The sequence below is a fragment of the Delftia sp. Cs1-4 genome, assembly GCF_000214395.1.
GTDB classification, from domain to species: Bacteria; Pseudomonadota; Gammaproteobacteria; order Burkholderiales; family Burkholderiaceae_C; genus Comamonas; species Comamonas acidovorans.
In genome coordinates, this window is the sequence record NC_015563.1 from 6039446 (window position 1) to 6096147 (window position 56702).

Consider the following 56702-nt stretch of genomic DNA (forward strand, 5'->3'; position numbering starts at 1 on the left):
CGGCCCGACCGACAAGGTGGCCCGCGATCTGGCCGAGTCCATGCGCAAGCAGTTGAACAATGCCACCATCGTGGTGGACAACGCCGACGGCGCCGGCAGCACCATCGGCACGGCCAAGGCCGCACGTGCCCGTCCTGACGGCTACACGCTGCTGATCAACCACATCGGCATGTCCACGATCCCGTCGCTGTACCGCAAGCTGTCGTTCAACGTGCTCAACGACTTCGAGTACGCCGGCATCATCAACGACGTGCCCATGACCCTGATCGGCCGCCCCAGCCTGCCGGCCAAGAACTTCGCCGAGGTCAAGGACTGGATCGGCAAGAACCAGGGCAAGGTCAACCTGGCCAATGCCGGCATCGGTTCCGCCTCCCACCTGTGCGGCCTGATGCTGCAGGCGTCCATGAAGACGGAAATGACGCCCGTGCCCTACAAGGGCGCCGCCCCCGCGATTGCCGACCTGATCGGCAACCAGGTGGACCTGCTGTGCGACCAGACCACCAACACCACGGGCCAGATCACGGCCAAAAAGGTGCAGGCCTATGCCGTGACCACGCCCAAGCGCCTGACCATGCCCGCGCTCAAGGACCTGCCGACGCTGGCCGAAGTGGGCGTGCCCGACTTCCAGGTCACCATCTGGCACGGCCTGTACGCGCCCAAGGGCACGCCGGCCGACATCGTCAAGAAGGTCAACGAGGCCATGAAGGCCGCCCTGAAGGACCCCGAGTTCATCAAGCGCCAGGAAGCCCTGGGCGCCGTGATCGCCAGCGACGGCCGCATCGAGCCCGAAGGCCACAAGAAGTTCGTCCAGGCCGAGATCGAGAAGTGGGGCAAGGTCATCAAGGCAGCCGGCACCTACGCCGACTGATCCCGAGGACCACCACCGCGACGGATCGCCCGGTTGCAACCACGATCAAGCCCGGCTTCGGCCGGGCTTTTTCGTTGCTGGGAGCCGCGCGACAGCAGAGATGCAGGCTCAGGGCGCCGGCCCGCGCAGCGCCATCACGGCCTGCCAGCTGCCGCCGCGCTGGCTTGCGTTGTAGAGGTTGCTCTGCGTGTTGCCCGGACCTTCGTAGTAGCTGCCGCGCATCAGGCATTGCGATCCCGAGGCCGTGCAGTGCACAAGCTCGACGCCGAACATCAGCGCCGGCCGGCCGCTGTCCCGGTCCAGCACCTGCTCGCCGCCCTTGCCCACGTCGCAGGCCGAAGCCGGCCGCACATGGCTCTGGCCACTGAACAGACCCAGCGTGCCCGCATCGGGGTCCAGCAGCGCCCAGCCCCGGCCATTGCCTATGCAGTAGGCCGCCGCCTTGGGGCCGAGGTTGGAGGCGTTGTCCAGAAACAGCAGCGAATACACGGCAGCCGCCGCTCCCGGGGGTGCCTGCGGGCCGGTGGGCGCCTTGGGCCTGTCGGCGCATGCGGCCAGTGCCAGCGTGGCGGCCAGCGCGCCCAGCCAGGGCAGGAATCGGGAGGAATGACGGAGGCGGTGCATGGAAGTCCTTTCTTTCTCGCAATCTGCGTGCGTGTTTAACACGGCGCGCGGCCCCTGCTGCGGCTCAGGCCGGGCCTTCGAGTTCGGCATGCCGCCGCTCGAACAATTCAATGAGGTGGTCGGCCACGGCACGCACGCGCCGCGAATGGGCAAGGTCGGCATGCATGGCAAGCCAGATGGGCTGGTCGGCGCCCAGCTGCGGCTCCACGCAGACCAGTCCCGCCTGCCGCGCCAGGAAATGCGGCAGCACGGCCAGGCCCAGGCCGGCCTGGGCCGCGGCCAGCTGCGCGGACAGGGTATTGGTCTCCAGCCGGCAGGGACGCCCGTGCAGGGCGCGCGCCATCCAGCGTGCGGCGGGCAGGTGGGCGTGGCTGTCGTCCCAGCCGATGAAGGCATCGCCCTCGAACGGGTCCGAGCCGTGGGTGCCCGCGCTTCCGTTTCCGCCTGCGCGGCCTTGCACATAGCCGGCCGATCCATACAGGCCGAAGCCCAGCGTGCCCAGGCGCCGTATCGTGAGGTGGCCGGCCTCGGGCTGGGTCATGCGCACGGCCAGGTCGGCGTCGCGCCGGTGCAGGTTCAGCGTCTGCACTCCGCTGACCAGCTGCACGCGCAGACCCGGGTGGCGGGCGAACAGAGGGACCAGCGAGGGCGCGATCAGCGGGTTGGCCAGGTTCTCCGCCGTGGCCAGCCGCACCACGCCCGCCACCTGTGCCTGGCTTTGCGCGGCATCGCCCAGGGCCTGGGCCGCCTGCTCCAGCGCCTCGGCCGGGGCCAGCAGTGCCTGGCCGTCGGCGGTGAGCCGATAGCCGCTCTGGTGGCGGCTGAACAGCGGCATGGACAGCGCGGACTCCAGCCGGTCCAGCCGGCGCGAGACCGTGGCCACGCCCAGCCCCAGCGCGGCCGAGGCACCGCTCAGGCTGCCGGCGCGGGCAATGGCCAGGAAGATGCGGGCGTCGTCCCACTGCAATGGAATGCTCCTTTGTTTTCGGGAATTTTTTCGGGAATGCTTTCCGAAAATGGAAGATCAAAGCGCGATTTTGTCAGTAGGCAAGGCCGCTTCGGAAAACCATACTGGCCCCTTGTTTCAGCAAGAGGATATGCAATGCAACAACGCAAACTTGGCCACGATCTGCAGGTATCCGCCCTGGGCCTGGGCTGCATGGGCATGAGCGAGTTCTATGGTCCGCGCGACGACGCCCTGGCGCTGCAGGCGCTGGACCATGCCGTGGAGGCCGGCATCGACTTCCTGGACACGGCCGATGTCTACGGGCCGCACCACAACGAGGAGCTGATCGGCCGCTTCCTGGCCTCGCGCCGGCCGCGCGTGAAGATCGCCACCAAGTTCGGCATCGTGCGCAAGGCCGGAGAGTACCAGCGCAGCATCGACAACAGCGCGCAGTACGCGCGGCGAAGCTGCGAGGACTCGCTGCGGCGCCTGGGCGTGGAGCGCATCGACCTGTACTACGTGCACCGCGTCGATGCCACGCGCCCCATCGAAGAGACCATGCAAGGCCTGGCGCAGCTGGTGCAGGAGGGCAAGATCGCCCGCATCGGCCTGTGCGAAGTCAGCGCGGCCACGCTGCGCCGTGCCCATGCCGTGCACCCGGTGGCGGCGGTGCAGACCGAGTATTCGCTGTGGACGCGCGAGGTGGAGGACGAAGTGCTGCCCGCCTGCCGCGAGCTGGGCGTGGGGCTGGTGGCCTATTCGCCGCTGGGGCGCGGCTTTCTCACGGGGCGCTTTCATGGCGGCACGGCCTTCGAGCAGGGCGATTTCCGCGCCAGCCTGCCGCGCTTTCAGCCCGGCAACATCGACACCAACCAGGCCCTGGTGGGCGCCGTATCGGCCCTGGCGCAGCGCAAGGGCAGCACGCCCGCGCAGATCGCCCTGGCCTGGCTGCTGGCCCAGGGGCCTGACGTGGTGCCCATTCCGGGCACCCGGCGCATCGCCCATCTGCAGGACAACCTGGGCGCGCTGTCCGTGGCACTGACCCCCGCCGAGCTGGACGAGCTGCGGCGCGCCAGCGACGAGCTGCCCGTGGCCGGGCAGCGCTATACGGAGGAAGGCATGAAGGGCATCAACGCCTGACGGGGCCGGTGGGGCCGCCGGCTTACCAAGTGACGTCGCTGTTCTCGGCGGCGCTGCGTCGCAGCATGTCGATCATGGGCGCGGCGCGCTGGCGCAGGCTGACGGCGTCGCGCGCGCCCGCTGCGGCGCTGTCCTGCTCGCCGTCCTGGGACTCGTCTTCATGGCTGGCCTTGCGGCGGGCGTCGTCGTCGGCGACGGCGGCCTCCAGCGCCTCGATGGCCGCGGGAATCTGCTGCACCGTGATGATGCCGCTGGCGCCGGGCGTCTTGCCGACGATCTCCAGGACCTGGCGGCCGTTGGATTCGAGCATGATGACGTCGGCCGTGGCACGGGACTTGAACTTGTAGAGCATGGCTATCCTTTTTCTGTGTGGCGTGTCATGCACTCAGCGGTACATGTACTCGCGGTTGAAAGCATAGTCCGATTGAGCCCCCACCATGGGTCCCGACTGGAGCCGTCCATCGGGATGCGTGCACAGCATCTGGTGCAGGGCGATCCAGCCGCGCTCGAATCCCATGGCGCAACCCGCCAGATAGAGCCGGTAGGCGCGCAGCACCTTGGCGGCACCTTCGGCATCGGCATGCTGCTCAAGGATACGCTGCGCCTGCGGCAGCCGGGCTTCCAGTGCGTCGGACCAGTTCCACAGCGTGCGTGCGTAGTGGGGCCGCAGGTTCTCCGTGTCCACCATTTCCAGCCCGCTGTGGCCCATGTCGTGCAGCACGCGGCTCACATGCATCAGCTCGCCGCCGGGGAAGATGTAGCGGTCGATGAACTCGCCCATGCCCGCGCCCAGCTCGGTGTTGTCCACGCCGCCCGCCGTGATGCCGTGGATCAGCGCCATGCCGCCCGGGCGCAGCAGGCGGTGCACGGTCTGGAAGTACTCGGGCAGTTGGGCCTGGCCCACATGCTCGAACATGCCCACCGAGCCTATCTTGTCGAAGGGCTGGGCGGGCGCCAGCGCGCGGTAGTCCAGCAGTTGCATGTCCACCTTGCCCTGCAGGCCGCGCTCGGCAATCAGCTGCTGCACGTAGCGGTGCTGGTTGTGCGAGAGCGTGATGCCCGTGGCCGTGACGCCGTAGTGCTCGGCCGCCCACAGCAGCAGCGCGCCCCAGCCCGCGCCGATGTCCAGGAAGCGCTCGCCGGGCCGCAGGTCCAGCTTGCGGCAGATGTGCTCCAGCTTGGCCTCCTGGGCCTGGGCCAGCGTCATCTGCGGATCGCGGAAGTAGGCGCAGGAATAGACGCGGCGCGGGTCCAGCCACAGGCCGTAGAAGTCGTCGGAGATGTCGTAGTGGAACTGGATCTGCTGGGCGTCGCGCGCCAGCGTGTGCGCGGCCATGGAGCGCATGCGGGCCATGGCATGCCCCCACCAGTGCGATGTGCCGCGCACCGGATCGGACTGCAACAGGCTGGCGGCCACCGCCATCACGTCGCGCATGCGGCCATCGATGCGCACCAGCCCTTCCACGATGGCACTGCCCAGTGTCCCTATCTGCCCGGCCGCCAGGCTGGCCATGGCCGACATGGTCTGGAAATGCAGCACCACCTGCGCATCCGCAGGACCAGCGCGCTGGCCGGAGGGCAGGATCACGGCCACGGGGACAGGGAGAGACGCCAGCCGCGCCTCGATGGAGCTCAGCACTTGTGTCATGGCGTTCATTTTTGACAGCAAGGCGCACTGCGTCAATCGCAGCCTGGGCTGTGCATGGCGGGGCATGGCGCCCCGCCACAGCGGGAGTGATCAGGCGATCAGCTGCCTGTAGTCGCGCCGTGTCTGATCCGTCACCGAAGCAAGCACTTGCTCGAAGGGCGTCTTGTGCCGTGCGACCAGCCGCAGGGATGCCACGGCGCGCGATTTGCAAAACCAATGACAGGTGTACTGCATGAGCAACAGCTCGGCCGTCATCGTGAAGGCGCGCGCACGGCGTTCGTCCTCGTTGGCGCTGTCGGCCACGCGCACGGAGGCAATGCCGCGCGCATGCAGCTGCATGGCGTCGCGCAGATCGAAGGACGACGAGGGAAAGAGCCGGTCCAGATAGGGCAGCGCCACGGGCAGCGTGCTCACGCGCGTGAGCTGCGGATCAGCCGTGGCCATCTCCTTGGCAAAGCGCTGGAACTGCTCGGCCAGGTTGGCCTCGGTGTTGTCCAGCACGGTCCAGATCTGGGCACGGCGCTGCTCGTCGCTCTCACCCAGGACGCGCAGATAGCCTTCGATCAGGCCGCCCATCAGCTTCTCGATCTGGAATCGTCCCAGATACTGGGCCAGCAGCAGGGTATGCCGGCGCTGTTGCTGCGTCTTGAGCAGGTAGATTGCGATGAAGACAATGATCGCCAGCGTGAAGAAGTCCATGAAAGCAGCAAGGGGGCCAAGGGTGCGAGAAGGCTTGAGTGTAGTCAGGCGCGGCCTGCCCGCGATTTTGGTGGGCATAGGCCTGCTGCTGAGCGGCTGTGCCAGCCGGGGGGCCGGTGGCGACGGACTGGGCTATTACTGGCAAAGCCTGCGCGGGCAAATGCACCTGCTGCAGGCCAGCCGCCCGATTGACGACTGGCTGCAGGACGAGAACCTTGCGCCCGCACTGCGCGAGCGCCTGCTGTCGGCCCGGCGCATGCGCGCCTTTGCCGTGGAGCGCCTGGGCCTGCCCGACAACGCCAGCTACCGCCGCTATGCCGATCTGCAGCGGCCGTTTGCCGTATGGAACGTGGTGGCCGCGCCTCCCGACAGCCTGGAGCTGCACCGCTGGTGCTTTCCCGTGGCCGGCTGCGTGGGCTACCGGGGCTACTTTGCCGAGGCCGACGCCATGACCCAGGCACGGCAACTGGCCGACCAGGGCCTGGAGTCCGGCAGCTACGGCGTGCCCGCCTATTCCACGCTGGGCTACCTGAACTGGCTGGGCGGCGATCCGCTGCTCAACACCTTCATCGGCTGGGGCGAAGGCGAGTTCGCCGGCCTGCTGTTCCACGAACTGGCCCACCAGGTGGTCTATGTGGCCGGCGACACGGCCTTCAACGAATCCTTTGCCACCACCGTGGAGCGCCTGGGCACGCCGCTGTGGCTGGCCACCGAGGCCGGCCCCGCCGCCCGCGCACGCTGGGATGCAGGCCAGCTGCGGCGCGCGCAGTGGCGGGCGCTGACCGGCCACACGCGCCAGGCGCTGCAGCAGCTCTACCAGGACCCGCAGCAGCGCGGCCCCACCATGCCGCAGGCCAAGGCGCAGATCTACCAGCAGTTCCGCAGCGACTACGCCGCGCTGCGCGCGCAATGGCGCAGCGCCGATGCCGCTCTGCTGACCACCGATGCACAGCGCCAGCTCTACGACCGCAACCAGGCGCGGCTGGACCAGTGGGTGACCGATGCCAACAACGCCAGCTTTGGCGCGCTGGCCGCCTACGACGACTGGGTGCCTGCCCTCACCGCGCTGTGGAAAAAAGCGCAGACCCAGGCGCCGGACCAGGCCGGCGGCGAGGCCGCCCAGGGCTGGCAGCGTTTCTATGCCGAGGTAGAGAAACTGGCCGCCCTGCCTGCCTTGCAGCGCAACACAAGGCTGTGCGGGCTCATGCCCGCCGATGCGCCCCTGCCGCCTGCCTGCGCCCCGGATCAGGACCGTGCGTCGGTATCCACGGACGGGTCGCATCCCGGCAACTGAATGCGGGCCAGCAGGCCGTTGGAACTGCCGGGCAGCGGCGACTGCAGCTCCAGGCTGCCGCCGTGCTGGGCCACGATCATGGACACGATGGACAGGCCCAGGCCGTAGCCCGGCGACGCCAGCTCCCGCACGGTGCCCTGGGGCAGGCGCAGGTCGTCCACATGGCGCACATGGCGCTCGCGCGCGGTGCTCAGCGCCGCCGCATCCATGCCCGGCCCCTCGTCGCGCACCTGGACGGTGCGGCTGTCGCAGACTTCGAGCAGCACCTCCGAGCCATCGCTGTAGCGCAGCGCGTTCTCCACCAGGTTGCGCAAGGCGATGGCCAGCGTGTCCACATCGCCCGCCACCGGACCGCAGGGCTGCTCGGGCAGCACCACGTCCAGCCGCAGCTGGGTGGATTCGTCCTGCTGCCAGAACTCGGAGGCCACCATGCTGGCCAGCGCGTCCAGCCGCACCTCGTCCTGCGCCAGCGCCGAGCCCGAGGCCGCGCGCGACAGCTGCAGCAGCTTTTCCGTGCGCTGGCGCAGCCGCTCCAGCGCCTCATAGGCCGCGCGCACATCGGTGTTGTCCACGCCCCTGTCCAGGGCCGTCTGCAGGCGCAGCGTGGCCACGGCCAGCGGCGTGCGCAATTCGTGGGCCGCATTGGCAGCCATGGAGCGCTCCACCTGCAGCGCATGCGACAGGCGCTGCATCAGGTGGTTGATGCCCCGGCCCAGCCGCCACAGCTCGCGCGGCATGGCGTCCAGGTCCAGCGGCTCCAGGTTGGAGCCGCCGCGCTCGCTCAGCTGCAGCTGCATGTCGCGCAGCACGCGCAGGCGCCGCCGCGCGGTCACGCGCAGCGCCCAGCCCATGAGGGCGAGCATGACCAGCATCACCGCGCCCAGCGCCAGCAGCGCCCGCTGCAGCGCCTCGCTGCGCTCGACCATGGGATCGGCCAGCATCAGGAACAGCGGCTGCCGGGGATGGGCCACCACATAGATGCGCCAGCCCTCGCGCTCGTAGAAGCCCTCGCGCATGGGCACGGCAAAGGCTGCCACGGGGGCGGCCTGGGTGCGCAGCAGCACGTTGCCGCGGCCGTCCTGCAGCTGGTAGACCAGATCCTCGGCCTCGTCGCCCGGCTGCGAGGCCACATGCGGGCGCTGCACGCCCTCTCGCGAGTGGTCCTCCTGTTCCAGCTGGTGCACGGCCACCTCCAGCAGGCGGTGGCCGCTGTCGATCATTTCCTGGTCGAAGTTGTGGTGCACGATGTGGCTGACATACCAGGCCAGCGCCAGCACGCAGGCCAGCCAGACGGCGGCCAGGGCCAGTGTCAGCTCGCGGGCCAGCTGGTCGGCCAGACGGGGCGGCAGCGCCAGGCTGTAGCGCTGCGGCTCATCCATGCTCAAGGGCCAGGCGGTAGCCGGTACCGCGCACGGTCAGGATGCGGTCGCGCCCGAGCTTGCGGCGCAGCCGGCTGATGAACACTTCCAGCGTGTTGCTGTCGGCCTCGGCATCGAAGCCGTAGAGCGCATCGAGCAGATGCTCGCGCGCGTGCACACGCTGCGGCTGGGCCGTGAGCACGCGCAGCAGCGCCCATTCCTTGGGCGTGAGCAGCAGGGTGCGGCCGGCATCGCGCACCATTTCGCGGGCCAGGTCGATCTCCAGCGTGCCCATGCGCAGCACCGCGTCCTGCCCGGCCTGCATGCCGCCGCCGCGCCGGCTCACGGCGCGCAGGCGGGCCAGCAGCTCCTCGGGGTCGTAGGGCTTGACCAGATAGTCGTCGGCCCCCGCGTCCAGCCCGCGGATGCGGTCGCTGACCTGGTCGCGTGCCGTCAGCACGATGGTGACGGGAGGCTGCTCCAGCCGGCGCAGCGTGGGCATGAGCGCCAGGCCGTCGCCATCGGACAGGTGCAGGTCCAGCAGTACGGCCGCGTAGCTGGCACCGGCCAGGCAGGCGCGCGCCTGCGCCAGAGAAGGCACGCTGTCGATCAGAAAGGCCTTGGAGCGCAGATAGCTGCCGACCGCCTGGGCCAGTGCCTCATCGTCTTCGACCAGCAGGATTCGCATGGGAGGCTGGGCCTTCGCACATCAGGGTGTGCACCGGGTACGGGCGCAACAGAGGGGACGGGAGGGGTTCAAGCTGAACGGAGTCTGAACGCGGGGTTCAGATGTTCTTAAGCTGCGAATTCTACGCTCGCGGCCATGTCAGAACGCCTGCTCGCCCGCCCCCCCTTTGCCGGCTCCTCCGGCACCGGCCAAGCCCCGGCCCCATCCTCTGCCCAGCCTGCCCCCGCCAGCCTCCCGGCACGGCTGCGCACGGCCTGGAGCGCCCCGCGCTCGCCCCAGGCCGTGGCCGTGGTGCTGGCGCTGTGGCTGCTGGCCACCGCGAACTGGGCGCTGTGGCTGCGCCTGCCCCACCTCGAAGGCTATGACGGCAGCCTGGCCACCCTGGTGCTGCGCCTGCTGCCCCTGGGCCTGGGCGGCATCCTGCTGCTGCTGTCGCTGACGGCCTGGCCGCGCGGCATGAAGCCGCTGTGGATCGCCCTGCCCTGGATTGCCAGCTCGGCCCAGTACTTCATGACCGCCTACGGCACGGTGATGGACGGCGGCATGATCAACAACATCCTGCAGACCGACCTGCGCGAAAGCAGCGACCTGTTCAACCCCCAGCTGCTGCTGCAGCTGCTGCTGGTGGCCGGCCTGCCCACGGCCTGGCTGCTGCGGCTGCGCATCATCCGCCCGCGCCGCAGCACGCAGACGGTGCTGCGCACGCTGGGGCTGCTGGCCGCCTCGGTGGTGCTGCTGGCGGCATCGGTCTTTGTCTCGTACCGCGAGCTGGCCCCCGTGATCCGCAACAACCTGTGGATGCGCCACATGCTCAACCCCGTGAGCCCCGTGCTGGCCTCGCTGGACGCGGTGCTCAAGCCCATCCTGCGGCCCAAGCGCCCGTTTGCCAGCATTGCGGCCGGCGCCACGCTGGGCGCCACCTACGCGGCCGAGCGCAAGCCGCCGCTGTTCGTCATCGTGGTGGGCGAGACGGCGCGCGCCGCCAACTGGGGCCTGAACGGCTATGCCCGCGACACCACGCCCGAGCTGGCCAGGCGCAAGGTGCTCAACTGGAGCAACGTGACCTCCTGCGGCACCAGCACGCGCGAATCCGTGCCCTGCATGTTCTCGCACCTGGGCCACACGGGCTTCTACAAGAGCAAGGTGGACTACGACAACCTGGTGGACGTGCTGTACAACGCCGGCCTGGCCGTGCTGTGGGTGGACAACCAGGCCGGCTGCAAGGGCGTGTGCGAACGCATTCCCAACGCCAGCACGGCCGACCGCCTGAACACGCCCGACGGCAAGGCCCTGTGCTCCAGCGACGGCGAATGCCTGGACGGCATCCTGCTCAGCGGCATCGAAGAACGCATCGCCGCCCTGCCGCGCGAGCGCCGCGAGCGCGGCGTGGTGCTGGTCATGCACGAGATGGGCAGCCACGGCCCGGCCTACTACAAGCGCTCCACGCCAGAGACCAAGGTCTTCCAGCCCGAATGCCTGACCAACGCGCTGTCCAGCTGCACGCGCGAGCAGGTGGTCAACGTCTACGACAACTCCATCCGCTACAACGACCATTTCCTGTCGCAGACCATCGACTGGCTGGCAAGCCAGCAGTCGCGCTACCAGACCGGCATGGTCTACATGTCGGACCATGGCGAGTCGCTGGGCGAGATGGGCATCTACCTGCACGGCATGCCCTACGCCATGGCGCCCGACGAGCAAAAGCACATTCCCATGATTGCCTGGCTGGGCAACCTGGGCGAGCGCACCGGCGTGTCCGAGCGCTGCGTGCGCGGCCAGCTGGACGCGCCACTGTCGCACGACAACCTCTACCACACCACCCTGGGCCTGCTGGACGTGACCAGCCCCACCTACCAGAAGCCCCTGGACGCGCTGGCCGGCTGCCGCAGTTGAGCCGCCCGCGCAGGCGGCTCAGCCCTGTTGCCAGAAGCCCCGGTGCGGCGCCAGCATCTCCTCCTGCAGCGCAGGCACGGGCCCCACGACCTGCACGCTGCGCTGCCCGCGCGCGAAGACCTCGCGGCAGGGCAGGGACAGCGTGGGGTTTTCGGGATGGTCGCCCGTCAGCGCCAGCAGCGCCGTTTCCTCGGCGCCGTAGAGCACGCGGCCTATGCCGGCCCAGTAGATGGTTCCGGCGCACATGGCGCAGGGCTCGAAGGTGGTGACCAGGGTGCACTGCGCCAGGTAGGCGCCCGGATAGTTGGCGGCGGCCGTGCGCGCCAGCGTGGACTCGGCATGGTTCACCGTGTCGATGTTGCCCTGCTCGGCCAGCACGGTCTCGCCGTCGGGCGCCAGCAGCAGCGCGCCAAAGGGGTGGCGGCCCATGGCCATGGCCCGCCCGGCCACGGCGCCTGCACGGCGCAGCTGGCGGGCCACCTGTTCGTCGGTCAGGGGCGCCATGGGTGTCATGGGCGGCGGCGTCGTGGGTGCGGGCATCATGGCCGGATTCTCACTCACTCACCCTGCGAGCCGCGCCGGGCCCAGCCGGTGGTGCGCTTTTCGATGGCGCTGAACAGCTCGTACATCACCATGGCCATGGCGCCCACCACGATCAGGCCGGCAAAGGCCAGGCCCATCTGCATGGACGAGCCGGCCGACACAAGCAGGTAGCCGATGCCTTCGTTGGCCGCCGTCATCTCGCTGACCGTGGTGCCCACGAAGGCCAGCGTGATCGCCACCTTCAGCGAGCCGTAGAAGTAGGGCATGGAGCGCGGCAGGCCGACCTTGATCAGCACGTCCCAGCGCCGGGCGCCCAGCACGCGCAGCACATCCTCCAGCTCGGGCTCCAGCGTGGCCAGGCCGGTGGCGATGTTGACCATGATGGGAAAGAAGCTGATCAGGAAGGCCGTGAGGATGGCCGGTCCCGCGCCGATGCCGAACCAGACCACCAGGATGGGCACGAAGGCCGCCTTGGGCAAGGCGTTGAAGGCCGTCATCAGCGGATAGAACGCCGCATAGGCCAGGCGCGAGGAGCCAATCAGAAAGCCCAGCAGCACGCCCACCACGATGGCGATGCCAAAGCCCGCCATCGTCACCCAGTAGGTGCGCCAGGCGTGGGCGGCGATGATGCCGCTGAACTCGGCCAGCTGCCGGCCGATGGCCCAGGGGCTGGGGAAGATGAACTCCGAGACCTCGAAGGCCGAGCAGATGACCTGCCACAGCAGGATGACCGCCAGCAGCAGCACCCAGGGCGCCCAGCGTTCCGCATATTTCTTGTGCATGTGAATCTCCCCCGTTCTATTGTTGGATGGCCGCGCCGGTCTTGCGCATGGCGCCGATGTGGCCGCGCAGCTCGTGCACGATGTCGGTGAATTCGCGCGTGTAGGTCAGCTCCAGCTCGCGCGGGCGCGGCAGCTCGATGTCGCGGCGCACCACGAAGCGGCCCGGGCTCTTGCTCATCACGTACACGGTGTCGGCCAGGAAGACGCTCTCGCGCAGGTCGTGCGTGACCAGGATGACGTTGAAGCGCTGCTCGGCCTGCAGGTCGCGCAGCACGCACCACAGCTCCTCGCGCGTGAAGGCGTCGAGCGCGCCGAAGGGCTCGTCCAGCAGCAGCATCTGGGGCTCGTGGATCAGCGCGCGGCAGATGCTGGCGCGCTGCTGCATGCCGCCCGACAGCTGCCAGGGGTACTTGTCCTCGTAGCCGCCCAGGCCCACCTTCTGCAGCAGGGCGCGCGCACGCGCCTCGTACTCCTTGCGCTTTTGGCGGAACAGCGAGCGGTGCGGCTCCACGATCTCCAGCGGCAGCAGCACGTTGTCCACCGTGGTGCGCCAGGGCAGCAGCGACGGCGCCTGGAAGGCCATGCCCGAGATCTTCAGCGGCCCGGTCACGCGCTCGCCGTTGACCATGACGCGGCCCATTGACGGCATCTTCAGCCCCGTGGTCAGCTTCATGAAGGTGGACTTGCCGCAGCCCGAGGGGCCGACGATGGCGATGAACTCGCCGCGCCGCACCTGCAGGTCGATGGCCTCGACCGCGAAGTGGTTGGCGCGCAGCAGCTCCTCGTTGTAGGCAAGCCAGACGTCGCGGAACTCGACGAAGAAGGCGTCGTCATCGCCGTGGGATGTGGAGGAATTCATGGCAGGCAGCAGGCAAGGGCCGTGCGCGCCACCCGCTGGCGCACGCGCACGGTGTCAATCACTTTGTCGTCACTTCTTGGGCAGGATGTTCAGCTCGGCCGCAGACGGCAGGAAGCTGCCGTTCCAGACCTCGGCCGGGTTCACGCGCGTCTTGGTGGCGTAGACATCGGAGACCTGCGACGCCATCAGCGACAGGCGTGTGGGCACGACCTGGCCAAAGCCCTCGGCACGCGCGTCGGCGCTGTTGACCACGGTGTCGATGGCCAGTTGCAGGCGGCGCGTCTCCAGCTGGGTGTTGACGATGCCGTCGCGCTCCTTCACGTAGGCAATGGCCGCGCCCGGGTTGGCGATGACTTCCTTGGCCCCCTTGGCGAAGGCCTGCAGGAAGGCCTTGATGGCGGCCGGGTTCTCCTTGATCAGCTTCGGGCTGGCGATGATGGCGTTGCCGTACAGCTTCACGCCGAAGTCCGCATAAGGCATGACCACCACATCGGCAGCCTTGATGCCGCGCGCCTCCAGGTTCAGCAGCGAGGTGAAGGTGAAGCCCGTGATGGCATCCACATCGCCGCGCACCAGCATGGTCTCGCGCAGCGGCGGGTCCATGGCCGTCCACTGCACGGTGCCGACCTGGTTGGCCTTGGCGAACAGCGGGAAGGCGCGGCGGCCCGCATCGAACACGGGCGCGCCCAGCTTCTTGCCGGTGAGGTCGGCCGTCTTGGCGATGCCGCTTTTCTTGAGCGCCATCACCGAGGCCGGCGTGTTGTTGTAGACCATCATCACGGCCACGGGCTTGTTGGGCATGTCCGGGTTGTTGGCCTGGAACTCCATCAGCGCCGCGATGTCGGCAAAGCCCAGGTCATAGGCGCCCGAGGCCACGCGCTGCACCACGCCGCCCGAGCCGCTGCCGGCATCGACCGTGACATCCAGGCCCGCGTCCTTGAAGTAGCCCTTGGCCACCGGCTGCAGGAAGAAGGCGGCCGGCCCCTCGAAGCGCCAGTCCAGCTGGAACTTCAGCGGCGTGGCCGCGTGGGCCTGTGTCTGGGCCGTTGCCAGGCCCGCGCTGGCGGACAGGGCCAGGACGGTGTGCAGGAACAGTCGTTTTTGCATGGTGGGCTTCCTCTCTGATGGTCAAAAGAAACGGTGGGGACGGAACGGGGCCGGGTCAGCTTTTCCAGGCGCCCTGGTGCGAAGCGGCGGCCTCGCCGATCAGCGCCGGGCCTATGCATTCGATGGCGTGTGACGAGGCGGCGAACACATCGCGGCAGGACAGCTCGGCATCCTTCTGGTCCAGGCGCTCGCCGCGGAATTCGCGCAGGCGCACCGCGTCTATGCCGTAGACCACGCGGCCTATGGCCGCCCAGAAGATGGCGCCCGCGCACATCACGCAGGGCTCGGCCGATGAATACAAGGTGGCTGCGGACAGCGCCTCGCGGTCATGCAGGGGGCTGGCCAGGCGGATGGCCGACAGCTCGGCATGGGCCGTGCAGTCGCCGCTCTCGCCATTGGCGTTGGAGGCCTCGGCGAGCACGCGGCCATCGGCGGCCACGATGAGCGCGCCGAAAGGGCGGTTGCCGCGCTTGCGCGCGCGGTCGGCCATGGCGATGGCGCGGCGCAGGTACAGGCCGTCGCGCTCGTCGAGCGAGGCCTCAAGGGGCAGTGAAACGGTGGCGTGGTCCATGTGCGATCCCTCAGGCCTTGGCCATGCGCGCGGCAAGCGGCGGCAGCAGGCTGCGGTTGAACAGCGCATCGGCCGACACGGGTGCCTTCAGGCCGAAGGCCTGGCTGACCTGCTCGGCCTGGCGGGCCAGCAGCTGCGGGTCGATGTCGCCCAGGCCGTGGCGCTGCGTATCGGGCGCGGCCAGGTACTGCGAGGTGATGGCCCAGCGCGCCAGTTCCAGCTTCTCATCCAGGATGGGCTCGCGCTGGCGCACGGCGGCCACGGCCAGCGCGGGCTGGGCCAGGCATTCGATGAGGGCGCGGTTGCTGGCGCGCAGGAAGGCGGCCACCACGCCGGGCTGCTCGGCCACCAGCGCGCTGGAAGCCAGGATGGCATTGCCATACAGCTGCACGCCCGCATCGGTATAGCGCAGCACCGACAGCTCCTCGGGCTTGATGCGCGCGAACAGCGACACGGCCGAGTCATGGAAATAGGTGGCCGCATCCACATCGCCGCGCACCACCACGTTGTCGCGCGCCGAGAACTCCGTCGTGGTCCAGGCGAACAGGTCGGCCGGCAGGTTCTGGCGCTGCGCGACCAGGGGCCAGACGCGGCGCGTGGACTCCACGGCGGCGGCGGCCACCTTCTTGCCCTTGAGGCTGGCGAACTCGCCCGTGATGCCCCGGTCCTTGCGGCCGATGATGGCGAACGGCGCGCGGTTGTAGTACTGGTAGACGGCCTGCACGCGCGCCGCGCCCGCGTTCTGCGCCTGGAACTCGATCAGCGAGCTGATGTCGCCCAGGCCCAGCTGGTAGGCGCCGCTGGCCACCCGCGTGATGGATGCCACCGAGCCCGAGCCCACGTCGATGCTCACGTCCAGCCCCTCGTCGCGGTAGTAGCCCTTTTGCAGCGCCACGAAAAAGGGCGCGGTCTGCGAGGTCACGCGAAAGTCCAGCGTGAACTTCAGCGGTGTCAGCGCCTTGCCCTGGGCGAAGGCACCGGGCATCACGGCACTGGCAGCGGGAAGGGCGGCGGCGGCGGCAAGGAAATGGCGGCGTTGCATGGTGGAACTCTCAGTCGCTATCAACATGGGGACCGGCCGCTGGCATGGGGCCGGGCGGCTGGCGTGACATGAGCAATTTCCGGGCAACGCGCACTGGGCGCGTGCTGAACGCTTCTACTCGTTCGTCCTTGTATGCAAATGGCGTACCACCCCCTGAGCGGCTGCGCCGCTTCCCCCTCTCTACTTGCTTCGCAAGGGAGGGGGACGACGCCCTCGCCGCGAGGCGGCTCTTGCTCGGCGTCCCTGGCTTTTGGCCGCGCCGGTTTTGAAGGAAGCGGGCTGTATGCATCACCTTGGTGCACCACCGACGAGATACGGGCATGCACCACGATTTCTGTGGGCTGCTGCACCACGATGGAACGCGCGCAGCGACGAACCGGCCTGCGCGGGCTGGCGCGCTGTTTGCTTGGGTGGTTGGCAAGAGTAGAAGCGTTCAGCTTGCCGGCCTGTGCCGGCGCGGGTCATTGCTCTTGAAGCGGGTGCGGGAGCGGCGTGGCTGCGACCTGTGCCCTGTCAGCCACTTCAAGAGCGACGGGCGGGATCGGTGTCTTTTTGCGCCGGCCGCCGCGTGCCTTGCCACTGCCTTTGCGGCAAAGGAAACAGACCATGAACATGCTTGCCAACCCCACCATGCCTTCGGCACCGGCCTCAGATTACGCGCTGGGTGAACTCGCCAAGGAGGCCCGCATGGGCGGCCAGGGGCAGGAGACGCGCGCACGGGAGGTGCGGGTGATCGACATCTCCGACTTTGACCGCCGCAAGGCCGAGATCGCCGATGCGATCTGGCAGGCCTCGGTGGAGATCGGCTTCTTCCAGGTGTCGGGCCACGGCATTCCCCAGCCCGATATCGATGCGGCCTTCGGGCGTGCCGAGCAGTTGTTCGCCCTGCCGCGCGAGGTGAAGGCGCAGTGGCCGCTGTCGCGCAATGCGGGCTGGGAGCACAAGGCGCAGATCCGGCCTTCCACGCGCACGCCCGACCAGAAGGAGTCCTACCAGATGACGCGCCCGCGCATGGCCGGCCTGTGGCCCACGGAGCAGGAGCTGCCGGGCTTTCAGCAGGCCACGCTGGGCTTCGAGCGCCAGTGCTGGCAGGTGGGCATGCAGCTGCTGTCGTGCTTTGCGCACAAGCTGGGCTTTGATGCGGATTTCTTCACGCGCGCCCACGACCCTTCGGTGCCCGCCTACCAGAGCACGCTGCGCATGCTGCATTACTTCGCGGTCGATCCTGCGCTCAAGGACGAGCTGGGCCTGTGGCGCGCAGGCGCCCACACCGACTTCGACTGCCTGACCCTGCTGTTCCAGCGCGCAGGCCAGGGCGGCCTGCAGGTGCTGCCGGGCAAGGAGATGGAAGGCCAGCAATGGACGCCCGTGGACCCTGTGGAAGGCGTGATCACCTGCAACATCGGCGACATGCTCACGCGCTGGAGCGACGACCAGCTGCCCAGCAACTTCCACCGCGTGCGCAACCCCCTGCCCCATGAATACCAGGGCGCGCGCTACAGCCTGGCCTTCTTCTGCCAGGCCAACGAGGACGCGGTGATCGAGGGCCCGCAAAAGAAGTACCCGCCGATCACGGGCGCGGAGTACCTGCGCCAGCGCATCAGCGCGAACTTTTCCAACAAGTACTGAGCCCGGCCGGGGCCGTGGCCGGAAACGACAAGGCCCCGGATTCCGGGGCCTTGCCTGTGTCTGCGATCGGTGGTGGTGTTGATCAGCGCAGCGATTCGATCAGGTCGATGTACTGCTGCTTGGCGTCGTCGGCCGAGGTGTCCTTGAGCTTTTCCCAGGCGTCCCACTTGGCGCGGCCGACCATGTCGGTGAAGCTGGGCTTCTTGGCCTCGTTGTCGCCTTCGGTGGCCTGCTTGTACAGCGCGTAGAGCTTGAGCAGCGTGGCGTTGTCGGGGCGCTCGCTGATCGAGGTGGAGTTCTTGACGGCGGCCTCGAAGGCGGCGTTCAGATCGGACATGGCGGGTCTCCTGGTGGGCGGTTCGTGTAGCGGCACAGTGTAGCCAAAAAAGCAGGAATTTAGAACGACCGTGCTTTTTTCACCGTCATCCGAACCGAGACCGGCCATGCCGCTCCTACGCTGCGCTGCACAGGTGCCCGGCCACGGGCCATCGGTCGGCCTCGCAGGGCACGGGGGTCGGCACCTGGCCCCGGGCGCTGCCCGGTTGCAGGATGCGGCCGTGCTCCATCACGACCACGAGGTCGGCGACGGCGAAGGCCTGCTGGCGGTCCTGGGTCGCATAGACGGCCGTACAACCCAGGCTGCGCAGCAGCCGGGGAATTTCCTCGCACAGGCGCTCGCGCAGGTTGCAGTCGAGGCCGGACAGGGGTTCGTCCAGCAGCACCAGGCGCGGGCGCTCCACCACGGCGCAGGCCAGCGCCGCGCGCTGCTGCTGGCCGCCCGACAGGCTGCCGGGAAGACGCTCGCCCATGCCCTGCAGCCCGACCAGGCCCAGGGTCTGCTGCACCCGCTCGTGGATCTGCGCGCGAGGCAGGCCGCGCATCTCCAATGGGAAGGCCACGTTGGCCTGCAGGCTCATATGGGGCCAGAGCGCATGGTCCTGGAGCACCAGGCCCAGGTCGCGCCGCTCGGGCGGCAGGGACTGCGAGGCGCTGGCCACGCACTGCCCGTCCATCCAGACTTCGCCGCGGCTGGGCTGCTCCAGCCCGGCCAGGATCTTGAGCAGGGTGGTCTTGCCGCAGCCCGAAGGCCCCAGCAGGGCCAGCACCTCGCCGGGGGCAATCTGCAGGCTGATGTCCTGAAGCACGGCACGCTCGCCGTGGATGCGCTTGAGCTGCCGGGCTTGGACGGCCACGCCCTGCGCGGCGGCCGTGGAGGATTCGATGGAGGTCACAGGGACCGCATGCTAGGTGCGGTGTGTGACATGCCGGTGTCGGCCGGACCCTGCAAGGGCCTCAGCGCGTGGGCTCGCTCAGCCAGCGCTGGGCCAGCTTCACCCAGAACGTGGCGCCCTGCGGGATCAGCTGGTCGTTGAAGTCATAGCTGGGGTTGTGCAGCGTGCAGGGGCCGCCGCCGTGGCCGATGGCGCGGTGGTCGCCGTCGCCATTGGCGATGAAGCAGTAGGCGCCGGGCTTTTCCAGCAGCATGAAGGCGAAGTCCTCGGCGCCCATGGACGGCTCCTGGGGCAGCACGTTGGCCTCGCCCACGACCTCGGCCATGACGCGGCGTGCGAACTCGGCCTCGGGGGCGGAGTTGATGGTGGGAGGGTAGTTGCGCACGAACTCGAACTCGCAGCGCGTGTCATGCGCGGCGCAGATGCTCTCGGCCAGGGTCTTCATGCGCCGCTCGATCAGGTCCAGCACCTCCAGCGTGAAGGTACGCACCGTGCCCTGCAGCTCCACGCTGTCGGGCACCACGTTCGTGGCCTCGCCCGCATGGACCATGGTGACCGAGACCACGCCCGCCTCGATGGGCTTGACGTTGCGGCTGACGATGGTCTGCAGGCCCAGGATCAGCTGGGCCGCCACGGGCAGCGGGTCGATCACCATGTGCGGCATGGCCGCGTGGCCGCCCTTGCCGCGCACGACGATGCGGAACTCGTTGCTCGACGCCATGGCCGGGCCCGGGCCCACGGCCATGGTGCCGGCCTTCATGCCCGGCCAGTTGTGCATGCCGAACACGGCCTGCATGGGGAACTGGGTGAACAGGCCGCCCTCGACCATCTCGCGCGCGCCGCCGCCGCCCTCTTCGGCCGGCTGGAAGATCAGGTGCACCGTGCCCTCGAAGCTGTCGCGGTGCGCGGCCAGGTACTGCGCGGCAGCCAGCAGCATGGCGACATGGCCGTCATGTCCGCAGGCATGCATTTTTCCGGCATGGCGGCTGGCGTGCTCGAAGGTGTTGAACTCCTGCATGGGCAGGGCGTCCATGTCGGCGCGCAGGCCGACGGCGCGGCCGCTGGCGCCGCCGTCACGGCCGTGGATGGTGCCCACCACGCCCGTGCGGCCCAGGCCGCGGTGCACGGCAATGCCCCATCCCTCCAATTGCCGGGCCACGAGGTCGGCGGTGCGGATCTCCTCGAAGCACAGTTCGGGATGGGCATGTATGTCGCGGCGCAGCGCGGTGATCTCGGGTGCGCGGTCCAGCAGTTCCTGCAGCAAGGCCATGGGATTCTCCTTCTAGAGCGTGTTATGCACTTTTAAGTACCCGCGTTGGCTCTGCGCGCTGGTGATCGCAAGGCGCAGTGCGCCGCCAAGGCCCATGCCTTGGCACGCGCTGCAACGCCGCGAGCGCCTGCGCGCAGAGCCAACCCGAAGGGAAAGCTGCAAGCCTACACCCGGACCTTGCCGTCGCCGGTCAGCATGGACAACTCCACGAAGCGCGGCTTGCCGGACTGCGGCTTGAAGACCAGCGGGAAGCCCGCCACCTGCTGGCCGTGCATGGCGTCGAGCGCGGCCACCAGGCCGTCGCGCGTGGGCTTGCCCGAGGCCGATGCCTGGCGCAGCGCATCGGCGAACACGCGCGCCGCCAGATAGCCTTCCATGCTGGAATAGTTGGGCGTCAGCTTGCCGCCGCCCTTCTGGATGGCCGCCAGGAAATCGCGCGTGATCTGGCGCGAGGTCTGGAAGGGCGAGGGCACGACCTGGGTGACCACCACGCCTTCGGCATCCTTGCCCAGCGTCTCCGACAGCGCCTGGGCACCCACGAAGGACACGTTGTAGAACTGCCCGCCAAAGCCTGCCTGGCGCGCCGCGCGCACAAAGGCCGCGCTGGCCGAGTAGGTGACGATCTGCACGATCACATCGGCGCCCAGCGGCACCAGCGTCTTGACGGCCGCCGCCACATTGTTCGAGTTGCGCTCCACCGTGGCCGCGCCCACGGGCTCCAGCCCCTTGGCGGCCAGTGCCGCCTTGACACCGGCCAGGCCCGACTCGCCATAGGCATCGTTCTGGTGCAGCACGGCCACCTTCTTCAGGCCCAGGCCCGTGAGGTGGCGCACCATCAGCGCCGTCTCGTCGGCATAGGAGGCGCGCACATTGAAGACCAGGTGGGCCAGCTGGGGCTGGCGCAGCGCGTCGGCGCCCGTCAGCGGTGCGAACAGGGGCACGCGCGCCTTTTGCAGCAGCGGCAGCGCGGCCATGCTGGTGGAGGTGCCCACGTAGCCGAACAGGGCGAACACGTCGTCGGACAGGAAGCGCTGGGTATTGGCCGCGCAGCGCTCGGGCTCGTAGCCGTCGTCCATCACGCGCAGTTCGATGTTGCGCCGGGCAATGCCCCCCTGCGCGTTGAGCTGTTCGAAGTACAGCTTGGCGCCTTCATGGAAGGGCTGGCCGATCTGCGCTGCAGACCCGGTCAACGGGCAGGACTGGCCCAGCACGATGGTGCCACCCGCGTCCTGGGCGCGCACTGCGCCGGTCCAGGTGGCGGCAGCAGCCGTGCTGGCTGCGATGAACTGTCTGCGGCTGAACGCCGTCTTGGGTCGGAGCATGAACTTGCCTGTTTTTGTCGCTGGAATCGGCGCCGTTGCTGCGTGCAGCCGGCTGCAAGGGTCCGCATAATAAAGACAAGCGGCGATTGCGGCATGCAAGACCGGCACCGCCCCTTGCCCGTGACGGCCTTTTCCCGTTTTCCCGGCTTTCACGGTTTTTTCGCAAAGTACCCACCCTGTCCGAGACCGCTGCCACCATGTCCTCCGCCACGCCCCCACTCCAGTCCACCTCACAGGTGCTGGGCGCCTGCCCCCATGACTGCCCCGATACCTGCTCGCTGGTGACCACGGTCGAAGACGGCATCGCCAAGAGAGTCCAGGGCAACCCCGCCCATCCGCACACGGGCGGCGTGCTCTGCGCCAAGGTCAGCAAATACACCGAGCGCAGCTACCACCCCGAGCGCGTGCTCACCCCGCTGCGCCGCGTGGGCCCCAAGGGTTCCGGGCAGTTCGAGCCCGTGGGCTGGGACGAGGCGCTGGCCGACATCGCCGCGCGCCTGCAGTCCCTGGCGGCGCGCGATCCCGAAACCATCCTGCCCTACAGCTACGCAGGCACCATGGGCCTGGTGCAGGGTGAGAGCATGGACCGGCGCTTCTTCCACCAGCTCGGCGCCTCGCTGCTGGACCGCACCATCTGCTCCAGCGCCGGGGGCGAGGCCCTGAACCTGACCTATGGCGGCAAGCTGGGCATGCGCGTGGAGCATTTCACCGAAAGCCGGCTCATCCTCATCTGGGGCAGCAACAGCATCGGCAGCAGCCTGCATTTCTGGCGCTATGCGCTGGAGGCCAAGCGCAACGGCGCACGCCTGGTGTGCATCGACCCGCGCAAGACCGAGACCGCCGACAAATGCCACGAGCACCTGCAGCTGCTGCCCGGCACCGATGCCGCCCTGGCACTGGCCCTGATGCACGAGCTGATCACGCACGGCTGGCTGGACCATGACTACATTGCGCGCCACACGCTGGGCTGGGAGGAACTCAAGGCCCGCGCCCTGCAGTGGCCGCCCGAGCGCGCGGCCCAGGTCTGCGGCCTGCCCGTGGAGCAGATCCGCCAGCTGGCGCGCGACTACGGCACCACCACGCCCGCCGCCATCCGCCTGAACTACGGCGTGCAGCGCGCGCGCGGCGGCGGCAATGCCGTGCGCGCCATCGCCTGCCTGCCGGCCCTGGTGGGCGCCTGGCGCCACCGTGCGGGCGGCCTGCTGCTGTCCGCCTCGGGCGCCCTGCCCGCGCAGCGCGCCCGACTGCAGATGCCGCACCTGCTGGGCGAGCGCCGCCCGCGCACCATCAACATGAGCACCATCGGCGACGCCTTGCTGCACGAAGGCGGCAATGGCTTCGGGCCGCGCGTGGATGCCATCGTGGTCTACAACAGCAATCCCGTGGCCGTGGCGCCCGAGTCGGCCAAGGTCGTGGCCGGCTTTGCGCGCGAGAACCTGTTCACCGTGGTGCTGGAGCAGTTCATGACCGACACGGCCGACCTGGCCGACTACGTGCTGCCGGCCACCACGCAGATCGAGCACTGGGACATCCACGGCAGCTACGGCCATACCGACGTGCTGCTCAACCGCCCCGCCATCCCGCCGCTGGGCCAGGCGCGCAGCAACGGCCAGATCTTCCGCGACCTGGCCGCGCACATGGCGCGGCACGATGCCGCCTTTGCCGCCGACCATTTCCAGACGGGAGACGAGCAACTGTGCCGCGAAGCCTTCGAGGGGCGCGGCGTGGACTTCAACGAGCTGATGGACAAGGGCTTTGCCACCCTGGCCCTGCCCGAGGCCCCCTTTGCCGAGGGCGGCTTCGCCACGCCCTCGGGCCGCTGCGAGTTCACCAGCGCCGAGCTGGCGCGGCGCGGCATGGACCCGCTGCCCGACTACCTGCCCAACTACGAAACCGCCGAAACGGATGCGCGCTACCCGCTGGCCATGATCTCGCCGCCGGCACGCAACTTTCTCAACAGCAGCTTCGTCAACGTCAAGAGCCTGCGCACCATGGAAGGCCGACCGCTGGTGGAGCTGCACCCCGACGACGCCGCCCCGCGCGGCGTAGCCGAGGGCGACCGGGTGCGCGTCTTCAACGACCGGGGCAGCTACGAATGCCACGCCACCCTCAACGGCCGCGCGCGCCGTGGCGTGGTCAACGGCCTGGGCATCTGGTGGCGCAAGCATGGCGACAACGGCACCAACGTCAACGAGCTCACCCACCAGCGCCTGACCGACCTGGGCCGCGCGCCCAGCTTCTACGACTGCGCGGTGCAAGTGCAGCGGCTGGCCTGAGCCCCGCCCCGAAGGCGGGCGATTCCTGCGCAATGGCGTCTGGCGCATCGGCACAATGGACCGCATTGCCACCACCGACAGGAGATGCCCATGCTGCAAACCGCCGTGGTCGCCGTGCGCGACCGTGCCCGGCTGCAGGAAATCGTCGGCGTGCTGCTGCGCTTCGGGCTGGCCGACCTGGTCGACACGCTGGGCCTGGCCCGCTTCGCGCCGCGCGGCAGCCAGCCCCATCCCGAGCATCCGCTGGATGCCAGCCGCCCCGAGCGCCTGCGCATGGCCCTCGAATACCTGGGTCCCAGCTTCGTCAAGCTGGGCCAGATCATGGCCACGCGCTCGGACCTGCTCGCGCCCGAATGGACGGCCGCCCTGCAACAACTGCACAGCCACGCCGCCCCGCTGCCCTGGGAGACGGCCCAGCCGTTGATCGAGCAGTCGCTGGGCCTGCCCGTGGAGCAGGTGTTCACGCATTTCGACCCCGTGCCGCTGGCCTCGGCCTCCATGGCCCAGGTGTACCGCGCGCGGCTGCCTGCGGCCGAAGACCGGGATGACCGGCAAGACCAGGAGGACGGCAGCGGCAGCGACAGCACCCCTGCGGCCAGCGCTGCCGACATCGAAGTCGTGGTCAAGGTCCAGCGCCCCGGGCTGCGCCCCCAGATCGAAGCCGACCTGCGCCTGCTCGAGCACCTGGCGCTGCTGGCCCAGGAACAATGGCCGCAGCTGGCACGCTACCGCCCGCGCGAAGTCACGCGCCAGCTGGGCCAGGCGCTGCGCGAGGAACTGGATTTCACCGTCGAAGCCCACAACGGCGATGCCGTGGCGCGGCACTTCGCGGCCCAGCCCGAGATCGTCGTGCCGGCCATCCACTGGGCATTGAGCGGGCCGCGCCTGCTGGTGCAGGACTTCGTGCCGGGCGTGCCGGCCTCGGCCGTGGGTGCGGACCCCGCGCTGGACGGCCCGCTGCTGGCGCGCCGTGGCGCCTGCGCGTTTTTGCAGATGGTGCTGCGCGACGGCCTGTTCCACGCCGACCCGCACCCTGGCAACCTGCTGGCCCTGCCCGGCAACCGCGTGGGCTTCATCGACTTCGGCATGGTCGGGCGGCTGTCTCCCCAGCGCCGCCGCCAGGTGCTGGGCCTGATGCGCGCCCTGGTCGAGGGTCAGGGCCGCAGCCTCTCGGGCGTGCTGCTGGAATGGGCGGCCGAAAGCGAAATGCCCGGCCGCGCCCCGCCCTCGGCCGCGCGCATCGAGGCCGCCGTGGACCGCTTCGTGACCCGCCATGGCCCCGGCGCCAGCAATGGCCGCCTGGTCATGTCCCGCGCGCTGCAGGACTTCATGGCCCTGGCCCGCGAAACCGGCGTGGCCCTGCCCGCCGACATGGCGCTGCTGCTCAAGGCCCTGATCACGGCCGACCAGGTGCTGCTGCAGCTGGACCCGCAATTCGACGTGGTGCAGACGGCCACGCCCCTGGTCAAGGCCCAGCTGCTGCAGCGCTACTCCCTGCGCAGCCTGGCGCGCCAGCGCCGCGCCGCCATGGCGCAGTGGCTGGAACTGGCCAACGACGCGCCGCACACCCTGCGGCTGGTGATGCAAAGACTGCGCTCGGGCCGGCTGCAGGCCGACCTGGACATACGCCACATCGACCGGCTTTCACTGGCACTGGAACGCGCCGCCACCCGCCTGGCCCTGGCCGTGGTCTCCGGCGCCTTCATCCTGGGCCTGGCCCCCGGCCTGCTGACCATGGGCCCGCGCCTGTGGGGCATCCCCCTCTTCGCCGCCCTGGGCGTGGCCGGCGCCGCCGCCAGCCTGGCCGTTCTTTTCACCACCATGCGCAGGCAGAAGGCGCTGGATTGATCGCTGGATTGGCGATCAGGAACGCCAAAAAAGCAGCACCAGCGCATCAGTTCAAAGCCGGGCGCCGCCCCCAAAACCGCCACGTCCCAACCCAGAGACACCGAGGAAGGGCCGCCCCGCACCGAGGGTGTCGTCCCCCTCCGCGAAGCGAGAAGGGGCGCCGTGCAACGGGCGACGTGCAACGGGAAGCGGCGCAGCCGCTCAGGGGGTCAGTCCAATTTGACGCCAGCGCTCTTGATGATGGCGCCCCAGCGCTTAGATTCCGCGCGCGACATGGCCAGGAACTGCTCGGGCGTGCCGGGCAGCGCCTCCATGCCGAAGTCCTGCATGCGCTTGACCACGGCGGGGTTGGCCAGCGCCTTGTTGAGTTCGGCGTTCAGGCGCTGCACCACGGCGGGGGGCATCTTGGCCGGGCCCAGGATGCCCTGGAAGGCATAGACCTCGGTATCGGGCACGCCGACCTCGGCCAGCGTGGGCAGCTCGGGCAGGCTGGGCACGCGCTTGCCCGTGCCGATGGCCAGGGCGCGCACCTTGCCCGACTGGATCACGGGCAGGCCCGAGGCCAGGTCCAGGAACATGCAGGGCACCTGGCCGCCCATCACGTCGGCCAGCGCAGGCGCCGCGCCGCGATAGGGGATGTGCGTCAGGAAGGTGCCCGTGCGGTTCTTGAACATCTCCATGGCCAGGTGGTGGGGCGAGCCGTTGCCGGGCGAGGCGTAGTTGACCTGGCCCGGATGCGCCTTCACGTAGGCCAGGAATTCCTTGAAGGTCTTGGCCTCGAAGTTCGGGTTCACCACCAGCGCCATCGGGAAGCGGCTGATGCCGCCGATGTAGGTGAAGTCCTTTTCGGGGTTGAAGGACAGCTTGCTGAACAGGTGCTCGTTGTAGGCCAGCACGGCGTTGTCGCCCGACATGATGGTGTAGCCGTCGGGCTTGGCCGTGGCCACGATCTGGGCGCCGATGTTGGTGGAGGCGCCGGGGCGGTTGTCCACCACGATGGTCTGGTTCAGCGTCTGGCGCATGGCCTCGGCCACGGTGCGCGCCAGCACGTCGGTGCCGCCGCCGGGCGGATAGGGCACGACCCAGCGGATGTTGCTGGCGGGCCAGTCCTGCGCCTGTGCAAAAGGCGCGGCCATGCCGGCGGATGAGGCCGCCACGGCGGCCAGGAATTGTCTACGGTCCATTGTTGTCTCCTGTGGGATGGGTGTGATGGTCCTGGCCGCGCCCTGTTGCTTTTGTTCATGGAGGCGGCGGCCGTGTGTTTCAGGGCGGGCTGGCTGCGGGGAACTCCACGCGCTGCACCTTGAAGCCCTGGGCCGCCAGCAGCGCCGGCAGGCCGCGCGTGCCCACCATGTGCAGGGCGCCCACGGCGGCGAACACGCTGCGGCCGGAACGGATCTGCCGCGCCACTTCGCGCGCCAGGCCGGGGTTGCGGCCATAGACCATGCGGTCGTAGTCGGCGCGCTCGGCGGCATTGGCCATGCAGTCGCACCAGTCGGGCAGGCTCTCCAGCAGGTGGATGCGGCCATCGGCCCAGACGCGTGCGATCAGTCCCAGCTTCTGGGAGGCGATGCCGCTTTCCAGCTGGCGCAGGCCGGACTCCACCGTCTCGGCCACGCGCGCGGGGTCGTCCGAGACCAGCTCGCGCAGTTGCAGCTCGGGTGTCTCCAGCGACAGCACGGGCTTGCCCAGGGCCAGCGCCACGCCGGCCAGCGAGAAATCGATGCCATAGGACGCGTCCAGCCCCTCGCTGCGGCCGGCCAGCGACAACAGGGAGATCACCTGGGCGTCGGGGCGCAGCAGGGCCAGCTCGGGGCCGGCGCAGGCCAGGCGCCTTTGCTCCTCAAGCCGGCGCTGGAGATCGCCGCGCAGCGGCGGCGCATCGGGCCGCGCCTGCATGCCTGCGAACAAGACCTTCATGACCTCGGGATCGAGGATGTTCAGCTCCAGCGCCAGGCTGTCGGAGGCGCGCAGCGCGTCCGCCACCGTGGGGCCGGGCACGCTCCAATCGAGCTTGGCCGCGTGCATGGTCCCGTAGAGCCAGCTGGTGCGGCCCCGGTGCTCGATGCGCCACAGCAGTCCACGGTCCTGCGCCTTGCGCTGCATGGCGCGGATCTCGTCCGGGCTGGGCATGCGCGCCTCGGGCGGGCAGGTGACGGGGTCCGCGGCCGGGGGCGCCCCGAATGCCGCGGCCAGCGGCGACAGCGCCAGCGCGGCCAGGCCGGCGCGCAGCGACCTGCCCGCCAGGCGCCACCAGGGTGCGCAGACGCGGCTCATTCGGCAGGCTCGACGATGTTCTGGTCGATGGCGCCGAAGATGCTCTGGCCGTCCTTGCCCTTCATCTCGATGCGGATGGTGTCGCCGAAGCGCATGAACTCGGTCTTGGGCGCGCCGTCCTGGATGGTCTCTATGCAGCGCTTCTCTGCGATGCAGCTGTAGCCCTTGGGCCACTCCATGCGCCGGTTCTTGCCCTTGCCGCTTTCCACGCCCTTGTTGCTCACGGTGCCGCTGCCCACGATGGAGCCGGCGCGCACATTGCGCGTCTTGCAGATATGGGCGATGAGCTGGCCGAAGTGAAAGCTCATGTCCTCGCCCGCATCGCACATACCTACCTTGCGGCCGTTCCAGGTGGACTGCAGCGTCAGGTGCAGGCGGCCGCCCTTCCAGGCGTCGCCCAGCTCGTCCAGCGTCACGGCCACGGGGCTGAAGGAGGTGGCGGGCTTGGACTGGAAGAAGCCGAAGCCCTTGGACAGCTCATTGGGGATCAGGTTGCGCAGGCTCACGTCGTTGGCCAGCATGACCAGGCGCACGCCGCCCAGCGCACGCTCGGGCGTGGCGCCCATGGGCACGTCGGCGGTGATGACGGCGATCTCGGCCTCGAAGTCGATGCCCATGGACTCGCTGGGCACCACCACGTCGTCGCAGGGGCCCAGGAAATCGTCGCTGCCGCCCTGGTACATCAGCGGGTCGGTGTAGAAATTGGCGGGCACCTCGGCGCCGCGCGCCTGGCGCACCAGCTCCACATGGTTGATGTAGGCCGAGCCGTCGGCCCATTGGTAGGCACGCGGCAGCGGCGCCATGCACTGGCGCGGATCGAAGGCAAAGGCATGGACCGCCTTGCCGCTGTTGAGCAGGTGGTACAGGTCCTGCAGCTGGGGCGCCATGTAGCTCCAGTCGTCGAGCACCTGCTGCAGGCGGCTCGCTATGCCGGTCGCATAATGGGCCTGGCTCAGGTCGCGTGACACCACGACCAGTTGCCCGTCCCGCGATCCGTCCTTGTATGTGGCAAGTTTCATGCTGCTCCCCCGTGCCGCCGCCGCGCGCCACGGCATCCGGGCAGCGGCCTGGATACCCATGGCGACGCAGCCACGAATTACGATAAGTTAAATTGATTTAACTAAACAAAACCAAATTCTATTGCAATGGACAAGGAACGCGCAGGGATTCAATCGGTCGAGGTCGGTTTTACGTTGCTGGAGGCGCTGACGCGCGCCCGGGGCCCGCAGATGCTCAAGGACCTGGCGTCCGACGCCGGCATGAGCGCCGCCAAGGCGCACCGCTACCTCGTGAGCTTCCAGCGCATCGGCCTGGTCACCCAGGACGCGCGCACCTCCCGCTACGACCTGGGCCCGGCCTCGCTCAAGCTGGGCCTGGCATCGCTGGCGCGGCTGGACCCCGTGCGGCTGGCGCGCGAGCGCATGCCCGCGCTCATGGAGCGCATCCACCACACGGCGGCCATCGCCGTCTGGGGCAACCACGGGCCGACCATCGTGCACTGGGAGGAAAGCGCGCAGTCGGTCACCGCCAACCTGCGCCTGGGCGACGTCATGCCCATGCTGGCCTCGGCCACCGGGCGCTGCTTCGCGGCCTGGCTGCCGCGCGAGGTCACGGCCCCGCTGCTGGAGCCCGAGGTGGACAAGGCCCGCCGCATCCAGCGCAAGGACCTGCCGCTCACCCCCGAGGCCATAGACGCCATGCTGGCCGAGGTGCGCGAGCGCGGCACCGCCCGCGTGGTCGATACCGTGCTGCCCGGCATCGTGGCGTTTTGCACGCCGGTCTTCGACTCCTCGGGCCATATCGTGCTGGGCCTGACCACGCTGGGCTCGATTGCAACTTTCGACCCCGAATACGGCGGCGCCATCGACGCGCCGCTGCGCGAAGCCTGCGTGCAGTTGTCCCAGGACCTGGGCTGGAATGCCTGAGATGAAGCTACACCCCCTGAGTCGCTTCGCGCCTTCCCCCTGGAAGGGGGACGACAGCCTCGCTGCGGGGCGGCGCGGCCGGCGTAGGCCCTTGCTCGCTGTCCCTGGCCTTGGGCCGCGCCGGTTTCATGGGCTGTGGGTGGCGCGCAGCACTATGGATAACTGACATGAGCCTACGCCAGCGCGCCCTGCCCGCCCTCACCGCCGTGGTGCTGGGCGTGCACGCCCTGGCCCTGCTGGGCCTGCCGCTGTGGAGCCAGGTGTCAGCGCCGCGCACCGAGGTGGCGGCCATGCAGACGCGGGCGCTGTCCCTGCCCGAGCCACCCGCCCCCCCGCCTGCAGCGCCCGTACCCGCACCGAAGGCGCCTGCGCCCAAGCCGCAGCAGCCTCGCCCCAAGGTCCAGCGCCCGGCACCCGCCGCATCCGTGGCCGAGCCGTTGGACACGCCCATCCGCGAAACCGTGGAGCCCTTGCCGATGGCCGCAGCGCCGGAGCCTGCCGCATCGGAAGCCTCGGAAGCCGCCGATGCCGGCAGCGGGGCAACCCCGGCCACACCGCCGGCGCCGCCTGCTTCCAAGCCCGAACCCGAAACACCACCCGCACCCTCGGCCGGCCCGGCCCAGGGCATGGCCATCACCTCGCCCGACGGCACGCCGCTGGCCTCCGACGCCCCCGTTCCCGTGCAACTGCCCGATCCCGCGCGGCTGTCGTTCGCCGTCACCGGCCAGGCCAAGCGCTTCAACTACTCGGCCAGTGCCGAGCTGGTCTGGCGCCATGCCAACGGCCAGTACCAGGCCAGCCAGGAAGTCAGCCTGTTCCTGCTGGGCTCGCGCTCGCAGACCAGCGAGGGCCGCATCACCGACAGGGGACTGGAGCCCAGCCGCTTCAACGACAAGGCACGCAAGGAGCAATCGGCGCAGCTGGCGTTCGACCAGAACCTGGCGCACTTCAGCACGGGCGCGCCCGATGCCGCCATCGCGCCCGGCGCGCAGGACCGGCTCAGCGTGTTCCTGCAACTGTCGGCCCTGCTGGCGGCGGCGCCGCAGCGCTATCCGGCGGGCACGCAGATCAGCTTCATCACCGTCAGCGCGCGGCGCGCCGACCGCTGGACCTTCCGCGTGGGCGAGACCGAGACGCTGGACCTGCCCTCGGGCAGCACGCAGGCGCTGCGGCTGGACAAGATCGCGGCGGCCGGCGATGACCAGCAGGCCTCGCTGTGGCTGGCGCCGTCCATGCAATACCTGCCCGTGCGCATCCGGCTGGCGCAGGACAACGGCGACTTCGCCGACCTGCAGCTCAAGGGCCGCCAGGCGCCCTGATCGCGGGTAGGCGGGCACTTGCAGGCACCGCTGCCGCCCGCCTACCACAGCGCGGCCTGCGGCGCACGCCGCCGCGCATGCCAATCCGTGGAATACTGCATGCAAGTGCCTGTGATAGATCGGGACCCCCACGGTTCTTGAAATCCGGCGCTTCGCAGCCATGTAGGCTGTGCGACGCCCGGCAACGGGCCAGAAAGGGAACACCATGCAAATGCTTTACGACTCCGAATCTTTTGTGGTGCTCCATCTGCGTCCCGACATGGATCCGGATGCAACGGCTGGCAATGAGGCAGTCGACACCGCCCGCCAACTGCCACGCCACGGCTTCGAGATCGTGGACAAGCGCTCGGGCAAGGAGGTCTACCTGGACGGCTCCTGGGCCGAGATGTTCCAAAAGCAGATCATTGCCTGGCAGCTCGACGCCCCCACCGAGGAAGAGGTGGAAGACGCGCTGGATCGCTACGCAGGCCTGGCCCAGCAGCCCGTCGTGGTCCACTGACAGCACACAGCGCACAGCCCCCTGAAGGGGCCGCGTGCCAAGCCCGCCGCAGGTTCTCTGCGGCGGGCTTTTTCTTTGGGCGCGGCCATTGCGCGGACCCTGGTGCTTTCACCGATCCGCAGCGAGCGCCGCCTGCCTAGAATCCTGAGCGCAGGTTCAAGATTTGAAGACCATCTGTGAGATGGTCTTGTCGCGCCTGTGTGGTGTGCGCCGGCCTCTTGCAGACAACCAGGAGGCAGCGATGCAAACCACAGGCCACAGCATTCGTGGCGTTCAGGATGTCATCTCGTACATCGACGCACGCCAGGGCATTTCAGGCCGCGCCGGCACCATCTGGTGGCTGGCACTCGGCGGCCTTTTCCTCGACGCCTTTTCCAACTCCGCGCTCAGCGTGGGCCTGGGGCCCATGACGCGCGACCAGCAGCTCACGCCGGCCGAGGTGGCCTGGATGACGTCGCTGGCCTCCTGGGTGTCCATCGCCTTCAACCCCATCGGCGGCTGGATGGCCGACCGCTGGGGCCGCATGCGCCCGCTGGTCATCGCCAAGGTGCTGGCCGTGGCCGGCGCGCTGCTGGTCAGCATGGCGCCCGACTACGCCACCATCCTCTTCGGCCGCTTCTTCGTGGGCGCGGCCTATGGCATCGACTTCGCCATCGCCATGGCGGTGCTGGCCGAATTCACGCCCGCCCGCCTCAAGAGCCGGCTCAATGTCTGGCAGGGCATGTGGTACATGGCCGTGTGCAGCAACCTGGTGCTGGCGCTGTGGTTCCACTCCTGGGACGTGGGCGATTCGCTGTGGCGCTACTCGGTCGCTGCCACCGCCGTGTTCGGCGTGTTCATCCTGGGCATGCAGGCCGCGCTGCTGGTGGAAAGCCCGACCTGGCTGGCACGCAAGGAGCGGCTGGACGACGCGGCCCGCGCCATGACGCGCATCTATGGCCAGACCTTCAGGGCAGCGCCCCTTGCCGAGCGCCTGCCCGTGCTCAACCCGGCCCGGCGCGGCCTGGCCAATGTGCTGCTGATCTTTCGCGGCATCTACCTGCCGCGCACGCTGCTGGCGGCCACGGTGCAGATAGGCCAGTCCATCCAGTACTTTGCCGTGGGCTGGTACCTGCCGCTGATCAGCGCCTCGCTGTTCGGCAAGGACTTCCGCGAGGCCACGCTGGGCGCGCTGGTGTTCAACGTGTTCGGCATCGTCGGCGGCTTCCTGTCGCCCGTCATCGGGCGCCGGCTGGGCCTGCGGCGGGCCTCGGCCTTCGGCTTTGCGCTGGTGTTCCTGATGCTGCTGGTGCTGGGCCTGTTCAACGGCCGCATGCCCATCTGGCTGGCCGTGGCCGTGCCCTCGCTGTTCATCCTCTTTCACTCGGGCGGGCCCGGCGCCAACGGCAAGAGCCTATCCACGCTGTCGTTCCGCAGCGAGCTGCGCGCGGGCGCCAACGGCGTGATCGGCGCGCTGGGCGCCATGGGCGCGGCGCTGGGGCTGCTGGTGTTCCCGCTGTTCCGCCAGCAGTACGGGCTGGAGAACACCTTCCTCATCCTGTCCGTGGTCCCGCTGCTGGCCAGCATCGTCTGCTTTTCCATCCGCTGGGACCCCACGCGCACCACGGTGAATCCCGACGACGAGCCCGGCGCGCCCCAGTTCGCGGAAGACGCCGCCCCGCCCGCCAAGGTCGCTCAAACCACCGCCTGAAAGAGACCACCCCATGCACCATGAAGCCGTGATCCTTTGCATAGACGAAGGCACCTCGGGCACGCGCGCCGCCGTCGTGGGACGCGACGGGCAGGTGTCCGCCCAGGACTATCTGCCGCTGGAAATCCACTGCCCGCGCCCCGGCGTGGTCGAGCAGGACGCCGACCTGCTGCTGGAGCGCACGCTGGACGTGTGCCGCCGCGCCATCGCCCGCGCCCAGGGCTGCGGCCAGCAGATCGTGGCCCTGGCCATTGCCAACCAGCGCTGCTCGGCCGTGCTCTGGGACACGGTCACAGGCCGGTCGCTAGCGCCCATCATGGTCTGGCAGGACTCGCGCCACCGCGACGAACTGGCCCTGCTGGCCGGCGACTGGGATGCCCGGCTGATCCGCCACGCGGGCCGGCCCGTGGGCGTGCGTTCGCCCTACCTGTGGGCCGCGCGCAAGCTGCGTGAGGATGCGGCCGTAGCCCGTGCCTGGCAGCAGCGCCGCCTGGCCTTCGGCACCATCGACTCCTGGCTGCTGTGGCATCTGTCGGATGCGCGCGCCGTGGTCACCACGCCCACCAATGTGACCTCGGGCAACGCCTATGCGCTGGGCGAGCATCGCTATCTGCAGGACTGGCTGGACGCGCTGGAGTTTCCCGCCGAGCTGCTGCCCCGCCTGTGCGAGGACGTGCAGGACTTCGGCCGCACGCGCAGCGAGCTGCTGGGCCTGGCCGTGCCCATCCTGGCCTGCGCGGGCGACCAGCATGCGGCCGCCGTGGGCCTGGGCTGCCTGGAGCGGGGCCAGGCGCTGTGCGTGCATGGCACGGGCAGCTTCGTCGATGTGCTCACGGGAACAAAGCTGCCCGCGCATGACGCAGCCCATGAAAGCTCGCTGACCATGACCGCGCGGCGCATGGGCGGTGTCTCGCGCTATGCCATCGAGACCTATGTGCCCACCACCGGCTCGGCGCTCAACTGGATCTGCGAGAAGCTGCAGTGGTTCGACAACCCGCAGCAGATCAGCACCCTGGCCCGCGAGGCCGAGACGCCGGCCGACCTGGTCTTCATCCCCGCGCTCACGGGCCTGCGCCTGCCGGCCATGGAGCCGGGCGCGCGGGCCTCGATCTCGGGCGTGTCCATGGCCACCTCGCGGCCGCAGCTGGCGCGCTCCATCCTCGAAGGCATTGCGCATTCCGTGGCCTCCTGCGTGCAGGCCGACGAGGCGGCCGCAGGCACCGAGGTGGGCGAGCTGCTGGTGGGCGGCGGCCTGTCGGGCAGCGATGCGCTGCTGCAGATCCAGGCCGACCTGGGCGGCCTGCCCGTGCGCCGCCTGGCCGATACCGACAAGGCCAGCCTGCGCGGCATCGCCTTCATGGCCGGCAGCGCAGGCCTGCTGTGGGACGGGCTGGAGCAGGCCTGCGCCACGCTACGCACCGAAGCGGTCTTCACCCCGCGCATGGCCACCGACGAGCGCGGCGAGCGCCGCCGCATCTGGCGCGCCCGCGTGGGCGACGAACTGGCCCGCGCCCGGGCCCCCGGGCGCAGCGCCGCACTGGAGGGCTGCGCATGATGCAGTGGCCCTTTGGCAATGAACGCAGGGACAGCGCCGCACTGACCCAGACCGCGCCGCTGCAGCTGCAGCGCGCGGACCAGCTCGCGCGGCTGGGTGACGAGGCCTTCGACCTGCTGGTCATCGGTGGCGGCATCACCGGCGCCTATGCGGCGCTGGACGCCAGCCTGCGCGGCCTGCGCGTGGCGCTGGTGGAGAAGGACGACTTCGCCTCGGGCACCTCGTCCAAGTCCTCCAAGATGGTGCACGGCGGCCTGCGCTACATCGAGCAGGGCAACCTGGGACTGGTGCGGCACTCGCTGCTGGAGCGCCAGCGCCTGCGCCGCAATGCGCGGCACCTGGTGCAGCGCCTGCCCTTCCTGTTTCCCGTGATGGAGCGCGACGGCGTCTTCGACGCCCGCCTGGCCAAGGCCTTCGGCAGCCTGCTGTGGACCTATGACCTGGCCGGCGGCTGGCGCGAAGGCATCCTGCACCGCAAGCTCGGCAAGGCCGAGGTGCTGTCGCACTGCCCGAGCTTCCGCGAAGAGCAGCTCCTGGGCGGCTACATGTACTTCGACGCGCGCGTGGACGATGCGCGGCTCACGCTGGCCGTGGCGCGCACCGCGGCCTTCCATGGCGCGGCCGTGCTCAACCACTGCCAGGCCACCGCCGTCACGCGCAACGCCCACGGCCGCGTGGATGGCGCCATCGTCCAGGCCGATGGCCGCGAGATCACGGTGCGCGCGCGCAGCGTGGTCATGGCCACGGGCGTGTGGCTGCGCGACTGGGATGGCCGCAAGCCCGGCCAGGAACCCCGGCTGCACGTGCGCCCCGCCAAGGGCGTGCACGTGGCCATTCCCTGGCTGCGCATACGCAACGACTGCACCGTCACCATTCCCGTGCCGGGCCGCAGCCGGCGCGCCACCATCACGCGCTGGGGCGATGTCTCCTACCTGGGCACCACCGACGAGGACTACGCAGGTGGCCTGGACGATGTGCACTGCACGCGCACCGAGCTGGACTTCCTGCTGGAAGGCGCACGCTCCGCACTCAAGGTGGACCTCTCGCCCGAGGACGTGGTCGGCTCCATCGCCGGCTGCCGCCCCCTGGTCGGCCCGCCCGGCGGCAAGACCGTGGAGATGAAGCGCAACCACGAAATCCATGTGGCAGCCGACGGCCTGGTCACCATCGTGGGCGGCAAGCTCACCACCTCGCGCCACATGGCCGAGCAGACCGTGGACGCCGTCGAGAAACTGCTGGGCCGGCGCACGCGCTGCACCACCACCTCGGCCTTTGTGCTGGGCGCGGCCGGCTACGACGCCCAGGCCATCACGGCCACGGGCGGCCTGTCGGCCCACCTGGGCGAGCGCTACGGCACGGAGGCGCGCTTCGTCAGCGACCTGCTGGCCGTGCGGCCCGAACTGGCCCGGCCCATCGTGCAGGGCCTGCCCCATACCGAGGCCGAGGTCCTCTACGCCGTGCGCCACGAAATGGCGGCCAGCGTGGACGACGTGCTCTCGCGCCGCCTGCGCGCCCGCCTCATGGCGCGCGATGCCTCGGCCCACGCCGCGCAGCGCGTGGGCGACATCCTGGCCGATGAACTGGGACTGACACCCGCGCAGGTCGCGCAACAGGTCCACGACTACCGCCGCGCCGTGGAGCGCGAAAAACAGATTTTGATGGGAGACATCCAATGCTGAGCAAAGACGCAATCGCCCGCGGCTACAACCGCCGCAACTACGTGGTGGGCGCCCCCACGACCCCAGGCTGGGCGGCGCAGGCCGCACCTGCAGCCGACCGCCCTGCCTCCGAAGGTCCTGCCTGCGGCCTGCAGCACGAACCCGTGGCCGTGCCCGAGGCCGCGCTCGCCGCGCTGCGCACCGCCTGCGACCGCGTGCAGACCGAGCGCGCCGACATCGTTGCCGGCACGCGCGACTGGTGGGCGCGCACCATGATGGCCGAGACCTCGGGCCACCCGGCCACGCCGCAGGCCGTCATCGCCCATGCATCCACCGTGGAGCAGGTGCAGGCCGTGATGCGCATTGCCGATGAACACGCCATTCCCGTCACCGTCTCGGCCGGGCGCAGCAACGTCACGGGCGCGGCCCTGCCCCTGCGCGGCGGCATAGTGCTGGACCTGTGCGAACTCAATCGCTTTATCGCCATGGACGAGCAAAGCCAGATCGTCGAGGTCGAGGCCGGCATGTTCGGCGACGTGTTCGAGGAAACCATCCAGCGCCGCCACGGCATGACCATGGGCCACTGGCCCTCGTCCTTCGGCATCAGCACCGTGGGCGGCTGGGTGGCCTGCCGGGGCGCGGGCCAGCTGTCCACGCGCTACGGAAAGATCGAGGACATGGTCCACGGCATGGACGTGGTGCTGGCCGATGGCCGCCTCGTCACCGTAGGCGGCTATGCGCGCGCGGCCATCGGCCCGGACCTGCAGCAGCTGTTCATCGGCTCGGAAGGCACGCTGGGCGTGATCGTGCGCATCCGCTTCAAGCTGCACCGCCTGCCCGACCACGGCCGCGCCATCGCCTATGGCTTTGCCAGCTTTGCCCAGGGCCTGGAGGCCTGCCGCCAGATCCTGCAGCAAGGCGCCAACCCCGCCGCGCTGCGGCTGTATGACGCGCTGGAAAGCGGCGTGCAATTCGGCCGCAGCGACCTCAACGTGCTGCTGATCGCCGACGAAGGCGCGCCCGAGATTGTCGACGCCGTCATGGCCATCTGCGAGCGTGTGTGTGCACCCTTGGGTGAACGGCTGGACGGCGCCGCCACCCTGGAGCGCTGGCTGGACACGCGCTACCTGACCGGCAAGAGCGCCGAGGGCTTCAAGAAAGGCCCGGGCTTCGTCGCCGACACGCTGGAGATGTGCGGCCCCTGGAAAGACCTTCCGGCCATCTACGAGGAAGTGGTCGCCGCCCTGCAGGCCATCCCCGGCACCCTGGCCGGCTCGGCCCACCAGTCGCATGCCTATGTGGATGGCGCCTGCCTGTACTTTTCGCTGCGCGGCGAGGTGGCCGTGGACCAGCGTGCCCACTGGTACCGCGCGGCCTGGGACGCGGCCAACGCCGTGCTGCTGCGCCACGGCGCCACGCTCAGCCACCACCACGGCGTGGGTCTGCTGCGCGCACCCTACATGCGGCAATCGCTGGGCCCGGCCTTTGCCCTGCTGGAGGCCACCAAGCGCATGCTGGACCCCAAGAACCTGCTCAACCCCGGCAAGCTGGGGCTGGACCTCTGACATGGGCCGCCCGGACAACTCCCTGGGCGCGCGGCTGGCGCGCCGCCCCGTCATCGCCACCCTGTACGGAGCTGAGCAGATGGACGCGCTGCTGGCCAGCCAGGCCGAAGTCGCCATCGTCGCCAACATCGAACTGCGCCGCCTGCGCTCGGTGATCTCCACCATCACCGGGGCGGGCAAGATCGCCATCGTCAACATCGACAGCTGCGACGGCATCTCGCCCGACAAGGGCGGCGTGGACTACCTTGTGGACCTGGGCGCCAGCAGCCTGCTGTCCACGCGCGTGGCCACCATCCAGCGCGCCAACAAGGCCGGGCTGCTGACCATGCAAAAGGTCTTCGTCACCGACCGCTCCACCTGGCCGCGCAGCATCAAGGCCGTGGAGCAGAGCGACCCCAACCTCGTGCAGATCATGCCCGCCCCCATGCTGGCCCACATCACCGAGGCCGAGCGCCGCATCCTGCCGCCCCTGGTGGCCTCGGGCTTCGTCTGCAGCCAGGAGCAGGTCCAGCAGGCGCTGGCCGGTGGTGCGATTGCGGTGTCTACCAGCGACAGTGGGCTGTGGTGAGGTGGGCCCTAGGCCGTGCGCGACGCGGCCGGCCCGCGCGCCTCCACCCAGCGGAACAGCGGCGCCACCAGCAGCAGCACGGCGATCAGCCGGCAGACCTGGAAGGCCGTGACCACGGGCACGCCCAGCTGCAGCACCTTGGCGGTGATGGCCATCTCGGTGATGCCGCCCGGCGAGGTGCCCAGCAGCAGTGTGACCCAGGGCAGGTCCACGGCCAGGTGCAGCAGCCAGGCAAAGGCCGCGCAGATCGCCATGAGCCCCACGGTGCCCACGGCCACGGAGCCCAGCCAGCGCGGCGCGGTGTGCAGGAATTCGCGCTTGAAGCGCACGCCCAGGCTGATGCCGATCACCAACTGCGCCGCATTGACCAGGGCCTGGGGCACGGCCGACAGTTCCTGGCCGCACATGGTCAGCAGCATGGACACCAGCAGCGCGCCCAGGAACCAGGGGTTGGCCCGCTTGAGCCGGTCCATGGCCCAGGCGCCCAGGCCCGTGAGCACGGCCAGCAGCGCCAGCCCCGGCCATTCGACGATGCGGATGCTGGGCGGCGTCAGCCCCTCCAGCCCGTGCAGGCCGCTCCACTGCAGCGCAAACGGAATGCTCACGGTGACGATGACCAGGCGCAGGCTGTGGCTGGCCGCCACCAGGTCGGTGCGCGCGTTCTCGCGCTCGGCCAGCAGCGTCATTTCAGAGGCCGCGCCAATGGCGCCCGCGAAGTAGGTGGTGGCGCGCATCTCGCCAGCCGGTATCTGCGGCATGCGCGGCGCATGCACGCGGTACAGCCAGGCGCCGAAGCCCCAGCCCAGCAGCAGCGCCCAGACGATGGCCACGGCAATCGCCCACCACAGCCCCGCGATCAACTGCACCACGGCCGGCGTGAAGTACAGGCCCAGCGAGGCGCCGATGATCCACTGCCCGCCGTTGCGCAGCCGGCCCGCGCTGGCCGTGGGCGCGCCCAGGATGGAGGCCAGCGAGGTGGCGATCAGCGGCCCCAGCATCCAGGGCAGCGGCGTGCGCAGCCACAGGCACAGCTGGGCGGCGGCAAAGGCGCCCAGCAGGGTCAGTGCGATGCGAAGCAGGAAAATGTGGCGGCGCTCGGGCATGGCAGGCGAGGCAGGGGCAGGTCCAAAGCCTGCGAGTATCGCCGCGCCGGCTCCCGCGCGCTGCCGGCGGCGCTATCTCCGTGACAGGTCCGCGCCGCGCCGCACGGCCATCTCACGGCCCATGGCCGCCTGCGTTGCCTCTGGCAGCAGGCCGCGCGCCTGCGGGTAGGCCAGCCGCTCTTCATTCTCGACATGGCTGGCATAGCAGGCCGCGAAGCGTTCGAACACCGCCTCGTCAGCCGCGCCAAAGCCCTGGGACCGCCCCTCGACCATGTCCAGCAGCGGCTGGCGCGCCAGCGCCCAGTCGGCGCTCATCAGGCCGTGCTCGCGCTGCAGGCGCTGCACCAGGGCCACGGTCTGCGCATCGCCCTGCTCCAGCAGCGGCGGGAAGACATGCAGCTCCTCGTCCTCATGGTGCAGCGGCGCCGCCTGGTCGAAGTAGCGCAGGATGTCGCGCGCCGCCTGGCGTGCGCTGTCGTCGCAACCTTTGGTCTGGAGATGCACGCGCAGCCGGTCCAGCAGCGCCAGCATGCGCAGCACGCGCTCGTGGCAGGCTTCGAGCATCTCGAAGGGCTGGTCGAAGCCCGTGCCGGGCGCGCGCCAACCGGGCACGGCATCGCCCTGCGGGCGCGGGGCCACGGTAACTTTCACCCACAGCTCCCCAGATGGCCGCAGGCCGTGCAGTACTCGCAGCCGTCCTTGCGGATCACGGCATGGGCGCCGCATTCCTCGCATTTGCGGCCGGCCATGACCATGGGGTCGGTGGCAAGAGCTTCGGGCTCGGGCAGCGGCGATGGGGCGGGCGGTGCGCCGCTGCCGCGCCGGGCCAGGATGTTCTGCACCGCATAGGCGATGGCGGCCACCTCGGAGTCGTGCCACATGGGCACGCGTGTGCCGTCGTCGCGCTGGTGGGTGCCCAGGCGCACGGGGCCCCGGTCCCAGGCCACCTTGCGCATGTCGCTGAGGGCGCGCTCCAGGAAGCCGCCGCGCGCAGCCAGTGACAGCAGGCGCATGCTGGAGGTCACCCATTGCTGGGACTCGCCGCTCTGGCCCACGGGCATGAAGAATTCGATGGCGCGGTCCACCGTGCGGCCATCGGGCAGCACCACGGGCAGGAAGGAGACGACCAGGTACAGGCGCTTGGGACCTTGCTGGGTCCAGTATTCGATCTTCTCGGCCACGGCGTCCAGCGCGCCCTGGGGGCGGCTTTCTATCACGGTGCGCAGCGGGTCGGGTGCGGAAGCCGCGGCCTCTGCCGGCGCGGGGGAGGCCGGCTTTTCAGCAGATTCGGGCGCATGGGTTTCGAGCACGGCGCCCAGGATGGTGTTGGGCCGGTAGGTGGCCAGGCCCTTGAGGCCGGCCTTCCAGGCCTGGCGGTACAGGTCCTTGAAGTCCTCGTAGGGATAGTCGGCGGCCACGTTGACGGTCTTGGAGATCGCCGTGTCCACGAAGGGCTGCACGGCCTGCATCATGGCGATGTGGCCGGCCGCAGGCATCTGCAGCGCGCTGACGAAGTAGTCGGGCAGCTGCTGCACGTCGCCGCCCAGCGAGCGGTACAGGCGCCAGGCATGGTCTTCGACCGCGTACTCGGCGCTGCCGCCATCGGCCGTGCGTTTCTTGCGCTTGTAGGTCCAGGAGAACGGCGGCTCTATGCCGTTGGAGGCGTTGTCGGCAAAGGCCAGGCTGACCGTGCCCGTGGGCGCGATGGACAGCAGGTGGCTGTTGCGTATGCCGTGCTGGCGTATGCGCTGGCGCAGCGCCTCGGGCAGGCGGCTGGCGAAGGTGCCTTCGGCCAGGTAGCCATCGGCGTCGAACTTGGGGAAGGCCCCCTTCTCGCGCGCCAGCTCCACCGAGGCGCCGTAGGCCGCATCGCGCATGCGCTCGGCAATGCGCGCGGCCATGGCCCGGCCCTCGGGCGCGTCGTAGCGCAGGCGCAGCATGGCCAGCGCATTGCCCATGCCCGTGAAGCCCACGCCGATGCGCCGCTTGGCCTCGCTTTCCTCGCGCTGCTGCGGCAGCGGCCACCAGGTCAGTTCCAGCACGTTGTCCAGCGCACGCACCTGCACGGCCACGGCGCGCTCGAAGGCCTCGAAGTCGAACGCAGGCTCGCCCGCGAAGCCGAACGGATGGCGCACGAAGCGCGTGAGGATGACGGGGCCGAGGTCGCAGCAGCCGTAGGAGGGAAGCGGCTGTTCGCCGCAGTTGTGCACATACAGGCCATTGGCGTCGAAGGCGTGGCAGTCTGCCACCGTGACGTCATAGACCATTTCCTCGCCGTCGCTCTCCAACGCCTGGACGGTGGCAGTGAAGCGCTCACGGTTCGGGGTGCGCCGGTACTGGGCCAGGGCCTGCTCCAGCCGTTCGGCCTTATCGGTGTCCGCAAGGCCTATGCGGTCGGCAAAGATGCCAAGGTTGTCGCCGCTGATGACCAGTTCATGCTGTGCCTGGGTTGCATAGTCGCGCTGGCCGCCTTTGCCGTCGGGCATGGCGCGCAGTTGGGCTGGCCGACGGTTCTCATAAATCGTCGACGCCATGCCCTGGCGCAGCAGCATGCGCTGCACGGTACGCAGCAACTCAGAATCGCTCTGGGACAGGCGCAGGCTCACGCCCTTGTCCTGTGTGCCCTGGACCGACCCATCGGCATCAAACAGGCCGCGCAGCAGCCCTGCGGAAAATGCAGAAGAGGCCGCTTCCATGGACTTGGTGATGCACTTGCGCCCTGGCTCCATCCCCATGCCAAGCGCCAGATCGCGCAATGCGGCACTGGCCATGCGCGCCTCGCCACGTCCCGCCACTGGCCGCTGGAATCCACGGAAATCCGCGCGGTGGCGCAAGCTGGCGGCTGCAGCCTCGGCGGCCTGCATGATGCCTGCCGCGCCCGTGGCGGCATAGGCCACCGCACTGCCGGCGTTGCCTGCGACCTGGCGCAACTCGGGCGCCCATACGCTGATCACGGCCTTGTCGGCCTTGAGGGTTCCATCGCCTATCAGCAGGCCCAACAGGTAGCCTTCGGCCTCGGTGCCCTGCCCATCCCAGCCTTGAAACGCACGGTGGTTGTGCAGCAGTACCTCGTCGCCTGCCTGCAGTTGGGCGGCCGGAGTCCATTCAGCCTGCAACGCATAGCGCGTGCGGCGAGCGACACGCCGCACCAGATGGTCTGCGGTCAGGCGCAGCACCTGGCCCTCGCGTGTGGTCAGCCGCAGCACCGGCTTGCGGCCGGTGGCAAAGAAGCCCGCACTTTCGGTGGCGTAAACCTGGCCGTCGACCACGGCGCCAAATGTCTTTCCGACGAGGTCTGCAACCCGGGCTGGTCCCGACTCGGTGAGCACCCAGGTATCTGCCGTGACGCAAGGATTCGTCGCCGCGATCTCCTCGCAGTAGCGCAGGTTGTTGTCGTCGTTGATGTGGTCCAGGAAGAGGATGCCGGGCTCGGCGAAGTCGTAGGCCGAGCGCATGATGGTGTCCCACAGCGTGCGGGCGGGCAGGGTCTGGTAGACCCACTGGCCGTCAGCGCGCTGGTGGGCACCCTGCTCCAGCAGGGCGGTGCCGGGGCGGGCGCGGTGCACCAGGTGCCAGGGCTGGTCTTCGGCCACGGCTTGCATGAAGGCGTCGCTGACGCCGACCGAGACGTTGAAGTTGTTCCAGCGGCCCGGCGTGCGCTTGGCGGTGATGAATTCGAGCACGTCGGGGTGGTCGATGCGCAGCACGCCCATCTGGGCGCCGCGCCGCGCGCCCGCGCTTTCCACGGTGGCGCAGGACTGGTCGAAGACGTTGATGTAGCTACACGGGCCCGAAGCCAGCGAGGCGGTGGCGCGCACCTCGGCGCCACGGGGGCGGATGCGCGAGAAGTCGTAGCCCACGCCGCCGCCACGGCGCATGGTTTCGGCGGCTTCGCGCAGGGCTTCGTAGATGCCGGGGTAGCCGCCGTCGTCCACGCCCTGGATGCAGTCGCCCACGGGCTGCACGAAGCAGTTGATCAGCGTGGCCTGCAGGTCGGTGCCGGCCGCGCTCATGATGCGCCCTGCGCCTATGGCGCCGGCCTGCAGGTTGGCCAGGAACAGGGCCTCGCATTCGGCGCGGCGCGCCTCGGGCTCGACCGAGGCCAGGGCGCGGGCCACGCGGGCGTAGAGCTCGCCCACGCCGGTCTCGCCGTCCTTGAGGTATTTTTCGCGCAGCACATCGAGGCTGATGGGCTGCAGATCCGCCGCGTCCTGCGCGCGGCCCAGGTTTTCGCGATGCATTGGCATGGCTCCCGTGTTGACTTGCCTGCCGCCGTCCCTGGCACTTGCTCGGGCCTCAGTCGACAAGCACTTGTCCATCATGCTCCACGTAGGGCGGGTACGGCCCGGTGCCGCTGTGCGGAGCTTGAGATGCCGCAACAAAGCGGCCGGTCTGGACATCGAAGACATGGACTTCGCCGTCTTCGATGACATAGTGCCATCCGTGCAGGCTGAGCTGCCCGGCCTCTACCCGCGATCGCACCATGGGATAGTCCATCAGCCGTTCGAGCTGCAGCACGACGGCGCGCTGCTCGGTGCGGCGCAGCGCCTCGGGGCCGGCCTGCACGGGCAGCACGGCCTCGCGGCCCAGGTCCAGCCAGCGCTGCAGGTTGCGTGCCTCGGGCGAGACTTCTCCATACAGGGCCTTGATGGCTCCGCAGTGGCTGTGGCCGCAGACCACGATGCGGCTGACCTGCAGGTTGAGCACGGCGAATTCGATGGCCGCCGCCGTGCCGTGGTGGCCGTGCGATCCGTCGTACGGCGGCACGAAGGCGCCCACGTTGCGCACCAGGAACAGCTCGCCCGGCGGCGCCCCCGTGAGCAGGTAGGGCACGAGGCGCGAGTCCGAGCAGCCGATGAACAGCGTGGTCGGGTGCTGGCCCTCGTCGACCAGGGTGCGGAACTGCGCGCGGTACTGCGGGAAGGCGTGCTCGTGGAAGCGCCGCAGGCGCAGCAGCAGCTCGTCGTCGGGCATGGGCACATCCCCCTGCTATTGCACCAGCGGCGAGTCGGCCGCAGCGATGCGCACGCCCACCACCTCGGACTGGCCGGCCAGCAGTTGCAGGTACTGGTGGAGCGCGCTCACCCAGGTCTGCTGGTGCAGGGCCTGGGCGACGGCCGGGCGCGCCTGCTGCCAGTCGGGCAGAACGCCCGCCTCGCGCGCGCAGACCTCGACCACGTGCAGGCCGAAGCGGCTGTGCACCAGGCGCGGCAGCACGCCGATTTCCTGGGAGGCAAAGACATCGCGCGCGAATTCGGGCGCGCAATCGCTGCGGCCCAGCCAGCCCAGTTCGCCGCCGTGCTGGCCGCTGGGGCAGTTGGACCATTGGCGCGCGGCCTCGGCAAAGCGCAGGCCGGCGTCGTCGGCACAGCGCAGCTCGATCAGCAGGGCCTCGGCCCGCTGGGTGAGGGCGCGCACGTCCACGCCGGGCGTGACGGCAAACAGCACGTGGCGCAGGCGCACGCGCTCGCCCTTGGCGAAGCGCGCGGGGTTGGCATCGAAGTGGCGGCGGCAGGCGTCCTCGCCGGGCTCGGGCAGGTGCAGCGATTGCTCCAGCAGCTGCTCTATGGCCTGGGAGGCGCGCTCGCTGATGACGCCGTCGTCGCCGGCCGCATCATCGGCGCCCAGCAGGCCTTCGCGCTGGGCCGCCTGGCGCAGCAGCTCGGTGCAGGCGCGCTGGCGCAGTTCGCGCTCGGGCGGGCGCTGTCCGGGTGCGTGCAGCGGCGTGTTGTTGATGCGGGCCACCTCGGCACCGGCCTCGCCCACGGGCTGGAAGGCCGGCACTTCGGGAATCGCCGGGAGATCCCCCATCGGGGCAGAAGAAGTAGAAGTTGAAGAAGGGGTTGAAGACGCGCAGCCGCAGTGGCCGCCGCCCGATCCGTTGCATCCATGTTCCATGTCGATCTCCTCAATGGCCGGGCTTGGCGTCACGGCGTGCCGACGATGCGGGCAGGCCCAGGCGGCGCGAGCGCACCAGCTGGTAGGGGCGCAGCAGGTAGACCAGGGTGCCGAAGCCGCTCCAGACGTGGACCAGGCGCGTGAAGGGGAAGACCAGGAAGATGCTCATGCCCAGGAACATGTGGGCCTTGAACACCCAGCCGGCCTCGGCCAGCAGTTCGGCCGCGCCGCCACGGAAGGTGACGATGCGCTGCGCCCATTCGGCCAGGGCCATCATCATGGAGCCGTCCATGTGCTTTGCAGACAGCGGGATGGTGGCCAGGCCCAGCAGCAGCTGCAGCCACAGCAGCCAGAGGATGGCGATGTCGCTGAACCTGGAGTGGGCGCGGATGCGCACGTCCGACAGCCGGCGGTGCAGCAAGATGGTGAGGCCGATGAAGCCCAGCGTGCCCGCGATGCCGCCGCTGACCATGGCCAGCAGCTGCTTGGCGCCTGCGGCCATGAAGGGCTCGTAGACGAAGTGCGGCGTGAGCATGCCCACGGTGTGGCCGAAGAACAGGAACAGCACGCCGATGTGGAACAGGTTGCTGCCCCAGCGCAGGCTGCCGCTGCGCAGCAGCTGCGATGAGTCGCTCTTCCAGGTGTACTGGTCGCGGTCGAAGCGCAGCCAGCTGCCGATGAAGAACACGGCCAGGCAGATGTAGGGGTAGAGGCCGAAGAGCAGGTGGTCTATCCAGGAGGGGGTCATGTCAGGCTCCTTTGGCGGGGTCCTTGGGCTTGGGGCGCCGCCGTGCGGCGCACGAAATGCACGGGCTGCTCGGCGCCGGGGCGGGATTGGCCCTGGCTGCTGCAGCCGTCGAAGGCGGCGGGTTCGGCCCAGGCCTCGTCCATGGCGGGCTCGGGGCGGATTTCCACGCGCTCGGCCCTGTGGCCGGTGATCTCCAGCACGGCCGCGATCACGCTGGCATAGGGGCTGTCGCGCCGCGCCAGCGCCGTGAACAGGGCGTTGAGGATGTGGGCCATCTCGCCCAGGAATTCACGGGCGATGGCCGGCGGCTGGGTGGAGGCGAACTCCAGCACCACGGCCAGGTGGTCGGGCAGTTCGTCGGCCTCGAAGGCCAGGCCCGCGCGCTCGTAGGTCTGCTGCAGGTCGATCAGCGCCGGGCCCCGGTCGGCCGAGTCGCCGTGCACATGCTCGAACAGGTGCAGCGAGGTCTGGTGGCCCCGGTCGAAGGTGTCCACGTAGCGGGCCTCGGCCTCGAAGGGGTCCATGGCCTGCAGCTGCTCGGCCAGCTGCTGCAACTCGCGCAGCCGCGCGGGCGCCACGGATTGCTCCAGGCGCAGGGCGTCGATCAGGCCCGGCAGCAGGGCGCGCAGCTCGGCGCCCGGGTAGCCGATGAGGCAGGCCAGCGCGCGCAGCGTCAGGCGCACGGGGGTGGAGGTGTTGTGATTGAACATGGCGGCAGTCCTCACATTTGCGCGCGGATGGGGATGGTGCGCGGCTTCTTGCCGCCGAACAGGCTGGCGTCGGTGTTGCCGTCGGAGCAGCCGTTGCCGAACGAGAAGCCGCAGCCGCCGCGCAAATCGAACGCGCTTTCGGCGTATTCGCGGTGGGCCGAGGGAATGACGAAGCGGTCCTCGTAGTTGGCGATCGCCATGGTCTGGTACATGTCCTCGACCTCGTCCACCGTCAGTCCCGCGTACTGGAGCACGGCCAGGTTCTGTTCCTGGTCCACGTGCTTGCTGCGCTGGTACGCGCGCATGGCCAGCATGCGCTCCAGCGCGCGCACCACGGGCGTGGTGTCGCCGGCGGTGAGCAGGTTGGCCAGGTACTGCACGGGGATGCGCAGCTGCGAGACATCGGGCAGGTCGCCATTGATGGGGCTGCGGCCGACACTGTCGAGATGCCCGGCGTTCGCCGCCGAGGTGATGGGCGACAGCGGCGGCACATACCAGACCATGGGCAGGGTGCGGTACTCGGGGTGCAGCGGCAGGGCCACCTTCCAGTCCACTGCCATCTTGTAGACGGGGCTGGACTGGGCGGCCTCGATCCAGGCGTCGGGGATGCCGTCGATGCGGGCCTGGCGGATGACCTCGGGATCATTGGGGTCCAGGAAGATGTCCAGCTGCGCCTGGTAGAGGTCGCGGTCGCGCTCCACGCTGGCCGCCTCCTCGATGCGGTCGGCGTCGTACAGCAGCACGCCCAGGTAGCGGATGCGGCCCACGCAGGTTTCGGAGCAGACGGTGGGCTGGCCGGCCTCGATGCGCGGGTAGCAGAAGATGCATTTTTCGGCCTTGCCGCTTTGCCAGTTGTAGTAGATCTTCTTGTAGGGGCAGCCCGAGACGCACATGCGCCAGCCGCGGCACTTGTCCTGGTCGATGAGGACGATGCCGTCCTCCTCGCGCTTGTAGATCGAGCCCGAGGGGCAGGACGCCACGCAGGCCGGGTTCAGGCAGTGCTCGCACAGGCGCGGCAGGTACATCATGAAGGTGTTCTCGAACTGGCCGTAGATGTCCTTCTGGATCTGCTCGAAGTTCACGTCATGGCTGCGCTTGCTGAATTCGCCGCCCAGGATTTCCTCCCAGTTCGGACCCCATTCGATCTTCTCCATGCGCTGGCCCGAGATCAGGCTGCGCGCGCGCGCCGTGGGCGCGGCCTTGCTTTCCCTGGCCGACTGCAGGTGCTCGTAGTCGTAGGTGAAGGGTTCGTAGTAGTCGTCGATCTGGGGCAGGTTGGGGTTGGCGAAGATGCGCATCAACAGGCTCCACTTGCCGCCCTGGCGGGGCGCAATGGAGCCGTCCGTGCGGCGCATCCAGCCGCCGTTCCACTTGGCCTGGTTTTCCCACTCGCGCGGGTAGCCGATGCCGGGCTTGGTCTCGACGTTGTTGAACCAGGCGTATTCGACGCCGGGGCGGCTGGTCCAGACGTTCTTGCAGGTGACGGAGCAGGTGTGGCAGCCGATGCACTTGTCCAGGTTCAGCACCATGCCGATCTGTGCGCGGATTTTCATCGTGGTTCTCCTTGTTGTTCAGGCATGGGCGGCTGCGCCGGCCGGAGCTTCGTCATCCAGCCAGTCGATGCGGCGCATCTTGCGCACCAGGACGAACTCGTCGCGGTTGGTGCCGATGGTTCCGTAGTAGTTGAAGCCGTAGCTGTACTGCGCGTAGCCGCCGATCATGTGGGTGGGCTTGAGCACGATGCGCGTGACCGAGTTGTGGATGCCGCCGCGCGTGCCGGTGATCTCCGAGCCCGGCGTGTTGATGGTCTTCTCCTGCGCGTGGTACATCATCACCATGCCCGGCTTGACGCGCTGGCTGACCACGGCCCGCGCCGCGATGGCGCCGTTGGCGTTGTACAGCTCCACCCAGTCGTTGTCGGCGATGCCGGCGCTCTTGGCGTCGTCCTCGCTGAGCCAGACGATGGGGCCGCCGCGCGCCAGCGTGAGCATCATCAGGTTGTCGCCATAGGTGGAGTGGATGCCCCACTTCTGGTGCGGCGTGATGAAGTTCAGCGCGATCTCGGGGTGGCCGTTGGGCTTTTGGCCCTGCACTTCCTGCAGCGCCTTCATGTGCACGGGCGGGCGGTAGCTGACGAAGCCTTCGCCGAAGTCGCGCATCCACGGATGGTCCTGGTAGAACTGCTGGCGGCCGGTGAGGGTGCGCCATGGGATCAGCTCATGCACGTTGGTGTAGCAGGCGTTGTAGCTGACCTTCTCGCTTTCCAGGCCCGACCAGGTGGGCGAGCTGATGATCTTGCGCGGCTGGGCCTGGATGTCGCGAAAGCGGATCTTTTCGTCCTCGCGGTGCAGGGCCAGGTGGGCGTGTTCGCGCCCCGTCTGCTTCGACAGCGCCTCCCAGGCCTTGACGGCCACGTGGCCGTTGGTCTCGGGCGCCAGCATCATCACCACCTCGGTGGCGTCGATGTCGGTGACGATGCGCGGGCGGCCCTGGCTCACGCCTTCCTCGCGCACCAGGCCGTTGAGCTCGCCCAGCTGCTCCACCTCGGTCTCGGTGTTCCAGCCGATGCCCTTGCCGCCGTTGCCCAGCCTGTCCATCAGCGGGCCCAGGGCCGTGAAGCGCTTGTAGAGGTTGGGATAGTCGCGCTCGACCACCGCAATCTGCGGCGCGGTCTTGCCGGGGATCAGGGCGCACTCGCCCTTCTTCCAGTCGCGCACGCCATCGGGCTGGGCCAGCTCGGCGGGGGTGTCGTGCATCAGCGGCGTGAGCACCACGTCCTTTTCCACGCCCAGGTGGCCCACGCAGACCTCGCTGAAGGACTTGGCGAAGCCCTTGTAGATCTCCCAGTCGCTCCTGGCCTGCCAGGCCGGGTCCACGGCCGCCGACAGCGGATGGATGAAGGGGTGCATGTCGCTGGTGTTGAGGTCGTTCTTCTCATACCAGGTGGCCGTGGGCAGGACGATGTCCGAGTACAGGCAGGTGGTGCTCATGCGGAAGTCCAGCGTGACCAGCAGGTCCAGCTTGCCTTCGGGCGCCTTGTCGTGCCAGCGCACTTCCTGCGGCTTGGCCGAATGGCCGGCGCCGGGCCGCCCCAAGCCGGCCGCCCCCTGGGGGGAGGCGCGCAGCGCATCGGGGGGGTCTTGTTCTCCAAGGTCTTTTCCTTGCACGCCATGGGTGGTGCCCAGCAGGTGCTTGAGGAAGTACTCATGGCCCTTGCCCGAGCTGCCCAGGATGTTGGAGCGCCACACGAACATGTTGCGCGGCCAGTTGGCCGGGTGGTCGGGGTCCTCGCAGCTCATGGACAGCGAGCCGTCCTGCAGGGACTGCACCACGTGGTCCTTCACGTCCAGGCCCTGGGCCTGGGCGTCGCGCACCAGCTGCAGCGGGTTGGCCTGCAGCTGCGGTGCGCTGGGCAGCCAGCCCATGCGCTCGGCGCGCACGTTGTAGTCGATCATGGCGCCGCCGTACTGGCTGCGGTCGGCCAGCGGGGACAGCACCTCTTCCACGCCCAGCTTCTCGTAGCGCCACTGATCGGTGTGGGCGTAGAAGAAGCTGGTGGAGTTCATCTGGCGAGGCGGGCGCAGCCAGTCCAGCGCAAAGGCCAGCGCGGTCCAGCCGGTCTGCGGGCGCAGCTTTTCCTGGCCCACGTAGTGCGCCCAGCCGCCGCCGCTCTGGCCTATGCAGCCGCACAGCATCAGCATGTTGATGATGCCGCGGTAGTTCATGTCGCAGTGGTACCAGTGGTTCATGGCCGCGCCGATGATGACCATGGACTTGCCGCGCGTCTTCTCGGCGTTGTCGGCGAACTGGCGCGCAATGGCGATCACCTGGTCACGCGGCACGCCGGTGATCTTTTCCTGCCAGGCCGGGGTGTAGGGCGCATCGGCGTCATAGCCGCCATCAGCGCCCTCGCCTTCCAGGCCGCGGTGGATGCCGTAGTTGCCCGCCAGCAGGTCGAACACGGTGGCCACGATGGCCTCCTCGCCGTCCAACACCATGCGCGAGACGGGCACGCGGCGCAGCAGCACATCCGTGCCCTGCTCGTTGGCGTCGAAGCCCGGCGACTGCAGGCCGCCGAAGTAGGGGAAGGCCACGTCGGCCACTTCACTGTCCACGCCCTGGCCGTCCAGCACCGAGAGCTTGAGCTGCACGTCGTTGCCCGTGCGCGCCTCCTTGGATTCGAGGTTCCACAGGCCCTCGTCGGCACGGCCGGCCTCGCCCCAGCGAAAGCCGATGGAGCCGTTGGGCAGGGCCACGCCGCCGTCCTCGCCGTAGGCCACGGTCTTCCACTCGGGGTTGCTGTCCTGGCCCAGGTGGCCGTCGAAGTCGCTGGCGCGCACATAGCGCTCGGGCACCAGGGCCGTGCGGCCATCGGGCAGTTGCTGGCGCTTGAGGCGGATCAGCAGCGGCAGGTCGGTGTAGCGGCGCGCATAGTCCTCGAAATAGGCCGGGCGGCCGCGCTCGCCGAAGTAGAACTCCTTGAGGATGACGTGGCCCATGGCCATGGCCACGGCGGCATCCGTGCCCTGCTTGGGGTGCATCCACAGGTCGGCCAGCTTGGCGACCTCGGAGTAGTCGGGCGTGACGGCCACGACCTTGGCGCCCTTGTAGCGGACCTCGGTGAAGAAGTGGGCGTCGGGGGTGCGCGTCTGGGGCACGTTGGAGCCCCAGGCGATGATGAAGTTGGAGTTGTACCAGTCGGCGCTCTCTGGCACGTCGGTCTGCTCGCCCCAGGTCTGGGGGCTGGCCGGCGGCAGGTCGCAGTACCAGTCGTAGAAGCTCATGCACACGCCGCCGATCAGGCTCAGGTAGCGGCTGCCTGCGGCATACGAGATCATGGACATGGCCGGAATCGGCGAGAAGCCGATGATGCGGTCCGGCCCGTGCTTCTTGATGGTGTAGACGTTGGCCGCCGCGATCATGCGGTTGACCTCGTCCCAGCTGCTGCGCACGAAGCCGCCCAGGCCGCGCTGCTTTTGCCACTCGCTGCGCGCATCCGCGTTCTCGACGATGGCGGCCCAGGCATCGACCGGGCTCCTGGCCACGGCCAGGGCAGCGCGCCAGTGCTTGAGCAGCCGGCCGCGCACCATGGGGTATTTGACGCGGTTGGCGCTGTACAGGTACCAGCTGTAGCTGGCGCCGCGCGCGCAGCCGCGCGGCTCGTGGTTGGGCAGGTCGGCGCGCGTGCGCGGGTAGTCGGTCTGCTGGGTCTCCCAGGTCACGATGCCGCCCTTGACGTAGATCTTCCACGAGCACGAGCCCGTGCAGTTCACGCCGTGCGTGGAGCGCACCACCTTGTCATGCGCCCAGCGGTCGCGGTAGGCGTCTTCCCAGGTGCAGTCCTCGCCCGTCACCTGGCCATGGCCGTTGGAGAATTCCTGCCGGGGCAGGGAGAAGTAGGAAAGCTTGTCCAGAAAATGGCTCATCGCGGGACTCCTTGTTGTTCGTTGCGGTGCGTTGCTGTTCGGTGCAGTAGTGCCTGCGGCCCGGGGCTCAGCAGGGCATCTCGGCGTTCCTGCGCGCGTAGTACCACCAGGTCACGCCCACGCACAGCACATAGAAGGCGGCAAACACCCACAGCGCCAGCTCGGGCCCGCCCGTGGCGGCGATGGAGCTGCCGTAGCTCTTGGGGATGAAGAAGCCGCCGTAGGCTCCCAGCGCGCCCGCAAAGCCCAGGGCGGCCGCGCCTTCGGTATTGCCCTCCTTGAGGGCATGGGCCTGCGCTTGCTCGCTGGGATGGGCGCCCAGTTCGCGCTGCTTGAGCGCCAGGAAAATCGCCGGGATCATGCTGAAGGTCGATCCGTTGCCGATGCCCGTGGTCAGGAACAGCACCAGGAACATCAGGAAGAAGCCCATGAAGCTGCCCTCGGCAGGGCCGAAGCCCAGCGCGTAGCCGCCGCTGCCCTTGGGCAGGAAATACAGCACGCCCACCACGGCCACGGCCATGACGAGGAAGTTCCAGAACGTCACGCGCGCGCCGCCCGCCTTGTCGGCCAGCCAGCCGCCAAAGGGCCGCGACAGCGCGCCCAGCAGCGGGCCCAGCCAGGCATAGGCCAGCGGATTGACCGCCGGGAACTGGCTCTTGATCAGCAGCGGAAAGCCGGCGGCAAAGCCGATGAACGAGCCGAAGGTGCCCAGGTACAGCAGGCACATCACCCAGTTGTGCTTGCGCCGGAAGATGGCGGCCTGGGCCGCGAAGCTGGCCTTGGCGTCGGCGATGTCGTTCATGCCGAACCAGGCGGCCAGCGAGGCGATGGCGATCCACGGCACCCAGATGAAGGCCGCGTTCTGCGCCCACACCCGGGTGGTCTCGCCGGCCTTGGTGATGGTCTGCGCATCGCCGCCGAAGACGCCGAAGATGCCGGCCGTGATCACCAGCGGGCTCAGGAACTGCACCACCGACACGCCCAGGTTGCCCAGGCCCGCGTTCACGCCCAGGGCCGAGCCCTTGCGCTCCTTGGGAAAGAAGAAGCTGATGTTGGCCATGCTGGAGCTGAAGTTGCCCCCGCCCAGGCCGCACAGCAGGGCCAGGATCAGCATGGTCGGATAGCCGGTGCTGGCATCCTGCACGGCGTAGCCGATGCCGATGGCCGGGATCAGCAGCGAGGCCGTGGACAGCGCCGTCCAGCGGCGCCCGCCCATCAGCGGCACCATGAAGGAATAGAAGATGCGCAGCGTGGCGCCCGACAGCGCGGGCGCGGCCGCCAGCCAGAACAGCTGGTTGGTGGAGTAGGTGAAGCCCAGCGCGGGCAGGTTCACGGCCACCACGCTCCAGACCTGCCAGATGGCAAAGGCCAGGAACAGGGCGGGCACCGAGATCCAGAGATTGATCCTGGCGATGGCCTCGCCCTCGCGCTCCCAGAACTGTTTGTCCTCGGGGCGCCAGAGGGTCAGCACGCTGCCGGGGCGGCTGCGCGCGGATGCCTTTGCGGCGGTCTTGGTGTTCGCATGCATGTGCAACTCCTGCGGTTCAGCGCGCGGCCGGCTGCACATCGCTGTGGCCGCCGTGGCTGTTGAGCACGTCGGTGCGGCGCACCTCGGTGAAATACATCCAGATCAGCGACACCCAGACCACGCCGTACAGCAGCATGAAGGCGCTGGAGCGGATGCCCGTCCAGTCCAGCAGCACGCCGAACAGGATGGGCAGGATGAAGCCGCCCATGCCGCCGGCCAGGCCCACGATGCCGCTGATGGCGCCGATGTTTCCGGGGTAGTCGTCGCTGATGTACTTGAAGACGCTGGCCTTGCCGAAGGCCATGGCAATGCCCAGCACGAACATCAGCGCGGTGAAGGCATAGACGTTCAGGCCCAGGTGAAAGCGGGTGCTGCCCTCGGTGGTGAGCACCGTGAAATCGGTCTGCGGATAGGACAGCAGGAACAGGCAGATCCAGCACACCCACAGCACCCACCAGGTCACGCTGTGTGCGCCGTACTTGTCCGACAGCCAGCCGCCGATGGCGCGCAGCACGCCGCCCGGCAGCGAAAAGCAGGCCGCCAGCAGGGCCGCCACGCGGATGTCCAGGCCGTACTCGCCCACGTAGTACTGCACCATCCACAGGCTCAGCGCCACATAGCCGCCGAAGACGATGCTGTAGTACTGGCAGTACTTGAGCACGCGCGGGTCCTTGAGCGCCTTCAACTGGTCGCTGAAGCGCACGTTGCTGGGCACCAGGTGGGCCGGGTCGCTGTGGCTGAACAGCCAGAACAGCACCAGCGCGCCCAGCATGATGGCCGCATAGGCATGCGGCACGGCGGCCCAGCCGAAGGCCACCAGGATCACCGGCGCCACGAACTTGTTGACCGCCGCGCCCGAGTTGCCCGCGCCATAGATGCCCATGGCCATGCCCTGGCGCTCCTTGGGAAACCAGCGCGCCACATAGGGCGTGCCCACCGAGAACGAGCCGCCCGCCAGGCCCACGAACAGGCCGATGGTCAGGAAGTGCCAGTACTCGGTGGCATAGCCCATCACCCAGATCGCGGGCACGGTGACGGCCATCAGCACCGCCATCACGATGCGCCCGCCGAAGCGGTCGGTCCAGATGCCCAGCGGCACGCGCACCAGCGAGCCCGTGAGCACGGGCATGGCCGTGAGCAGGCCGAACTGCGTGGCGTTCAGATCCAGCATCTTCTTGATGGGGATGCCGATGATGCCGAACATCATCCAGACCATGAAGCAGACCGTGAAGGCCAGGGTGCTGACGGCCAGGACCGACCAGGCCTGGCGGTCGTGGCGTGTGCCTGTGCTGGTGCTCTTGCGGGGGTCGCCCTGTGCGGTGGGCGCTGTGTTTGCCATTTTGTTTTCCTCGTGGGGGCTATGGCATCCATGGTCCCGCGCGAGGGCCGCGCCGCACATCCGCCAGCCGTACGCTCGGACAAGGCGGAAGAACTAGGAGCGCGCAGGCGGGCCTAGTTCCAAAGAACTATCGAGGACAAAAAGGCTTGACGCAGATCAGGAGCGCCGGCCGAAGACCGATTTCGGGCTGCGCCCGTAGAACCGCGTGAACGCGGCACTGAAGTTCGACGGATGGGCATAGCCCACCTGCCAGCCGGCCTGGGCGACCTGGCAGCCGGTCTCCAGCAGCGCCCAGGCGCGGCGCATGCGCAGCTCCAGCAGCAGGGCCTGGGGCGTGGTGCCGAAGACGGCGCGAAAGCCCTGCTTGAGCCGGTGCTCGCCCAGGCCCACGGCGGCGCTCAGGTAGGCCAGGGTCAGCGCGCGGTCCATCTGGGTGGACAGCAGTTCGCGCGCCTGCTCCAGCCGGGCCAGTTCGTCGGCCGACCAGCGCGGTGCCGCCTTGGCCGGCTGCGGCGCAGGCGCGAGGTGCCGCAGCTCCAGCGCGGCCAGGCTCAGCATGGCGATGTGGCGGTCCAGCGCATCGGTGGGCTGATGCCCAGGCGGCTGGGCCAGGCGCCGCGCCAGCGCCAGGCTGGCCGGCAGGCTGGCACGGTGGTCCAAGGGCCGCACGCCGGCCGCGCCGTCCACCTGGGTCAGGCGTTGCGAGAGTTCAGGCCCCAGATAGCGGTCCAGCGCCGCGCCCGACAACAGCAGGCGCAGCTGGCGCACGGTCTGGCCGGCCGCATAGCGGCGCTCGCCCTGGCTGCCGCGAAAGGCTGCCAGCGTGGTCTGCCCCGCGCCGAAGCGCAGTGCCGCACCCGTACGCGCCACAAAGCCCGATTCCCCGGCCAGCCCCAGCGTGATGACCAGGGTGCGGCCCTGGTCCGAGGCATCGGCCTGCACGCTGTCCTCCACCAGGTCGCGCAGCGGGCAGTAGTGCGAGCGCGCCAGCACGATGCCGTCGCCCAGCGTGAAGCGCTCCGCATGGCAGTCGCCCAGCTCGGCGGGCAGGGCATGCCGCGTCCAGCCCGGCGCACAGGGCTGGGGCAAGGCAAGCGAGGAAGGGATGCGAGAGGTCATGTGCGAGGAATGGAGGCGCGCTTCGCATAGGAAATGCTCCGGCGCGCATACGTTTTCAAATGATAGCGATTCTCATCTTCCCTAGCATCGGTCTCCAACGAGATTCCCTTTTGGAGAGGACGAGAAAACCATGGCA

General features: G+C 69.2%; 48 protein-coding genes (2 of these 48 running past the window's edge). 16 read left to right on the top strand and 32 right to left on the bottom strand.

The genetic code is table 11. The annotated features are described in order from the left end of the window. Nucleotides 1-868 carry the 3' portion of a tripartite tricarboxylate transporter substrate-binding protein gene (locus tag DELCS14_RS26500; RefSeq protein ID WP_012203083.1) on the top strand. The gene continues 122 nt to the left of window position 1, outside the view, so only the last 868 of its 990 coding nucleotides appear in the window; the start codon falls outside the window, past its left edge; the stop codon is at nucleotides 866-868. 108 nt (nucleotides 869-976) lie between these two features. Here the strand turns inward: DELCS14_RS26500 and DELCS14_RS26505 are convergent, their stop codons facing one another. Both DELCS14_RS26505 and DELCS14_RS26510 read right to left on the bottom strand, forming a co-directional pair. Next, entirely contained in the window at nucleotides 977-1492 is a 516-nt protein-coding gene (locus DELCS14_RS26505; protein WP_013804354.1) for a hypothetical protein, read from the bottom strand. Nucleotides 1493-1556: 64 nt separating this feature from the next. Beyond that, nucleotides 1557-2459 carry a LysR family transcriptional regulator gene (locus tag DELCS14_RS26510; RefSeq protein ID WP_013804355.1) on the bottom strand — a complete coding sequence of 301 codons (903 nt, stop codon included), beginning with the start codon at nucleotides 2457-2459 and terminating at the stop codon, nucleotides 1557-1559. 135 nt (nucleotides 2460-2594) lie between these two features. Between DELCS14_RS26510 and DELCS14_RS26515 the strand changes: the two genes are divergently transcribed. After that, entirely contained in the window at nucleotides 2595-3578 is a 984-nt protein-coding gene (locus tag DELCS14_RS26515) for an aldo/keto reductase (protein ID WP_013804356.1), read from the top strand. 22 nt (nucleotides 3579-3600) lie between these two features. Here the strand turns inward: DELCS14_RS26515 and DELCS14_RS26520 are convergent, their stop codons facing one another. From DELCS14_RS26520 to DELCS14_RS26530, 3 genes are all read right to left on the bottom strand, one after another. Beyond that, a complete protein-coding gene (locus tag DELCS14_RS26520) occupies nucleotides 3601-3930 on the bottom strand; it encodes a DUF1840 domain-containing protein (protein WP_013804357.1) in 330 nt (109 codons plus the stop codon). A 33-nt stretch (nucleotides 3931-3963) separates the two neighbouring features. After that, on the bottom strand, nucleotides 3964-5235 hold the full coding sequence (locus tag DELCS14_RS26525) for a class I SAM-dependent methyltransferase (protein WP_172642971.1): 1272 nt from the start codon (nucleotides 5233-5235) through the stop codon (nucleotides 3964-3966). An 81-nt stretch (nucleotides 5236-5316) separates the two neighbouring features. Next, a complete protein-coding gene (locus DELCS14_RS26530; RefSeq protein WP_013804359.1) occupies nucleotides 5317-5925 on the bottom strand; it encodes a hypothetical protein in 609 nt (202 codons plus the stop codon). A 22-nt stretch (nucleotides 5926-5947) separates the two neighbouring features. On the opposite strand from DELCS14_RS26530, the gene DELCS14_RS26535 reads away from it, so the two are divergent. Further along, on the top strand, nucleotides 5948-7219 hold the full coding sequence (locus DELCS14_RS26535; RefSeq protein WP_013804360.1) for an aminopeptidase: 1272 nt from the start codon (nucleotides 5948-5950) through the stop codon (nucleotides 7217-7219). Here the strand turns inward: DELCS14_RS26535 and DELCS14_RS26540 are convergent. Both DELCS14_RS26540 and DELCS14_RS26545 read right to left on the bottom strand, forming a co-directional pair. Further along, nucleotides 7171-8598: an ATP-binding protein gene (locus DELCS14_RS26540; protein WP_013804361.1), complete on the bottom strand. Its 1428-nt coding sequence runs from the start codon at nucleotides 8596-8598 to the stop codon at nucleotides 7171-7173. The two genes, DELCS14_RS26535 and DELCS14_RS26540, sit on opposite strands and share 49 nt — an antisense overlap. Further along, nucleotides 8591-9265, bottom strand: a complete 675-nt coding sequence (locus tag DELCS14_RS26545; RefSeq protein ID WP_013804362.1) for a response regulator transcription factor — start codon at nucleotides 9263-9265, stop codon at nucleotides 8591-8593. Before DELCS14_RS26545 ends, DELCS14_RS26540 begins: the two co-directional genes overlap by 8 nt. Before the next feature lie 135 nt (nucleotides 9266-9400). On the opposite strand from DELCS14_RS26545, the gene DELCS14_RS26550 reads away from it, so the two are divergent. Further along, nucleotides 9401-11158, top strand: a complete 1758-nt coding sequence (locus DELCS14_RS26550) for a phosphoethanolamine--lipid A transferase (RefSeq protein WP_013804363.1) — start codon at nucleotides 9401-9403, stop codon at nucleotides 11156-11158. Between the two features lie 18 nt (nucleotides 11159-11176). Here the strand turns inward: DELCS14_RS26550 and DELCS14_RS26555 are convergent, their stop codons facing one another. The 6 genes from DELCS14_RS26555 to DELCS14_RS26580 form a co-directional block, all read right to left on the bottom strand. Then, complete coding sequence (locus DELCS14_RS26555) at nucleotides 11177-11701, bottom strand: nucleoside deaminase (protein WP_013804364.1); 525 nt, start codon at nucleotides 11699-11701, stop codon at nucleotides 11177-11179. A 14-nt stretch (nucleotides 11702-11715) separates the two neighbouring features. Further along, nucleotides 11716-12483: an ABC transporter permease gene (locus DELCS14_RS26560; RefSeq protein ID WP_012203071.1), complete on the bottom strand. Its 768-nt coding sequence runs from the start codon at nucleotides 12481-12483 to the stop codon at nucleotides 11716-11718. Nucleotides 12484-12499: 16 nt separating this feature from the next. Next, nucleotides 12500-13342 carry an ABC transporter ATP-binding protein gene (locus DELCS14_RS26565; protein WP_012203070.1) on the bottom strand — a complete coding sequence of 281 codons (843 nt, stop codon included), beginning with the start codon at nucleotides 13340-13342 and terminating at the stop codon, nucleotides 12500-12502. Between the two features lie 69 nt (nucleotides 13343-13411). Then, nucleotides 13412-14449 (bottom strand): ABC transporter substrate-binding protein, encoded by a 1038-nt coding sequence (locus DELCS14_RS26570; protein WP_012203069.1) that lies wholly within the window; start codon nucleotides 14447-14449, stop codon nucleotides 13412-13414. Nucleotides 14450-14504: 55 nt separating this feature from the next. Further along, the gene (locus tag DELCS14_RS26575; RefSeq protein WP_013804365.1) at nucleotides 14505-15020 is read right to left on the bottom strand and encodes a nucleoside deaminase; all 516 of its coding nucleotides are present in this window, start codon (nucleotides 15018-15020) and stop codon (nucleotides 14505-14507) included. A 10-nt stretch (nucleotides 15021-15030) separates the two neighbouring features. Beyond that, entirely contained in the window at nucleotides 15031-16062 is a 1032-nt protein-coding gene (locus tag DELCS14_RS26580; RefSeq protein ID WP_013804366.1) for an ABC transporter substrate-binding protein, read from the bottom strand. 606 nt (nucleotides 16063-16668) lie between these two features. On the opposite strand from DELCS14_RS26580, the gene DELCS14_RS26585 reads away from it, so the two are divergent. Next, complete coding sequence (locus DELCS14_RS26585) at nucleotides 16669-17691, top strand: 2OG-Fe(II) oxygenase family protein (protein WP_013804367.1); 1023 nt, start codon at nucleotides 16669-16671, stop codon at nucleotides 17689-17691. Nucleotides 17692-17773: 82 nt separating this feature from the next. Here the strand turns inward: DELCS14_RS26585 and DELCS14_RS26590 are convergent, their stop codons facing one another. The 4 genes from DELCS14_RS26590 to DELCS14_RS26605 all read right to left on the bottom strand — a co-directional run bounded on the left by DELCS14_RS26590 (nucleotide 17774) and on the right by DELCS14_RS26605 (nucleotide 21515). Further along, the gene (locus DELCS14_RS26590; protein ID WP_012203065.1) at nucleotides 17774-18028 is read right to left on the bottom strand and encodes an acyl-CoA-binding protein; all 255 of its coding nucleotides are present in this window, start codon (nucleotides 18026-18028) and stop codon (nucleotides 17774-17776) included. Nucleotides 18029-18143: 115 nt separating this feature from the next. Next, on the bottom strand, nucleotides 18144-18923 hold the full coding sequence (locus DELCS14_RS26595; RefSeq protein WP_013804368.1) for an ABC transporter ATP-binding protein: 780 nt from the start codon (nucleotides 18921-18923) through the stop codon (nucleotides 18144-18146). A 61-nt stretch (nucleotides 18924-18984) separates the two neighbouring features. After that, nucleotides 18985-20193, bottom strand: coding sequence for a M20 aminoacylase family protein (locus DELCS14_RS26600; protein ID WP_013804369.1), 1209 nt, complete (start codon nucleotides 20191-20193; stop codon nucleotides 18985-18987). Nucleotides 20194-20357: 164 nt separating this feature from the next. Beyond that, nucleotides 20358-21515 carry an ABC transporter substrate-binding protein gene (locus DELCS14_RS26605; RefSeq protein WP_013804370.1) on the bottom strand — a complete coding sequence of 386 codons (1158 nt, stop codon included), beginning with the start codon at nucleotides 21513-21515 and terminating at the stop codon, nucleotides 20358-20360. A gap of 197 nt (nucleotides 21516-21712) precedes the next feature. On the opposite strand from DELCS14_RS26605, the gene DELCS14_RS26610 reads away from it, so the two are divergent. Together DELCS14_RS26610 and DELCS14_RS26615 are read left to right on the top strand one after the other, a co-directional pair. Continuing rightward, complete coding sequence (locus tag DELCS14_RS26610) at nucleotides 21713-23791, top strand: molybdopterin oxidoreductase family protein (RefSeq protein ID WP_013804371.1); 2079 nt, start codon at nucleotides 21713-21715, stop codon at nucleotides 23789-23791. Between the two features lie 90 nt (nucleotides 23792-23881). Next, nucleotides 23882-25639 carry an AarF/UbiB family protein gene (locus DELCS14_RS26615; RefSeq protein WP_013804372.1) on the top strand — a complete coding sequence of 586 codons (1758 nt, stop codon included), beginning with the start codon at nucleotides 23882-23884 and terminating at the stop codon, nucleotides 25637-25639. Between the two features lie 209 nt (nucleotides 25640-25848). Here the strand turns inward: DELCS14_RS26615 and DELCS14_RS26620 are convergent, their stop codons facing one another. The 3 genes from DELCS14_RS26620 to DELCS14_RS26630 all read right to left on the bottom strand — a co-directional run bounded on the left by DELCS14_RS26620 (nucleotide 25849) and on the right by DELCS14_RS26630 (nucleotide 28935). Then, entirely contained in the window at nucleotides 25849-26823 is a 975-nt protein-coding gene (locus tag DELCS14_RS26620; RefSeq protein WP_013804373.1) for a tripartite tricarboxylate transporter substrate binding protein, read from the bottom strand. Between the two features lie 79 nt (nucleotides 26824-26902). Next, nucleotides 26903-27916 carry a TraB/GumN family protein gene (locus tag DELCS14_RS26625; RefSeq protein ID WP_013804374.1) on the bottom strand — a complete coding sequence of 338 codons (1014 nt, stop codon included), beginning with the start codon at nucleotides 27914-27916 and terminating at the stop codon, nucleotides 26903-26905. Next, on the bottom strand, nucleotides 27913-28935 hold the full coding sequence (locus tag DELCS14_RS26630; RefSeq protein WP_034390060.1) for a fumarylacetoacetate hydrolase family protein: 1023 nt from the start codon (nucleotides 28933-28935) through the stop codon (nucleotides 27913-27915). The genes DELCS14_RS26625 and DELCS14_RS26630 overlap by 4 nt, the downstream gene beginning before the upstream one ends. A gap of 126 nt (nucleotides 28936-29061) precedes the next feature. Between DELCS14_RS26630 and DELCS14_RS26635 the strand changes: the two genes are divergently transcribed. From DELCS14_RS26635 to DELCS14_RS26675, 8 genes are all read left to right on the top strand, one after another. Then, nucleotides 29062-29841, top strand: a complete 780-nt coding sequence (locus tag DELCS14_RS26635) for an IclR family transcriptional regulator (protein WP_012203056.1) — start codon at nucleotides 29062-29064, stop codon at nucleotides 29839-29841. A gap of 167 nt (nucleotides 29842-30008) precedes the next feature. After that, complete coding sequence (locus DELCS14_RS26640) at nucleotides 30009-31160, top strand: DUF3108 domain-containing protein (protein WP_013804376.1); 1152 nt, start codon at nucleotides 30009-30011, stop codon at nucleotides 31158-31160. A gap of 205 nt (nucleotides 31161-31365) precedes the next feature. Beyond that, nucleotides 31366-31659 (top strand): DUF3567 domain-containing protein, encoded by a 294-nt coding sequence (locus tag DELCS14_RS26645; RefSeq protein ID WP_012203054.1) that lies wholly within the window; start codon nucleotides 31366-31368, stop codon nucleotides 31657-31659. 241 nt (nucleotides 31660-31900) lie between these two features. Next, entirely contained in the window at nucleotides 31901-33349 is a 1449-nt protein-coding gene (locus DELCS14_RS26655; protein ID WP_013804377.1) for an MFS transporter, read from the top strand. Nucleotides 33350-33362: 13 nt separating this feature from the next. Next, a complete protein-coding gene (locus DELCS14_RS26660) occupies nucleotides 33363-34904 on the top strand; it encodes an FGGY family carbohydrate kinase (RefSeq protein ID WP_013804378.1) in 1542 nt (513 codons plus the stop codon). Then, nucleotides 34901-36583, top strand: a complete 1683-nt coding sequence (locus DELCS14_RS26665) for a glycerol-3-phosphate dehydrogenase/oxidase (protein WP_013804379.1) — start codon at nucleotides 34901-34903, stop codon at nucleotides 36581-36583. Before DELCS14_RS26660 ends, DELCS14_RS26665 begins: the two co-directional genes overlap by 4 nt. Beyond that, the gene (locus DELCS14_RS26670; protein WP_013804380.1) at nucleotides 36577-38127 is read left to right on the top strand and encodes an FAD-binding oxidoreductase; all 1551 of its coding nucleotides are present in this window, start codon (nucleotides 36577-36579) and stop codon (nucleotides 38125-38127) included. Before DELCS14_RS26665 ends, DELCS14_RS26670 begins: the two co-directional genes overlap by 7 nt. Before the next feature lies 1 nt (nucleotide 38128). Beyond that, nucleotides 38129-38695, top strand: coding sequence for a glycerol-3-phosphate responsive antiterminator (locus tag DELCS14_RS26675; RefSeq protein ID WP_012203049.1), 567 nt, complete (start codon nucleotides 38129-38131; stop codon nucleotides 38693-38695). An 8-nt stretch (nucleotides 38696-38703) separates the two neighbouring features. On the opposite strand, the gene DELCS14_RS26680 is transcribed toward DELCS14_RS26675, so the two are convergent. The 12 genes from DELCS14_RS26680 to DELCS14_RS26735 form a co-directional block, all read right to left on the bottom strand. Continuing rightward, complete coding sequence (locus DELCS14_RS26680) at nucleotides 38704-39798, bottom strand: AbrB family transcriptional regulator (protein ID WP_013804381.1); 1095 nt, start codon at nucleotides 39796-39798, stop codon at nucleotides 38704-38706. A 72-nt stretch (nucleotides 39799-39870) separates the two neighbouring features. After that, nucleotides 39871-40449: a hemerythrin domain-containing protein gene (locus tag DELCS14_RS26685; protein ID WP_013804382.1), complete on the bottom strand. Its 579-nt coding sequence runs from the start codon at nucleotides 40447-40449 to the stop codon at nucleotides 39871-39873. Beyond that, nucleotides 40446-44039 carry an LAGLIDADG family homing endonuclease gene (locus tag DELCS14_RS26690; RefSeq protein WP_013804383.1) on the bottom strand — a complete coding sequence of 1198 codons (3594 nt, stop codon included), beginning with the start codon at nucleotides 44037-44039 and terminating at the stop codon, nucleotides 40446-40448. Before DELCS14_RS26690 ends, DELCS14_RS26685 begins: the two co-directional genes overlap by 4 nt. Nucleotides 44040-44094: 55 nt before the next feature. Then, entirely contained in the window at nucleotides 44095-44772 is a 678-nt protein-coding gene (locus DELCS14_RS26695) for a carbonic anhydrase (RefSeq protein ID WP_013804384.1), read from the bottom strand. Nucleotides 44773-44787: 15 nt separating this feature from the next. Beyond that, on the bottom strand, nucleotides 44788-45609 hold the full coding sequence (locus DELCS14_RS26700; RefSeq protein WP_013804385.1) for a peptidylprolyl isomerase: 822 nt from the start codon (nucleotides 45607-45609) through the stop codon (nucleotides 44788-44790). Nucleotides 45610-45706: 97 nt separating this feature from the next. After that, on the bottom strand, nucleotides 45707-46444 hold the full coding sequence (gene narI, locus DELCS14_RS26705; protein ID WP_012203043.1) for a respiratory nitrate reductase subunit gamma: 738 nt from the start codon (nucleotides 46442-46444) through the stop codon (nucleotides 45707-45709). After that, nucleotides 46441-47154, bottom strand: a complete 714-nt coding sequence (narJ, locus tag DELCS14_RS26710; protein ID WP_013804386.1) for a nitrate reductase molybdenum cofactor assembly chaperone — start codon at nucleotides 47152-47154, stop codon at nucleotides 46441-46443. The genes narI and narJ overlap by 4 nt, the downstream gene beginning before the upstream one ends. A gap of 11 nt (nucleotides 47155-47165) precedes the next feature. Next, nucleotides 47166-48707, bottom strand: coding sequence for a nitrate reductase subunit beta (gene narH / locus DELCS14_RS26715; RefSeq protein ID WP_013804387.1), 1542 nt, complete (start codon nucleotides 48705-48707; stop codon nucleotides 47166-47168). A gap of 18 nt (nucleotides 48708-48725) precedes the next feature. Continuing rightward, nucleotides 48726-52580, bottom strand: coding sequence for a nitrate reductase subunit alpha (locus DELCS14_RS26720; RefSeq protein WP_013804388.1), 3855 nt, complete (start codon nucleotides 52578-52580; stop codon nucleotides 48726-48728). Between the two features lie 67 nt (nucleotides 52581-52647). Further along, nucleotides 52648-54108, bottom strand: coding sequence for an MFS transporter (locus tag DELCS14_RS31110; RefSeq protein ID WP_013804389.1), 1461 nt, complete (start codon nucleotides 54106-54108; stop codon nucleotides 52648-52650). 16 nt (nucleotides 54109-54124) lie between these two features. Beyond that, on the bottom strand, nucleotides 54125-55447 hold the full coding sequence (locus tag DELCS14_RS31115; RefSeq protein ID WP_012203038.1) for a nitrate/nitrite transporter: 1323 nt from the start codon (nucleotides 55445-55447) through the stop codon (nucleotides 54125-54127). 156 nt (nucleotides 55448-55603) lie between these two features. Further along, complete coding sequence (locus DELCS14_RS26735) at nucleotides 55604-56566, bottom strand: AraC family transcriptional regulator (RefSeq protein ID WP_013804390.1); 963 nt, start codon at nucleotides 56564-56566, stop codon at nucleotides 55604-55606. A gap of 130 nt (nucleotides 56567-56696) precedes the next feature. On the opposite strand from DELCS14_RS26735, the gene DELCS14_RS26740 reads away from it, so the two are divergent. Further along, nucleotides 56697-56702 carry the beginning of a TonB-dependent receptor gene (locus DELCS14_RS26740; RefSeq protein WP_013804391.1) on the top strand. Its footprint extends 1989 nt past the window's final position, so 6 of the gene's 1995 nt are visible here — the first part of the coding sequence; the start codon lies at nucleotides 56697-56699; the stop codon falls past the right edge of the window.

Coding starts and splice junctions, on each gene's coding strand:
- DELCS14_RS26505 (WP_013804354.1), bottom strand. CDS start 1,492: ATGCACCGCCTCCGTCATTCCTCCCGATTCCTGCCCTGGCTGGGCGCG.
- DELCS14_RS26515 (WP_013804356.1), top strand. CDS start 2,595: ATGCAACAACGCAAACTTGGCCACGATCTGCAGGTATCCGCCCTGGGC.
- DELCS14_RS26520 (WP_013804357.1), bottom strand. CDS start 3,930: ATGCTCTACAAGTTCAAGTCCCGTGCCACGGCCGACGTCATCATGCTC.
- DELCS14_RS26525 (WP_172642971.1), bottom strand. CDS start 5,235: ATGAACGCCATGACACAAGTGCTGAGCTCCATCGAGGCGCGGCTGGCG.
- DELCS14_RS26530 (WP_013804359.1), bottom strand. CDS start 5,925: ATGGACTTCTTCACGCTGGCGATCATTGTCTTCATCGCAATCTACCTG.
- DELCS14_RS26540 (WP_013804361.1), bottom strand. CDS start 8,598: ATGGATGAGCCGCAGCGCTACAGCCTGGCGCTGCCGCCCCGTCTGGCC.
- DELCS14_RS26545 (WP_013804362.1), bottom strand. CDS start 9,265: ATGCGAATCCTGCTGGTCGAAGACGATGAGGCACTGGCCCAGGCGGTC.
- DELCS14_RS26550 (WP_013804363.1), top strand. CDS start 9,401: ATGTCAGAACGCCTGCTCGCCCGCCCCCCCTTTGCCGGCTCCTCCGGC.
- DELCS14_RS26555 (WP_013804364.1), bottom strand. CDS start 11,701: ATGATGCCCGCACCCACGACGCCGCCGCCCATGACACCCATGGCGCCC.
- DELCS14_RS26560 (WP_012203071.1), bottom strand. CDS start 12,483: ATGCACAAGAAATATGCGGAACGCTGGGCGCCCTGGGTGCTGCTGCTG.
- DELCS14_RS26565 (WP_012203070.1), bottom strand. CDS start 13,342: ATGAATTCCTCCACATCCCACGGCGATGACGACGCCTTCTTCGTCGAG.
- DELCS14_RS26570 (WP_012203069.1), bottom strand. CDS start 14,449: ATGCAAAAACGACTGTTCCTGCACACCGTCCTGGCCCTGTCCGCCAGC.
- DELCS14_RS26575 (WP_013804365.1), bottom strand. CDS start 15,020: ATGGACCACGCCACCGTTTCACTGCCCCTTGAGGCCTCGCTCGACGAG.
- DELCS14_RS26580 (WP_013804366.1), bottom strand. CDS start 16,062: ATGCAACGCCGCCATTTCCTTGCCGCCGCCGCCGCCCTTCCCGCTGCC.
- DELCS14_RS26585 (WP_013804367.1), top strand. CDS start 16,669: ATGAACATGCTTGCCAACCCCACCATGCCTTCGGCACCGGCCTCAGAT.
- DELCS14_RS26590 (WP_012203065.1), bottom strand. CDS start 18,028: ATGTCCGATCTGAACGCCGCCTTCGAGGCCGCCGTCAAGAACTCCACC.
- DELCS14_RS26600 (WP_013804369.1), bottom strand. CDS start 20,193: ATGGCCTTGCTGCAGGAACTGCTGGACCGCGCACCCGAGATCACCGCG.
- DELCS14_RS26605 (WP_013804370.1), bottom strand. CDS start 21,515: ATGCTCCGACCCAAGACGGCGTTCAGCCGCAGACAGTTCATCGCAGCC.
- DELCS14_RS26610 (WP_013804371.1), top strand. CDS start 21,713: ATGTCCTCCGCCACGCCCCCACTCCAGTCCACCTCACAGGTGCTGGGC.
- DELCS14_RS26615 (WP_013804372.1), top strand. CDS start 23,882: ATGCTGCAAACCGCCGTGGTCGCCGTGCGCGACCGTGCCCGGCTGCAG.
- DELCS14_RS26620 (WP_013804373.1), bottom strand. CDS start 26,823: ATGGACCGTAGACAATTCCTGGCCGCCGTGGCGGCCTCATCCGCCGGC.
- DELCS14_RS26625 (WP_013804374.1), bottom strand. CDS start 27,916: ATGAGCCGCGTCTGCGCACCCTGGTGGCGCCTGGCGGGCAGGTCGCTG.
- DELCS14_RS26630 (WP_034390060.1), bottom strand. CDS start 28,935: ATGAAACTTGCCACATACAAGGACGGATCGCGGGACGGGCAACTGGTC.
- DELCS14_RS26635 (WP_012203056.1), top strand. CDS start 29,062: ATGGACAAGGAACGCGCAGGGATTCAATCGGTCGAGGTCGGTTTTACG.
- DELCS14_RS26640 (WP_013804376.1), top strand. CDS start 30,009: ATGAGCCTACGCCAGCGCGCCCTGCCCGCCCTCACCGCCGTGGTGCTG.
- DELCS14_RS26645 (WP_012203054.1), top strand. CDS start 31,366: ATGCAAATGCTTTACGACTCCGAATCTTTTGTGGTGCTCCATCTGCGT.
- DELCS14_RS26655 (WP_013804377.1), top strand. CDS start 31,901: ATGCAAACCACAGGCCACAGCATTCGTGGCGTTCAGGATGTCATCTCG.
- DELCS14_RS26660 (WP_013804378.1), top strand. CDS start 33,363: ATGCACCATGAAGCCGTGATCCTTTGCATAGACGAAGGCACCTCGGGC.
- DELCS14_RS26665 (WP_013804379.1), top strand. CDS start 34,901: ATGATGCAGTGGCCCTTTGGCAATGAACGCAGGGACAGCGCCGCACTG.
- DELCS14_RS26670 (WP_013804380.1), top strand. CDS start 36,577: ATGCTGAGCAAAGACGCAATCGCCCGCGGCTACAACCGCCGCAACTAC.
- DELCS14_RS26675 (WP_012203049.1), top strand. CDS start 38,129: ATGGGCCGCCCGGACAACTCCCTGGGCGCGCGGCTGGCGCGCCGCCCC.
- DELCS14_RS26680 (WP_013804381.1), bottom strand. CDS start 39,798: ATGCCCGAGCGCCGCCACATTTTCCTGCTTCGCATCGCACTGACCCTG.
- DELCS14_RS26690 (WP_013804383.1), bottom strand. CDS start 44,039: ATGCATCGCGAAAACCTGGGCCGCGCGCAGGACGCGGCGGATCTGCAG.
- DELCS14_RS26695 (WP_013804384.1), bottom strand. CDS start 44,772: ATGCCCGACGACGAGCTGCTGCTGCGCCTGCGGCGCTTCCACGAGCAC.
- DELCS14_RS26700 (WP_013804385.1), bottom strand. CDS start 45,609: ATGGGGGATCTCCCGGCGATTCCCGAAGTGCCGGCCTTCCAGCCCGTG.
- narI (WP_012203043.1), bottom strand. CDS start 46,444: ATGACCCCCTCCTGGATAGACCACCTGCTCTTCGGCCTCTACCCCTAC.
- narJ (WP_013804386.1), bottom strand. CDS start 47,154: ATGTTCAATCACAACACCTCCACCCCCGTGCGCCTGACGCTGCGCGCG.
- narH (WP_013804387.1), bottom strand. CDS start 48,707: ATGAAAATCCGCGCACAGATCGGCATGGTGCTGAACCTGGACAAGTGC.
- DELCS14_RS26720 (WP_013804388.1), bottom strand. CDS start 52,580: ATGAGCCATTTTCTGGACAAGCTTTCCTACTTCTCCCTGCCCCGGCAG.
- DELCS14_RS31110 (WP_013804389.1), bottom strand. CDS start 54,108: ATGCATGCGAACACCAAGACCGCCGCAAAGGCATCCGCGCGCAGCCGC.
- DELCS14_RS31115 (WP_012203038.1), bottom strand. CDS start 55,447: ATGGCAAACACAGCGCCCACCGCACAGGGCGACCCCCGCAAGAGCACC.
- DELCS14_RS26735 (WP_013804390.1), bottom strand. CDS start 56,566: ATGACCTCTCGCATCCCTTCCTCGCTTGCCTTGCCCCAGCCCTGTGCG.